General features: G+C 61.6%; 48 protein-coding genes and 1 riboswitch (1 of these 49 only partly in view). Of the genes, 17 read left to right on the top strand and 31 right to left on the bottom strand.

From position 1 onward, the window contains the following. The 5 genes from dnaG to ABD919_RS16385 all read left to right on the top strand — a co-directional run. A protein-coding gene (gene dnaG, locus ABD919_RS16405) for a DNA primase (protein WP_345237123.1) crosses the window boundary here: on the top strand, positions 1–1,619 show its 3' portion. It extends 442 nt beyond the left edge of the window; 1,619 of the gene's 2,061 nt are visible here — the last part of the coding sequence; the start codon falls outside the window, past its left edge; the stop codon is at positions 1,617–1,619. A gap of 158 nt (positions 1,620–1,777) precedes the next feature. Continuing rightward, positions 1,778–2,800, top strand: coding sequence for a potassium channel family protein (locus ABD919_RS16400; RefSeq protein WP_345237122.1), 1,023 nt, complete (start codon positions 1,778–1,780; stop codon positions 2,798–2,800). A 235-nt stretch (positions 2,801–3,035) separates the two neighbouring features. Further along, positions 3,036–4,262, top strand: coding sequence for a glycosyltransferase family 4 protein (locus ABD919_RS16395; RefSeq protein ID WP_345237121.1), 1,227 nt, complete (start codon positions 3,036–3,038; stop codon positions 4,260–4,262). Further along, on the top strand, positions 4,262–5,455 hold the full coding sequence (locus ABD919_RS16390) for a glycosyltransferase (protein ID WP_345237120.1): 1,194 nt from the start codon (positions 4,262–4,264) through the stop codon (positions 5,453–5,455). The genes ABD919_RS16395 and ABD919_RS16390 overlap by 1 nt, the downstream gene beginning before the upstream one ends. 108 nt (positions 5,456–5,563) lie before the next feature. After that, positions 5,564–6,808 carry a bifunctional 3,4-dihydroxy-2-butanone-4-phosphate synthase/GTP cyclohydrolase II gene (locus tag ABD919_RS16385; RefSeq protein ID WP_345237119.1) on the top strand — a complete coding sequence of 415 codons (1,245 nt, stop codon included), beginning with the start codon at positions 5,564–5,566 and terminating at the stop codon, positions 6,806–6,808. Positions 6,809–6,885: 77 nt separating this feature from the next. Here the strand turns inward: ABD919_RS16385 and ABD919_RS16380 are convergent, their stop codons facing one another. Further along, positions 6,886–8,703: an alpha-amylase gene (locus ABD919_RS16380; RefSeq protein WP_345237118.1), complete on the bottom strand. Its 1,818-nt coding sequence runs from the start codon at positions 8,701–8,703 to the stop codon at positions 6,886–6,888. A 707-nt stretch (positions 8,704–9,410) separates the two neighbouring features. Here ABD919_RS16380 and ABD919_RS16375 point away from each other — a divergent pair. Then, positions 9,411–9,647, top strand: a complete 237-nt coding sequence (locus tag ABD919_RS16375) for a hypothetical protein (RefSeq protein ID WP_345237117.1) — start codon at positions 9,411–9,413, stop codon at positions 9,645–9,647. A 74-nt stretch (positions 9,648–9,721) separates the two neighbouring features. After that, complete coding sequence (locus tag ABD919_RS16370) at positions 9,722–12,082, top strand: outer membrane beta-barrel protein (RefSeq protein WP_345237116.1); 2,361 nt, start codon at positions 9,722–9,724, stop codon at positions 12,080–12,082. A gap of 257 nt (positions 12,083–12,339) precedes the next feature. On the opposite strand, the gene ABD919_RS16365 is transcribed toward ABD919_RS16370, so the two are convergent. The 19 genes from ABD919_RS16365 to ABD919_RS16275 all read right to left on the bottom strand — a co-directional run bounded on the left by ABD919_RS16365 (position 12,340) and on the right by ABD919_RS16275 (position 32,357). Then, positions 12,340–12,723, bottom strand: a complete 384-nt coding sequence (locus ABD919_RS16365) for a hypothetical protein (protein WP_345237115.1) — start codon at positions 12,721–12,723, stop codon at positions 12,340–12,342. Between the two features lie 11 nt (positions 12,724–12,734). After that, complete coding sequence (gene accC, locus ABD919_RS16360; RefSeq protein WP_345237114.1) at positions 12,735–14,078, bottom strand: acetyl-CoA carboxylase biotin carboxylase subunit; 1,344 nt, start codon at positions 14,076–14,078, stop codon at positions 12,735–12,737. A gap of 149 nt (positions 14,079–14,227) precedes the next feature. Beyond that, the gene (gene accB / locus ABD919_RS16355; protein WP_345237113.1) at positions 14,228–14,716 is read right to left on the bottom strand and encodes an acetyl-CoA carboxylase biotin carboxyl carrier protein; all 489 of its coding nucleotides are present in this window, start codon (positions 14,714–14,716) and stop codon (positions 14,228–14,230) included. Positions 14,717–14,856: 140 nt separating this feature from the next. Beyond that, positions 14,857–15,420, bottom strand: coding sequence for an elongation factor P (gene efp / locus ABD919_RS16350; protein ID WP_345237112.1), 564 nt, complete (start codon positions 15,418–15,420; stop codon positions 14,857–14,859). A 164-nt stretch (positions 15,421–15,584) separates the two neighbouring features. Further along, positions 15,585–16,592 (bottom strand): beta-ketoacyl-ACP synthase III, encoded by a 1,008-nt coding sequence (locus ABD919_RS16345; RefSeq protein ID WP_345237111.1) that lies wholly within the window; start codon positions 16,590–16,592, stop codon positions 15,585–15,587. A gap of 168 nt (positions 16,593–16,760) precedes the next feature. After that, complete coding sequence (gene plsX, locus ABD919_RS16340) at positions 16,761–17,702, bottom strand: phosphate acyltransferase PlsX (protein ID WP_345237110.1); 942 nt, start codon at positions 17,700–17,702, stop codon at positions 16,761–16,763. A 114-nt stretch (positions 17,703–17,816) separates the two neighbouring features. After that, positions 17,817–18,047, bottom strand: a complete 231-nt coding sequence (rpmF, locus tag ABD919_RS16335; RefSeq protein ID WP_345237109.1) for a 50S ribosomal protein L32 — start codon at positions 18,045–18,047, stop codon at positions 17,817–17,819. A gap of 69 nt (positions 18,048–18,116) precedes the next feature. After that, positions 18,117–18,650, bottom strand: coding sequence for a YceD family protein (locus ABD919_RS16330; RefSeq protein WP_345237108.1), 534 nt, complete (start codon positions 18,648–18,650; stop codon positions 18,117–18,119). A gap of 179 nt (positions 18,651–18,829) precedes the next feature. Then, positions 18,830–19,858 (bottom strand): 4-hydroxythreonine-4-phosphate dehydrogenase PdxA, encoded by a 1,029-nt coding sequence (pdxA, locus tag ABD919_RS16325; RefSeq protein WP_345237107.1) that lies wholly within the window; start codon positions 19,856–19,858, stop codon positions 18,830–18,832. A 32-nt stretch (positions 19,859–19,890) separates the two neighbouring features. Continuing rightward, entirely contained in the window at positions 19,891–20,268 is a 378-nt protein-coding gene (locus ABD919_RS16320; protein ID WP_345237106.1) for a four helix bundle protein, read from the bottom strand. A gap of 80 nt (positions 20,269–20,348) precedes the next feature. Then, positions 20,349–21,809 (bottom strand): leucyl aminopeptidase family protein, encoded by a 1,461-nt coding sequence (locus ABD919_RS16315; protein ID WP_345237105.1) that lies wholly within the window; start codon positions 21,807–21,809, stop codon positions 20,349–20,351. Between the two features lie 319 nt (positions 21,810–22,128). Continuing rightward, positions 22,129–23,658 (bottom strand): TSUP family transporter, encoded by a 1,530-nt coding sequence (locus tag ABD919_RS16310; protein ID WP_345237104.1) that lies wholly within the window; start codon positions 23,656–23,658, stop codon positions 22,129–22,131. A 22-nt stretch (positions 23,659–23,680) separates the two neighbouring features. After that, complete coding sequence (locus ABD919_RS16305; RefSeq protein WP_345237103.1) at positions 23,681–25,426, bottom strand: NADPH-dependent assimilatory sulfite reductase hemoprotein subunit; 1,746 nt, start codon at positions 25,424–25,426, stop codon at positions 23,681–23,683. A gap of 28 nt (positions 25,427–25,454) precedes the next feature. Then, a complete protein-coding gene (locus ABD919_RS16300; RefSeq protein WP_345237102.1) occupies positions 25,455–26,135 on the bottom strand; it encodes a DUF2490 domain-containing protein in 681 nt (226 codons plus the stop codon). A 127-nt stretch (positions 26,136–26,262) separates the two neighbouring features. After that, on the bottom strand, positions 26,263–28,128 hold the full coding sequence (locus ABD919_RS16295; RefSeq protein ID WP_345237101.1) for an assimilatory sulfite reductase (NADPH) flavoprotein subunit: 1,866 nt from the start codon (positions 28,126–28,128) through the stop codon (positions 26,263–26,265). 210 nt (positions 28,129–28,338) lie between these two features. Next, positions 28,339–29,139 (bottom strand): uroporphyrinogen-III C-methyltransferase, encoded by an 801-nt coding sequence (gene cobA, locus ABD919_RS16290; protein WP_345237100.1) that lies wholly within the window; start codon positions 29,137–29,139, stop codon positions 28,339–28,341. Positions 29,140–29,244: 105 nt separating this feature from the next. After that, entirely contained in the window at positions 29,245–30,486 is a 1,242-nt protein-coding gene (locus ABD919_RS16285) for a sulfate adenylyltransferase subunit 1 (protein ID WP_345237099.1), read from the bottom strand. A 105-nt stretch (positions 30,487–30,591) separates the two neighbouring features. Beyond that, positions 30,592–31,506 carry a sulfate adenylyltransferase subunit CysD gene (gene cysD / locus ABD919_RS16280; RefSeq protein ID WP_345237098.1) on the bottom strand — a complete coding sequence of 305 codons (915 nt, stop codon included), beginning with the start codon at positions 31,504–31,506 and terminating at the stop codon, positions 30,592–30,594. A gap of 113 nt (positions 31,507–31,619) precedes the next feature. Then, positions 31,620–32,357: a phosphoadenylyl-sulfate reductase gene (locus ABD919_RS16275; protein WP_345237096.1), complete on the bottom strand. Its 738-nt coding sequence runs from the start codon at positions 32,355–32,357 to the stop codon at positions 31,620–31,622. Between the two features lie 310 nt (positions 32,358–32,667). Further along, a riboswitch (SAM riboswitch) is annotated at positions 32,668–32,761 on the bottom strand. Positions 32,762–33,090: 329 nt separating this feature from the next. Here ABD919_RS16275 and rsmA point away from each other — a divergent pair. The 6 genes from rsmA to ABD919_RS16245 all read left to right on the top strand — a co-directional run bounded on the left by rsmA (position 33,091) and on the right by ABD919_RS16245 (position 38,154). Continuing rightward, positions 33,091–33,870 (top strand): 16S rRNA (adenine(1518)-N(6)/adenine(1519)-N(6))-dimethyltransferase RsmA, encoded by a 780-nt coding sequence (gene rsmA, locus ABD919_RS16270; protein WP_345237095.1) that lies wholly within the window; start codon positions 33,091–33,093, stop codon positions 33,868–33,870. 117 nt (positions 33,871–33,987) lie between these two features. Then, positions 33,988–34,989, top strand: a complete 1,002-nt coding sequence (locus tag ABD919_RS16265) for an NAD(P)-dependent oxidoreductase (RefSeq protein WP_345237094.1) — start codon at positions 33,988–33,990, stop codon at positions 34,987–34,989. Between the two features lie 122 nt (positions 34,990–35,111). Beyond that, positions 35,112–35,588: a transcription elongation factor GreA gene (greA, locus tag ABD919_RS16260; protein ID WP_345237093.1), complete on the top strand. Its 477-nt coding sequence runs from the start codon at positions 35,112–35,114 to the stop codon at positions 35,586–35,588. A gap of 167 nt (positions 35,589–35,755) precedes the next feature. Continuing rightward, a complete protein-coding gene (locus ABD919_RS16255; protein WP_345237092.1) occupies positions 35,756–36,595 on the top strand; it encodes a nuclease A inhibitor family protein in 840 nt (279 codons plus the stop codon). A 74-nt stretch (positions 36,596–36,669) separates the two neighbouring features. Next, positions 36,670–36,942: a hypothetical protein gene (locus ABD919_RS16250; RefSeq protein ID WP_345237091.1), complete on the top strand. Its 273-nt coding sequence runs from the start codon at positions 36,670–36,672 to the stop codon at positions 36,940–36,942. 282 nt (positions 36,943–37,224) lie between these two features. Further along, the gene (locus tag ABD919_RS16245; protein ID WP_345237090.1) at positions 37,225–38,154 is read left to right on the top strand and encodes a DUF389 domain-containing protein; all 930 of its coding nucleotides are present in this window, start codon (positions 37,225–37,227) and stop codon (positions 38,152–38,154) included. Here the strand turns inward: ABD919_RS16245 and ABD919_RS16240 are convergent. From ABD919_RS16240 to ABD919_RS16215, 6 genes are all read right to left on the bottom strand, one after another. Then, positions 38,151–38,555 (bottom strand): hypothetical protein, encoded by a 405-nt coding sequence (locus ABD919_RS16240; protein ID WP_345237089.1) that lies wholly within the window; start codon positions 38,553–38,555, stop codon positions 38,151–38,153. The genes ABD919_RS16245 and ABD919_RS16240 overlap by 4 nt on opposite strands. After that, positions 38,539–39,300, bottom strand: coding sequence for a class I SAM-dependent methyltransferase (locus ABD919_RS16235; protein WP_345237088.1), 762 nt, complete (start codon positions 39,298–39,300; stop codon positions 38,539–38,541). The genes ABD919_RS16240 and ABD919_RS16235 overlap by 17 nt, the downstream gene beginning before the upstream one ends. Continuing rightward, the gene (locus tag ABD919_RS16230) at positions 39,288–40,028 is read right to left on the bottom strand and encodes a DUF2071 domain-containing protein (RefSeq protein ID WP_345237087.1); all 741 of its coding nucleotides are present in this window, start codon (positions 40,026–40,028) and stop codon (positions 39,288–39,290) included. Before ABD919_RS16230 ends, ABD919_RS16235 begins: the two co-directional genes overlap by 13 nt. A 6-nt stretch (positions 40,029–40,034) precedes the next feature. Next, complete coding sequence (locus ABD919_RS16225) at positions 40,035–40,400, bottom strand: DoxX-like family protein (RefSeq protein WP_345237086.1); 366 nt, start codon at positions 40,398–40,400, stop codon at positions 40,035–40,037. Between the two features lie 110 nt (positions 40,401–40,510). Beyond that, a complete protein-coding gene (locus ABD919_RS16220; protein WP_345237085.1) occupies positions 40,511–41,944 on the bottom strand; it encodes a DNA/RNA non-specific endonuclease in 1,434 nt (477 codons plus the stop codon). Positions 41,945–42,259: 315 nt separating this feature from the next. Further along, on the bottom strand, positions 42,260–42,565 hold the full coding sequence (locus ABD919_RS16215) for a hypothetical protein (RefSeq protein ID WP_345237084.1): 306 nt from the start codon (positions 42,563–42,565) through the stop codon (positions 42,260–42,262). 431 nt (positions 42,566–42,996) lie between these two features. Between ABD919_RS16215 and ABD919_RS16210 the strand changes: the two genes are divergently transcribed. Genes ABD919_RS16210 through ABD919_RS16200 form a run of 3 tightly spaced genes read left to right on the top strand, consistent with a single transcriptional unit; the run spans position 42,997 to position 48,617 of the window. Continuing rightward, complete coding sequence (locus ABD919_RS16210; RefSeq protein ID WP_345237083.1) at positions 42,997–46,617, top strand: helicase C-terminal domain-containing protein; 3,621 nt, start codon at positions 42,997–42,999, stop codon at positions 46,615–46,617. A 39-nt stretch (positions 46,618–46,656) separates the two neighbouring features. Continuing rightward, positions 46,657–48,060 carry an AAA family ATPase gene (locus ABD919_RS16205; RefSeq protein ID WP_345237082.1) on the top strand — a complete coding sequence of 468 codons (1,404 nt, stop codon included), beginning with the start codon at positions 46,657–46,659 and terminating at the stop codon, positions 48,058–48,060. Next, the gene (locus ABD919_RS16200) at positions 48,057–48,617 is read left to right on the top strand and encodes a hypothetical protein (protein ID WP_345237081.1); all 561 of its coding nucleotides are present in this window, start codon (positions 48,057–48,059) and stop codon (positions 48,615–48,617) included. The genes ABD919_RS16205 and ABD919_RS16200 overlap by 4 nt, the downstream gene beginning before the upstream one ends. A 50-nt stretch (positions 48,618–48,667) precedes the next feature. Here the strand turns inward: ABD919_RS16200 and ABD919_RS16195 are convergent, their stop codons facing one another. The 5 genes from ABD919_RS16195 to ABD919_RS16175 form a co-directional block, all read right to left on the bottom strand. After that, the gene (locus ABD919_RS16195) at positions 48,668–50,491 is read right to left on the bottom strand and encodes an SWIM zinc finger family protein (RefSeq protein WP_345237080.1); all 1,824 of its coding nucleotides are present in this window, start codon (positions 50,489–50,491) and stop codon (positions 48,668–48,670) included. Positions 50,492–50,714: 223 nt separating this feature from the next. After that, positions 50,715–51,131 carry a TerB family tellurite resistance protein gene (locus ABD919_RS16190; RefSeq protein WP_345237079.1) on the bottom strand — a complete coding sequence of 139 codons (417 nt, stop codon included), beginning with the start codon at positions 51,129–51,131 and terminating at the stop codon, positions 50,715–50,717. A 127-nt stretch (positions 51,132–51,258) separates the two neighbouring features. Further along, on the bottom strand, positions 51,259–51,888 hold the full coding sequence (locus ABD919_RS16185) for a flavin reductase family protein (RefSeq protein WP_345237078.1): 630 nt from the start codon (positions 51,886–51,888) through the stop codon (positions 51,259–51,261). 272 nt (positions 51,889–52,160) lie between these two features. After that, the gene (locus ABD919_RS16180) at positions 52,161–52,607 is read right to left on the bottom strand and encodes a GNAT family N-acetyltransferase (RefSeq protein WP_345237077.1); all 447 of its coding nucleotides are present in this window, start codon (positions 52,605–52,607) and stop codon (positions 52,161–52,163) included. 48 nt (positions 52,608–52,655) lie between these two features. Beyond that, positions 52,656–53,534, bottom strand: a complete 879-nt coding sequence (locus tag ABD919_RS16175; protein WP_345237076.1) for an alpha/beta hydrolase — start codon at positions 53,532–53,534, stop codon at positions 52,656–52,658. 504 nt (positions 53,535–54,038) lie between these two features. Here ABD919_RS16175 and ABD919_RS16170 point away from each other — a divergent pair. After that, a complete protein-coding gene (locus ABD919_RS16170; RefSeq protein WP_345237075.1) occupies positions 54,039–56,609 on the top strand; it encodes an alpha-amylase family glycosyl hydrolase in 2,571 nt (856 codons plus the stop codon). Positions 56,610–56,949: the final 340 nt, after the last annotated feature.

The raw sequence follows: 56,949 nt of genomic DNA, 5'->3' as shown, positions 1-56,949 counted from the left end.
GCCTGAACCTAAGCACCATCCAGACCTTCGAGCTCGGCTATTCCCTCGATAGCTGGGACGACCTGATGAAAGCCGCCGAAGGAGCCGGCTTCGAGAAGAAGTACCTGGAGAAAACCGGCCTCATCGTGACCAAAACCGACGAGCAGGGCCGCGATACCGGCCGGCGCTACGACCGGTTCCGGGGCCGGGTGATGTTTCCGATTCACAACATCAGCGGCCGCGTGGTGGGCTTCGGGGCCCGCACCCTGAAGCGCGACGACAAGATGGCCAAGTACCTGAACTCGCCGGAGTCGGACATCTACCACAAGTCGGATGTGCTCTACGGGCTGTTCCAGGCCCGGCAGGCCATCCGCACCGAGGAGGTTTGCTACCTTGTGGAAGGCTACCTCGACGTGCTGAGCCTGTACCAGGGCGGCATCAAGAACGTGGTGGCTTCGTCGGGCACCTCGCTCACCGAAGGCCAGATTCGGCTGATAAAGCGCTACTCCGACAACGTGACGGTGCTCTATGACGGCGACGCGGCCGGCATCAAGGCCAGCCTGCGCGGCACCGACCTGCTGCTCGAAGGCGGCCTGAACGTGCGCGTGGTGCTGTTTCCCGACGGCGACGACCCCGACTCCTACATCCGCAAGGTGGGCGACCAGCGCTTTGCCGACTACATCGAGAAAAACTCCCAGGACTTCATCTCCTTTAAAACCACGCTGGTGGCCCGGGAGGCCAGCAACGACCCGGTGAAAAAGGCCGAGGCCATCCGCGACGTGCTCAACAGCATTGCCCGGGTGCCCGACGCCATCAAGCGGCAGGTGTTTCTGCAGCAGACCTCCACCACGTTCAACATCGACGAGCAGGTCATCATCACCGAGTACAACAAGCTGGTGAAAAACGCCAGCGCCAAGGCGCCCGTGCAGCAGACTCCCGCCGGCGGGCAGCGCCCGGGCCAGGCCCCCGCGCCGGCCCCGCGCCCGCTGTCGGATGAGGAAGAAGCCGAGATGCTGATGTACGGCGGGGCCGAGGCCGCCGACCTGCTGGGCCAGGTGCAGCCTGGCGCCCGGGCGGGGGAGGCCCAGGGCGCGGACAGCGCTGACACCGAAGTGGTGGATTTGCTGCAGGTATGCGAGCGCGAGGTGCTGCGCCTGCTGGTGCTGTACGCCGGCCGCGAGGTCGATACCGAAGTTAGCGTGGCAGCTTACCTGTTCAGCCAGTTTGAGGAAGCCCCGCTGCGCACCCCGCTCTACGCCGAAGTGTGGGCCATGTGCCGACAGGAGCTGCTGGCCGGCCGCTTCCCCGAGGCCCGGCAGCTGGCTCAGCACGAGCGGGCCGAAATCCGCAGCCTGATTACCGACCTGGCCACCGAGCGCTACGAGCTCAGCCCCAACTGGCGCACCAAGGAAATCTACGTGTTCAACGAAGTGGACCTGCCCAAGCTGGCCTGCGACAACGCCATTCTGCGGCTTAACAAATGCCACGTGCAGCGCGAGCTCAACGCCTGCCTCGACCGCCTGCGCGAGCCGGTGGAAGACGCCGAGATGTTTGAGATTCTGGGCGACATCAAGCGCCTCAAGGAGCTGGATAATGAGCTGGCCAACCTGCTGGGTACCGTGGTGCCCCGCAGCGCCTAGCCCCTGGGCTTTGAGTCGATAGGTGTTATTTAGAACGTCCTGCTCATCTGGCGTCCGCGCAGGCTAAGCATCTTGCCCGCAGCAGTAGCTCATCCGATTGGATTACTTCCCCAAGCAAGATGCTGCGCTCAGCATGACGTGCTTGCACTTAGATACCCATGAAAAAACGCTTCAACCTGACCCGCCTCTACATTGCCGTGCTGCTCACCATGAGCAGCATCGTGCTGGGCGTGCTTGGTTTTATGGGCTCCGCCGATTATGGCTTTGTGGATGCCCTGTACATGACGGCCATCACCATTTCCACGGTGGGCTACGGCACGGTAGGGGAGCTGGGGACCAGTGGCAAGCTCTTCGTAGCTTTCTATGTGTTGCTGAACCTGGGCGTAGCGGGCTACGTGGTGTCGGTACTGACGCAGTATATATTCGACGGCGAATTACGCCGCATGTTCAAAATGTATCGGACCAATCAGGAGATAAGCAAGTTTACCGGGCACGTTATTGTGTGCGGCTTTGGGCGCAATGGCAGCAAAGCCTTCCACGAGCTGCGGCAGGGCGGCACCGAATGCGTTGTGGTGGAGCAGGACGAAAACCTGCTGCGAATCGAGGTGCAGAATTCCGGAGGGGGGCGCGTGGCCGCCATCTTCGGCGATGCCACCGACGAAGCGGTGCTGCGGCAGGCCGGCGTGCTGCGGGCCCGGGCCCTTATCACGGCACTGCCCAAGGATGCCGACAACGTTTTTGTAGCCCTTACGGCCCGGGAAATGAACCCCAAGCTGAAAATTATTGCCCGGGCCAGCTCGCGCTCCAGCGTCAGCAAGCTGCACAGCGCCGGCGCCGACTCGGTGGTGATGCCCGATGAGATTGGAGGGTCGCACATGGCCAACTTGGTTATTCGCCCCGAAGTCATTCGTTTTCTCGACATGATTTCCGGCCTTGACCCCGAAAAGCTACGGCTGGAAGAAATGCCGGTAGTGGAAATGCGCCCGGCGCTACAAGGCCAAAGCATTCGCGAGCTCGACATCCGCTCCCGCGTGGGTGCTACCGTTATTGCCCTGCGCCTCCACCACGGCGAGCTAGTCGTAAGCCCCGCCGCCGACGTGCGCCCCGCCCCGGGCGACGTGCTGCTGCTGCTCGGCACCGAAGCCCAGATTGCCAGGCTGGTGGAGTATTACAAGCGGTAAGAAGGTGATGGGGTGAGGGAGAGGAAGTACTAAGAACGTCATGCTGAGCTTGTCGAAGCATCTCTACCACGAGAGTAAACCCAATCAAAAGGGAATTACTGCTGCGGGCAAGATGCTTCGGCTTCGCTCAGCATGACGTTCCTAGTACCTCCTCACTTCCGCACCTCCTCACTCCATCACCTCTTCACTTTATCACTCCTAAAAAGGCGCCCCGGCTGCTACCTTTGTGGCCTGCATGCACATTCTGCAACTCTGCTTCCGCGTTCCCTACCCGCCGCACGATGGCGGGGCCATTGCCATGTACGACGTGGCTGCCGGCCTGGCCCGCGCCGGGCACCGGGTTACGGTGCTGGCAGTAAACACGCCTAAGCATAACCAGCCGAGCACAGTTCTGGACCATCTGGGCCCGAATGTGCGACTGGTAACGGTGGATGTAAACACCAACCTTTCCCCGACCAAAGCGCTGAAAAATCTACTCTTCAGCCGCATGCCGTATAATGTGGAGCGCTTCATCAGCCCGGCCCTGGAGGCCCGGCTGCTGGAAATTTTGCGTTCCGAGAAAATCGACATCATCCAGGTAGAGGGCACTTTCGTGGCTTGGTACGGCGCAGCAGTCGGCCGCCTGGCCAGCACCCAGACTGGCGTGCCGCCGCTGGTGCTGCGGGCGCACAACGTAGAGCACACCATCTGGCAGATGCTGGCCAGCCGCGAGCAAAACCTCCTGAAAAAGCGCTACCTGCGCAATATGGCCGCCCGCCTGGAAAAGTTCGAGCGCCGCTACCTGCCGCAATTTGATGCCGTGGCAGCCATTACCGAAGACGATGCCGCGCGCCTGCGCGCCCTGGGCTGCCCCGAGCCGGTGGTGTTCGTGCCGGCTGGCGTCGACCTGACCCGCTTTCAGCCCGACCCGGCCATACAGCCCAAGCCGCGCACGCTGTGCATGATTGGCTCGCTGAACTGGCTGCCCAACCTGGAGGCCCTGGAGTGGCTGCTGCGCGAAGTATGGCCCACCGTACACGCCGAAATGCCCGATGTGGAGCTGCACATTGCCGGCAGCGGCACTCCGGAAGAGTTGCTCCGGCCCCGCACCGACAAGGTATTCGTGCATGGCTTCGTGGAGTCGGCTCCGGCGTTCATGCAGCAATACGAGCTGATGCTGGTGCCCTTGCTCAGCGGTGGCGGCATGCGCATCAAAATCATTGAGGGCATGGCCCTGGGCAAGGCTATTATCAGCACCCGCATCGGCGCCGAGGGCATTGCCGTGCGCGATGGGCACGATATGCTGCTGCGCGACAGCCGCGAAGGCTGGCTGGAGGCTCTGCGCGCCTGGTACCGCGGCGATATTCCAGTTGGCCCAATAGGAGAGGCCGCCGCCCGTACTGCCCGTGAGCTGTACGACAACCAGCGGGTGGTGCGGCGTTTTGAGGAGCTATACCAGCGGCTGCGGCCGGCCACCGACTGATGGTGCTGGCCTTGTCCCTGATTTTCTGGCTGAGCCTGCTGCTGGTGGCACACACCTACGTGCTGTTTCCGCTTCTGCTGGACCAGCTGGCGCAGGGGCGACGGCAAAACGCTGACATATATGCTCCGGGCGCCGCTGATTTGCCGGCCGTCGACATCCTGCTGGCCGCTCACAACGAAGAGTCGGTGATTGAAGAGAAAGTGCGCTCCACCTTCCAGACCAGCTATCCGCTCGACCGTGTGCGGCTGTTGGTGGGCTCCGATAACTCCTCGGACCAAACCAACAGCCTGCTGGAAAAGCTGAGCCGCCAGTACCCGCAGCTGCACTTTCAGGCCTACCACCAGCGCACCGGCAAGCCCACGGTAATCGAGAACCTGGCCCGGCACGCCACAGCGCCGGTGCTGGTGCTCACGGATGCCAACGTCTTTTTTGCGTCCGACACGCTTTACCACCTGGTAAAGCATTTCCACAATCCCGCCATCGGGCTGGTGGGCGGCAACATCCTCAACCCCGAACACCGGGCAGAGGGCATCTCCGGCCAGGAAAAGGCCTATCTGGAGCGCGAAAACCAGATAAAGTTTCAGGAAGGCGTGGTATGGGGCGCCATGATGGGGGCCTTTGGCGGCTGTTTCGCGGTACGCCGCAGCTGCTATCACCCGGCCCCGGCAGCCTTTCTGGTCGACGACTTCTACATCACGCTGGCCGTGCTGCGCGACGGCTTGCAGGCCATCAACGAGCTGGAGGCGGTGTGCTACGAAGATGTATCGGACCGGCTGAAAGAGGAGTTTCGGCGCAAAGCCCGCATATCGGCTGGCAACTTCCAGAACTTAAGGGAATTTCGCTCCTTGCTAAGCCCCCGATATGGCGGCGTGGCGTTTGCGCTCTGGTCGCACAAGGTGCTGCGCTGGTATACGCCGCTGCTGCTGCTGCTGCTGCTGGCCGTCACCCTGGGGCTGGTAGCCCTGCAGGCAGGCTGGCTGTACCAGCTGGCCCTGGCCGGGCAGCTGGCGTTGCCGCTGCTGCTGCTGGCCGACGTGCTGCTCAAGCGCATGGGCCGGCACTCGCGCCTGCTGCGCTTTGTTACCCATTTTTACAGCATGAACGCCGCGCTGCTGCTGGGCTACTGGCGCTACCTGCGCGGCATCAAAACCACCGTCTGGCAGCCTACCCAGCGTTTTCAACAAGCCAAGTGAGTTTGCTGTTAGCTGATAGCCATTAGCTTTTGTTTTACTTCCCGTACTCTCCGGTTTTACCTTACAAAAAGCTAATAGCTAACAGCTATCAGCTAAAAGCTTAAAAAAATGCTTGACTCCATCGAATCCGCCATCGAAGACATTCGCGCCGGCAAGGTTGTCATCGTCGTCGACGACGAAGACCGCGAAAACGAAGGCGACTTTATCTGCGCTGCCCGCTGCGCCACGCCCGAAGTCATCAACTTCATGGCCACGCACGGGCGCGGGCTGGTGTGCACGGCCCTCACCGAGGAGCGCTGCGAAGAGCTGGGCCTCAACCTGATGGTGGGCCACAACACTGCCCTGCACTCTACGGCCTTCACCGTATCGGTCGACCTGCTGAAGAATGGCGTGACCACCGGTATCTCGGCCTCCGACCGCAGCAAGACCATTCAGGCCCTTATCGACCCCAGCACCCGGCCCGATGAGCTGGGCAAGCCGGGCCACATTTTCCCGCTCAAGGCCCGCAAGGAAGGCGTGCTGCGCCGCGCCGGCCACACCGAAGCCACCGTGGATCTGGCCCGCCTCGCCGGCTTCGAGCCGGCCGGCGTGCTGGTGGAGATTTTGAAGGAAGACGGCGAAATGGCCCGCCTGCCCGACCTGCAGCTCATCGCCAAAAAGTGGAACCTGAAGCTGATTTCGGTGCAGGACCTCATCAAGTACCGCCTGGAGAAGGAGAGCCTGATTCACCGCGACATCTCGGTGAAGATGCCCACGCAGTGGGGCGACTTCGACCTCTACGCCTACTCCCAGCGCTCGAACGGCGCCCAGCACCTGGCCCTGGTGAAGGGCGACATCGGCAACGGCGAGCCCGTGCTGGCCCGCGTGCACAGCTCCTGCGTGACGGGCGACATCTTCGGCTCCTGCCGCTGCGACTGCGGCCCGCAGCTGCACCGCGCCATGGAGCAGATTGAGCGCGAAGGCCGCGGCGTCATCATCTACATGAACCAGGAAGGCCGCGGCATCGGCCTGCTCAACAAGCTTAAGGCCTATAAGCTGCAGGAGCAGGGCCGCGACACCGTGCAGGCCAACCTGGAGCTGGGCTTCCAGAGCGACGAGCGCGACTATGGCGTAGGTGCCTCCATGCTGCGCGACCTGGGCGTGACCAAGATGCGCCTGCTTACCAACAACCCCCGCAAGCGCACCGGCCTCATCGGCTACGGCCTGGAGATAGTGGAAACCGTGGCCATTGAAATTGCCGCCAACGAGCACAATGAAAGCTACCTCACCACCAAGCGCGACAAGCTGGGCCACGACATCATGCGCCCGGCCATTGTAGAGGAAGACAAGGCCGAGGCGGCCCGGGTGATTTAACTAGCCCTGGCGCTATCGCAAAAAAGGCCCGCTGCATTATGCAGCGGGCCTTTTTGCTGATAGCTAGGCTGTATGCCTCACGGCTGCCAGGTGTCGTTGCGCGTCATACTCGTACCGCTGGGGGTGAAGCTGCGGTTGGCGCCGCCTTCCCACAGCACGTTGCCGGCGCCGTCCTTGCGGATGTACTTGTACTGCACGGAGGTGCCACTGGTCAGGTTGATGGTTTTGGTCCAGGCTGGCCAGGGGTTGGTGCTCATCTTAATGGCATTGGCCGTGTTCCAGGCGCCCAGCTGGGCCGTGCTGCCAATGACGTACAAGTCCTGGCCCGTCACGGTGTTGCTGTAGTTGATGTTGAAAGTCACGTTGGTACCCGTGCCGGTAGGAGGAGGGGTCGTGCTGCCGCCGGTAGGCACCCACACCGCGTAGCTGCGGGCACCCACAGGGAACACGGCATAGCCGCTGGAGTTGGTGGTGATGGTGCCGGCATTGTTACCGGTGGCATCGGTCAGGCTGACGCTCTTGAAGGGCGTGGTAATGCCTTTGGAGGCCGATGAGCCGCCGTCGTTAAGCAGCACCAGCAGGCCGGCGTGGGTGGCGTCGCCGGCCCGCGAGTAGGCATACACGTTGGCGTCGTTTACGCTGGTGTACTCCGTGGCGGGGCCAAAGGCGTTGGCCTGGCGAATCTGGATAAGCTTTTTAATCTGCGGGCCCAGGCCGTAGTTGAAGTAGTCCTTGTAGAACACGCAGGGGTAGCCTTTCTGCCGGGTCAGAATGTAGGCATAAGCCAGCATCTTCAGGTTGGTAACCGGTGAGTACAGCGCGCCGGGGTGGTCGGTGTCGTGGTTGTCGACGAAAGACACCGAGAGGGCGCCATTGGCTTCGGTGAAGCCGGCAAACTGCAGGCCGCGCATGTCCCAGGCCCCGTTGCCGTTGCTCATATCCTGAAAGGTGTAGTGCAGGGGCACGTCGAACAGGCTGGTGCGGCCCCCCGTGGCGGCGGCGTAGTTGTTGAGGTCGGTGAGGTTGCGGAACCAGGCTTCACTTACGGCGAAGCGGCCGGATGAGCCTTTCACTGCGTCCAGCCACTCATTCACGTAGCTGGTCTGAATGTGCTTGGTGGCGTCGAGGCGGTAGCCGTCGAGGCTGAGCTTGGCCGTAATCCAGTTGCCCCAGTTCTTGGTTTCGGTGCGCTGGTTTACGTCGGCGTAGCGTATCTCCGAGCCCAGCAGGTTGTCGTAGGCGTCGTTGTTGGCGTAGGGCTGGAAGTCCCAGGCATTCCACTGGTACCAGCCGTTGTTGGGGGCCTGCTGGGTGCCGTTGAAGTTGTACCAGTGCCACTTGTACGAGCTGTAGGTGTTGCCGCGGCCGGGATAGGTGAAGCTGCTGTACACGTTGTAATTGGTGCCGCCCACGTTAAACTGCTCCTGGGCATCGGCGAAGGTGAGGTGGTTCATCACCATGTCTTCGTACACTTGAATCCCTTTGCCGTGCAGGGCCGATATGGCCGAAGTGAGCTGGCTTACCGTGCCGTAGCGCGTGGGCACGGTGCCTTTCTGGTTGAATTCGCCCAGGTCGTACCGGTCGTACACGCCGTAGCCGACATCGTTGACGTTGCCGCCTTTATAGGCCGGGGGGAGCCATACGGCCGTAATGCCCGCGTCTTTCAGCTCCTGCGATTTGCTTCCCAGCACCTGCCACCAGCTTTGGCCGTTGCTGTTGATGGGTACATCCCAGTAGAAGGCCTGCATCATTACCCCGTTGGGAATAACGGCGTTGGCGGCAGCCGGGGCCAGGGGCTGCGGGGCTGTCGGCAGCGCGGTGTCTTTGGCACAGGCTCCCAACAGGAGCGAGGCGGCTAACAGAACACGACTGGAGTCGCGTAGGTTTATTTTCATAAAAAGGCGGGAATGGTTATTGGATTTGCAAATTGACCACCTTTTTATTGAAATAGTTATGTGCAATGTTCGGGAATTTACAATATTGGTAAAATTGCACAGGTTTTTAAGCCTTTTATTGCACTTATCATAATAATTCTACTTGCCTATTTGTTAATGCACTAGAAAAGCTGCACATATTTATTTGCAAACGATTGAAAATCAAAACAATCGATTGCGGGAACGATTGTTTCTTCTTCACTAAGCATTTGTTTTACCTATCGGTATAGACCATTCAGCAGAGCCTCAGATTATTGCAGTAGTTGGCTCTTGTTATATGCTGCAGCAACCTTCTGTGGAGTTGGCCGACGCACTCTGCTTAGCTGACCTTACTAGCGGCAAAGTTGGGCCGGTAGGTTTGGCAACGGGAGGAATCCCCTGGCCGGGGTAGATGCGCTACCGCTCGACCAGGGTATTCTTACCAAGGCTACGATGTAAGACTTGTGCACCGGCCTAAGCTGCAGCTGCGGCAAGCCCTTGGGCGGCTCGTCAAAATGAGATTACGCTTGCTACCGGTGAGTACGGTGTTGTATTACTGGGCGCCCCCGATGCTGCGGGGCTCGACGAGCTTGACCCATACCAGGCAGCGTTCTGTTTAATAAATCTATAGGGCCGCATAAGTCAGTCCGGCAGCCCTGCTAAACAATCCCATAGTTTTTCAGCATTCTATGACTTTTTTGTTCTGGCCAGGCAACTCCTTCCAGCTGTTTTGCATCTGGTCGCTATCTGCTCAGGCCGGCTGTCTGAACAACAGCCGGCTGAAGCATAATGCCAATGCTTCCTTCCCGCAGGCCGAGCTTTTTCGCTCCCAGAAAAAGCCCGGAATAAGTTGCCGCACCCTCTTTGTTTTCACATTAGCCGCCTCTTGCGGCTTGGTTTTCCGCACCTGGGCTTCCGGTGTTTAAGCTTGGCTTCTGCTGCACGGAGGCTGCCTGGAAGATTAGGCCCCTGGGGTGGTATCATCTCCACCATATTCTGCATGAAAGCACTTCTTACGCTTTGCATAGCTGCCGCTCCCACTCTCATCAGCCAGGCCCAGACAAGCAGGGCCGTGTCAGGACGCCTGCTCGACGAAAAGCAGCAGCCCTTGCCTTTCGCCACCGTGCTGCTGCGCCCCGTGCAGGACAGCACCCAAACCACCGCCGAACAGTCGGGCGCCGATGGCAGCTATAGCTTCCGGAAGGTGGCTTCCGGGAGCTACCGCGTTACGGTGATTGCGCTGGGCTACCGCACGCAGCGCTCGGCGCCGTTTGCCGTGGGCGGCACCGCCGTAGTGCTGCCCACCATGAAGCTCGCGCCGGCGGCGCAGCAGCTGAGCGACGTGCAGGTAGTGGGCCGCAAGCCGCTGCTGGAAATGCGCAACGGCAAGATGATAGTAAACGTGGAGGGCAGCGTAACGGCCGGCGCGACGGCGCTGGAAGTCCTGCAGCAGGTGCCGGGCCTGCTCGTGATGAACGACCGTATCAGCATTGCCGGGCGCGAGGGCGTGGTTATTCTCATCGACGGGCGCACCACCCGCTACACCGACGTGACCAGCCTGCTCAAGGATTTCCCCAGCAACAGCATCGAGCGCATTGAGGTGATGAACCAGCCCGACGCCAGCTACGACGCGGCCGGCAACGTGGGGGTTATCAACATCATCCTGAAGAAAAACGTGGACCTGGGCACCAATGGCACCGTGGCCGCCAGCGTAGGCTACGGGCGCTTTGCCAAGGCCGCGGCCAACATCGACCTGAACCACCGGGCCGGTAAGCTCAACGTATTCGGCAACCTGGGCCTGGCCCGCCGCAAAACCTACGAGCAGCTCAACACCGAGCGCGATGCCAGCGAGCCCGGCTCCCGCTACCTGCAGCGCAGCTACCAGCCGCGCACGTCCACGCCCGGCAGCCTGCGCCTGGGCGCCGACTACAGCCTCAGCAAGCGGCAAACCCTGGGCGTGCTCGTCACCGGCTACTCCAACCGCATCAGCACCGAGGCGGAAAATGGCGTGACGGCGCCCAACAACATCGAGGTAGCCACCCTGAACAGCACCCGCCGCCGCACCGACACCTACGCGGCCAACCTGAACTACCGCCTGCAGCTCGACTCGCTGGGGCGGGAGCTGACGGCCGATGTCGACTACTCGTACTACGAGCTGGGCAGCCTCGGGAAAGTGCGGAACGATTTCAATACGGGGACCGACGAAAACCTGCGCAACGACCAGAAGGTGGGCATCGGGCTGCGCTCGGCCCAGCTTGACTACCGCTGGCCGCTGCGCCCCACCCTGAAGCTGCGCTTCGGGGCTAAAACCAGCCAGGCCGATATCCGCAGCAACCTCGACTTCGTGGGCGGCAGCAACGACCGGATTGAGAGCTTTCAGTTCGTCGAAGGCATTCAGGCCGGCTATGTGCAGGCCGAGGGCGAGCACCTGGGTTTTAGCTGGCAGGCTGGCCTGCGGGGGGAATGGACCAACAACCGCGGCCACAGCACCAAAAACAACAGCAACGACTTGCGCTTCACCCGGGAGTACGCCCAGCTCTTCCCGAGCTTCAACGTCGACCGGGTGCTGCACAAGGCAGTGGGCCTGAACGCCGCCTACAGCCGGCGCATCGACCGCCCCAGCTACCAGGACCTGAACCCCAACATCATCTACCTGGACCCTTACACCCAGCAGCGCGGCAACGAGAACCTCACGCCGCAGTTTACCAACAACTACAAGCTGGCGCTGACTTACAACAAGCAGCCTTTCGTGGTTCTCAGCCACAGCCGTACCAGCGACGTCATCAGCATGGTGACCAAAACCGACGGCCCGCTGATTTACTCCATCTCGGAAAACCTCGATTTTCAGAACAGCTACAGCGTAGCCGTCAACGCGCCGCTAAGCTTCCTGAAGCAGCTCACCGGCTACGTTGGCGTGAACGTGGCCCGCAACGAGTATGTCTACCTCGACGGTGGCGTCAGCACCCGCGCAGCTCGTACGGCCGCTACCTTCTACGGGCAGGCCAACGTGCAGCTGCCCTACAAGCTCAAGCTTGAAGCCTCGGGCTTCTACCAAACAGCGGGCCTCAGCGGCATTGTGCGCTTCCAGGCCTTGGGCAGCCTCAACCTGGGCGCCCAGAAAAGCCTGCTCAACGACCGCGCCACCCTGCGCCTGACCGTCAACGATGTGCTCTTCACCAACAAGCAGCGGGGCAGCGTCGGGTTCCAGGGAGCCGACGTACAGTTTCTGAGCTACTACGAGTCGCAGCAGGTGCGGCTGAGCTTTAGCTACAAGCTGGGCAACCAGCAGCTCAAAGCCGCCCGCAAGCGCGCTACCAGCCTCGAAGAGGAGCGCGGCCGGGTAAAGACCGAAAAGGAGTAAGCCCCGGGACGCTGCTGGCTTCTGTCCGGCCGCAGGCGCGCAATCCCTGCCGCAGCGCCATCCCGCATTTCTGCGTGATGGTATTGTGGATAATCCTTGCGTCGGCCATTGCATCCGGTCTCAGCACGTCCATCAAGAAACTTTCATTCCGGTATAACTAGTGCCACACGCCGGACTGTTCATCCAGTGCGAAGTGTTCCTCCAAGGTTTAGCGTCGCTGGTAGATGGAGTCGGCGGGGTGCATGGTATGCGTGTAGTTAATACAGCTCTAATTCGGGAATGTCTTCCGCATTTAACGTTCCATAATCGGATATCGTGACGGAAGAAAACTTGTCGAAACAAATTTTCTTCCGGCCTTTAAAGCGGCTTTCCGGGTCACGAATGATAACCACGTTATTGAATTCCGCCATCCCGTGGCCGAATATGTACACTCTTCGGTGAATACCAATTCCAGCCTTGTTTCTGATGTCAAGGTAGATTCTCTCGCCTCCGCGGTTTATGTCATCACGGGACTGCAACACTATTCCTTCAATGGGGCCATAGCATTCATCACGTTTACAACCAGAGGTAGCCAGCAAGAAAAAGCTCAGCACCATTCTTAGTGCTTTGCAGTAAGAATGGTGCTGAGCAAAATCAGACATAGCAGGGCAGTCTACACCACCGAGAAGTCAAACGACTCCAGAAACTTGGTAGTGAAATTCCCCGCCTTGAAGTCCTCGTTGTCCATCAGGGCCAGGTGGAAGGGGATGGTGGTCTTGATGCCTTCCACCACAAACTCGCTCAGGGCACGCTTCATTTTTACGATGGCCTCCTCGCGGGTCTGGGCCACGGTGATGAGCTTGGCAATCATGGAGTCGTAGTTCGGCGGGATGGTGTAGCCAGCGTACACGTGGGTGTCGACGCGCACGCCGTGGCCGCCGGGAATGTGCAGCGTGGTGATTTTGCCGGGGGTGGGGCGGAAGCCGTGGCGCGGGTCCTCGGCGTTGATGCGGCACTCCATGGCGTGCAGCTTGGGGTAGTAGTTCTTGCCCGAAATGGGGATGCCGGCCGCTACCTTAATCTGCTCCTTGATGAGGTCGTAGCTTACCACTTCCTCCGTTACGGGGTGCTCCACCTGAATGCGGGTGTTCATCTCCATGAAGTAGAAGTCGCGGTTTTTGTCCACCAGAAACTCGATGGTGCCGGCGCCTTCGTAGCCAATGCTGGAAGCGCCTTTGATGGCTGCCGCGCCCATTTTCTCGCGCAGCTCGTCGGTCATGAACGGCGAGGGCGACTCTTCCACCAGCTTCTGGTGGCGGCGCTGAATGGAGCAGTCGCGCTCCGACAGGTGGCACACCCGCCCGAACTGGTCGCCTACCACCTGAATCTCGATGTGGCGGGGCTCTTCCACGAACTTTTCCAGGTACATGCCATCGTTGCCGAAGGCCGCCTTCGACTCGGTACGGGCGTCGTCCCAGGCTTTCTGGAACTCCTCTTCGGAGTTGATAACGCGCATGCCGCGCCCGCCGCCGCCGGCCGTAGCCTTCAGCATCACCGGGTACTTGATTTTGGCGGCAATCTTCTTGCCCTGCTCCACCGAGTCCAGCAAACCATCGGAGCCCGGTACGCAGGGTACGCCGGCCTTTTTCATGGTATCCTTGGCCGTGGCCTTGTCGCCCATCTTGTTAATCATCTCGGGCGTGGCCCCGATGAACTTGATGCCGTTTTCGGCGCAGATGCGCGAGAACTCCGCGTTTTCCGACAGGAAGCCGTAGCCGGGGTGAATGGCGTCGGCGTTGGTGATTTCGCAGGCCGCAATCAGGTTGGGCATGCTCAGGTAGGACTTACTTGATACGGCCGGCCCGATGCACACGGCCTCATCGGCAAACTTCACGTGCAGGCTCTCTTTGTCGGCAGTCGAGTACACGGCCACCGTCTTGATGCCCATTTCCTTGCAGGTGCGGATGATGCGCAGGGCAATTTCGCCCCGATTGGCGATGAGTATTTTTTTGAACATTGCTGGGGTCTTGGGGACTTAGGGTCTTAGGGACTTGGTTTTTGAACTGGATGAGCTACGTGCCAAAAAGGACTTGGGAACCCGGGAAATAGGTTTGCGCCGGCTGGCGTGAAACCAAGTTCCCAAGTTCCCAAGTCCCCAAGACCCTACTATTCAATCAAAAACAGCGGCTGGTCGTACTCCACGGGGCTGGCGTTTTCTACCAGCACCTTCACGATGCGGCCGCTTTGCTCGGCTTCAATCTCGTTGAAGAGCTTCATGGCTTCGATGATGCAAATCACCTGGCCTTTCTCCACCATGTCGCCTACCTGCACGAAAGCCGGGGAGTCGGGGCCGCTGCTGCGGTAGAAAGTGCCAATCATGGGCGCTTTCAGGGGCGTGTAGTTGCCACCGGCGGCTTCGGCTGCGGGGGCGGCCGGAGCTGCCGCGGGGGCCGCAGCGGGGGCTGGCGCCGGAGCAGCGGCAGGCGCCGGGGCGTGGTGTACCGGGGCGGGCGCATGGCTGCCCATGCTCATCACCTGCTTGGTGCTGGGGTCGCGCTGTACCGAGATTTTGAACTCTTCGGTTTCGATGTTGACCTTGTTGAGGCCCGACTTGGCGATGAAGTCGAGCAGTTCCTGGAGTTCTTTGGCTTTCATGGCAGCGTCCTTTTTTTGCGAGTTTGGCATATTGTTTAGCTGCTAGCTTTTAGCTGCTAGCTGTTAGCTTTAATGGTGAACATCAGCTAACAGCTTAGGGCCACATCCAGGCACCCGCCATTAGCCAACAGCTTAAAAAGCTATTTCACGCGCTCAACGTAGCTGTAGTCGCTGGTTTTGATGCGGATTTTGGTGTCCGTGTCAATAAAGAGCGGCACCTGGATACGAGCGCCGGTTTCTACCGTAGCGGGCTTCAGCGTGTTGGTGGCGGTGTCGCCGCGCAGGCCGGGCTCGGTGTAGGTCACTACCAGGTCCACGGTGGTGGGCAGCTCGGCGGTGAGGGGCTGCTCGGTTTCGGCGTGGAAGAGGATGGTCACGTCCTGGCCTTCCTTCATCAGGTCGGCAAACGGTACCATCTCCTCGGGCAGCACCACTTGCTCGAAGTCGTCCTTGTTCATGAAGGTGTAGCCGTAGTCGTCCTTGTAGAGGAACTGGTGGGGGCGCTGCTCCACGCGGGCCGTTTCCACCTTCACCCCGGCGTTGAAGGTGTTGTCGATGGTGCGGCCGGTTTTGATGTTGCGCATCTTGGTGCGCACAAAGGCGGGGCCTTTGCCCGGCTTCACGTGCTGAAAGTCGGTGATGACGTGCAGCTCGTTGTTGTAGTTGAGTACGAGGCCGTTGCGGAAGTCGGCAGTAGTTGCCATAAAGTGAGTTAAAAGTTAAAAGTGAAGAGTTAACACCAGATGGCTAGCTCCTGACTTCTAAAATGAGGGTGGGACAAATAAGGGTTGGGGGCGGGGTAAAAGCAAGTTGAGTTAAAATGCGGGCTTAAAGTTAAGCCCGCATTTTAACTCATAACTTTTAACTTCTAACTTTTAACTGAATTCCCGTCATAGGCCCACTTCAGCAGGATGGAGCCCCAGGTGAAGCCGCCGCCGAAGGCCGCAATGACGATGTTGTCGCCCTTATGGAGCTGGCTTTCGTAATCGGACAAGCACAGCGGGATGGTGCCATTGGTGGTGTTGCCGTAGCGCTGAATGTTGAGCATCACCTTTTCGGGGCCCACGCCCATACGGTTGGCGGTGGCATCAATGATGCGCTTGTTGGCCTGGTGGGGCACCAGCCAGGCCACGTCCTCGTTGATGAGGCCGTTGCGCTCCATAATTTGTGCGGCCACGTCGGCCATGCTCTTCACCGCAAACTTGAATACGGTAGCGCCTTCCTGGTACACGTAGTGCTCGCGGTTGGCCACGGTTTCGGCTGAGGGGGGGCGGCGGCTGCCGCCGGCTTTCTGATGCAGGAATGCTTCGCCCATGCCGTCGGAGTGCAGCTCAAAGTCGAGCATGCCCAGGCCTTCGGTGTTGGGCTCGAGCAGTACGGCCCCGGCGCCGTCGCCAAAGATGATGCAGGTAGAGCGGTCGGTGTAGTCGACAATGCTCGACATCTTGTCGGCGCCTACTATCACCACCTTTTTGTACATGCCCGTCTGAATAAACTGGGCGCCGGTGGCCATGGCGAACATAAAGCCCGAGCAGGCCGCCTGCAGGTCGTAGCTGAAGGCGTTGCTGGCCCCTACGGCCGCCGAGATGATGTTGGCCGTGGCCGGAAACACCAGGTCGGGGGTAGTGGTGGCGCAGATAATCAAGTCGATTTCTTCAGCCCGCAGGCCGGTTTTGGCCATCAGCTCTTCCACGGCCTTGATGCCCATGACGGAGCTGCCCTGGTTGTCGCCTTTCAGAATGCGGCGCTCTTCGATACCGGTCCGGCTCAGAATCCACTCGTTGGTGGTATCCACCATGGTTTCCAGTTCCTGGTTGGTGAGGCGGTATTCGGGCACATAAGCGCCCACTCCGGTAATTGCAGCGGTAATCTTCATGCGGGCAAAAATAGGGTTTGGCAACGTGAGAACGACGAGCTTGGCGCGGAGAATTTTAACAAATCCAATCCGGAGGCCGGGTTGCGTCCTTTTTTCGGGGCGCGCGTTGGACTCACTACTTATAAAAAATCCGGCCGGAGCCGGACTTTTCGCAAATTAAAGGTACGCTTAGGACTTGAAGGTGTCCTTAATCTGGTCGGCGATGCCAGACTGGGCCATGTGGTAGCCCTGCAGCAGCATGTTGCTGATGGCAAACGGCGTGCTGCGGCCGTGGCCAATAATGGCGTTGTCGTTGATTCCCAGGATGGGGGAGCCGCCCACGGCCTCGTAGTTAAACTTGTCGAAGAAGGGGTCGTGGATTTTTTTGTCGTCCATCATGTCGTAGATAGACTCGGCCATTTTCAGCAGGATGTTGCCCGTGAAGCCGTCGCAGACGATGACGTCGGCCTTGTCGTTGAACAGGTCGCGGCCTTCGATGTTGCCTACGAAATGGATGTGGGGGTTGACTTTCAGGAGCTGGTGGGCAGCCTGGGTCAGGGGAGTGCCTTTGCCTTCTTCCTCGCCCAGGTTCATGAGGCCCACTTTGGGGCGCTCAATGCCCAGCACGTACTGGGCGTAGAGCGAGCCGAGCTCGCCGAACTGCTCCAGCATTTCGGGCTTGCACTCGGCGTTGGCGCCCACGTCAAGCAGGATGCCGAAGCCGTCGTTGAGCTTGGGAACGAAGTTGGCAATGGCCGGGCGCAGCACGCCGGTCACGGCTTTCACCGTAAACACGGCTCCTACCAGCATAGCGCCGGTGTTGCCGGCCGAGCAGAAGGCGTCGACGGCGCCGCTGTGCAGCAGCTTGTAGCCAACGGCGATGCTGGAGTCCTGTTTTTGCTGGAAGGCTTTGGCCGGGTGCTCGCCCATGTCGATAACCTGGGAGGCAGGCACAAATTCGAGGGCGTCGGCAGCTGAGCCGTGTTCTAGCAGGAGAGGCCGGACGGCTTCTTCCTGGCCAATGAGGACGATGGTGGCTTTACCAGCGAGTTGCTCGGCGGCCAGTACGGCCCCTGCAACGGCAGCCTGAGGGGCGAAGTCGCCGCCCATGGCGTCCAGGGCTATTTTCATGAACGAGGTGTTAGGGGAGGTCAGCGGATAGGGTGTTCACCAAAAAGCCGGCCTCGCTGGCTAAAAAGGAGCGAAGCCGGACTTTGTGGTGCCGCGAAGTAACAACCTCTTGGGTTATTCCTCGTCGCCGGTGGTGTCAGCCGCGGGCGCAGCGTTCACCGGAGCGTAGTTTTTGATGGTCAGCTGGCCGTTGTGGTACAGGTCGCCGTCTACCACGTAAGCCTTGTGGCGCAGGTGCAGCTCGCCCGTGTTGGGGCAGATAGTCACGGCCTTAGGCGTGAGCTTGTAGTGCGTGCGGCGCTTGTTGCGAACGGCAGAGGAAGTGCGGCGCTTAGGATGTGCCATTTCAGTAGGGAATTATGAAGTATGAGTTATGAATTCAGAGTTGGGGCAGCGACTCGGGCGCTCGGAAGTTTAATTCAGGTTTTTGAGAGCCGCCCAGCGGGGGTCAGCGGGCTCGTCGTCGTCGGGCTCGTCGGAGTCGGAGCGGGTCGAGAAGATGAGCTTGGTTTCGGCGTCGGGGTTTTCGTCGGGCTCGTTCTGGAAGCGCGGGTGCAGCTTCTTCATGGGCAGCGCCAGGCCGATGTAGTCGTACAGGTGCTGGGCCAGGGGCAGGCTCTGGGTGTCGGGCGTAATCTGCAGCACGTTGTCGTCGAGCTCCTTGTTCTCGTCGCCAAAGCGCACCAGCAGCTGTTCCTGCACGTCCAGGGGCTGGTCGAACTCATCCAGGCTGCGGTCGCAGGTGAGGCGCACCGTGCCGGTAATGTGAAAGTCCAGCGTGAGCAGGCGCTCGGTTTTGTGCAGGTCTACGGAGGCATGCAAAGAGCCTTCCTGCACCAGCGGTTCCTCAAACAGCGCGAAAAAGTCACGCCCGAGCTCAAAGTCGAAGCGGTGCGTTTTGGACGCAAGCTTCGCTAGATTGATGTCAAATTGGCTTTCTTTTTTCACGGCTGGCTGAGTAGCAGGGGGCAAAAGTAGTGAAATTTCGGCTTTTGGCCAAAATTCCCGGCCACTTTTCCCGGTGAGGGAATGGGTTTTAGAATGGAGACCTTAGACGTTAGACAGGAGACATTAGAAATGTTCTGCTGATTTCTAACGTCTCCTGTCTAACGTCTAAGGTCTCAGAGTTACTGGGCAGAGCGGGGCTGGGCGGCTTGCTGCCGCTTGCGCCACACCTCCGCGGCCATATACACGGCCTGCCGGAAGGAGGTTTCATCGGCCTTGTACTGCCCGGCCAACCCGTAAGCCGTGCCGTGGTCGGGGGAGGTGCGCACCACGGGCAGGCCGGCGGTGAAGTTGACGCCGCGCTCGAAGGCCATGAGCTTGAAGGGAATCAGGCCCTGGTCGTGGTACAAAGCCAGGGTAGCGTCGAACTGCCGGAACTGCCCGGTGCCGAAGTAGCCATCGGCCGGGAACGGGCCGAATACGAGGTGGCCGTCGTGCACAAACTGCTTGATTACCGGCACCACCAGGTCGGCTTCCTCGCGGCCCAGCAGGCCGTTTTCGCCGGCATGGGGGTTGAGGCCCAGCACGGCAATGCGCGGCTTCAGGATGCCGAAGTCCAGCTGCAGGGACTTAAGCAGCAGCCGGATTTTGGTGCGCAGCAGGTCTGAGGTCAGCTTATTAGAGACGTCTTTCAGGGCCATGTGGCCCGTAACGGTAGCAATGCGCAGCTCGTCGTCGGCCAGCAGCATGAGGCTGTCGGCGGCGCCGAAGTAGCTGGTCAGAAACTCGGTGTGGCCGGGGTAGCGGAAGTCGTCGGCCTGGGTGTTTTCCTTGCTGATAGGCGCTGTCACGAGGCCGTCGAGCTTGCCGGCCTTCAGGTCGCGGCTGGCCGCCAGCAGCGACTCCCGCGCCGCCTGCCCCGTAGCCGGGGAGGGCTGGCCGGGGGCCAGGGCAAAATCTTCGTCCCAGCACGTTACCGCGTTGAGGCGGCCCGGGGCGATGTCGGCCACGTCGCGCAGCTGGCGGAAGGTGAGGTGCTCGGCATCCGGGGCCGCCGGGAAGTCGTCGAATAAGGCCGTGGCCGTGCCATATACTACCGGCGTGCAGATTTTCAGCAGCCGCTCGTCGAGCAGGGTTTTGTAGATGACTTCGGGGCCGATGCCGGCCAAGTCGCCGACTGAAAAGCCGAGGCGGGGAAGGTGTTGGGGCATGTTTGTAGTGCTCAGTGCTTGGTGCTCAGTGCTCAGTTTTTAGCAGGTAAGAGGGATTTGTAGTGATTGATAAAGCCCTGGAGCAGCTTTTTACAGGTGTTGAGGTCTTTAAGTAGAAGGTCGCAGTCGGAGATGGTAAGGTAGGACTGGTCCAAGGCTACATAAAGCTGCGTTTCCAGCTCGTAAAGCGAGCCACGCGCAATAAATAAAAAATTGATGGTGTCGCGAGGTGTTTGCCGGCCGCAGCCTTCGGCAATATTGGAAGGAATAGATACGGCTGCACGACGCATTTGACTGCTGAGGCCAAACAGCTCCTCCTTAGGGAAGACTTTAGTCAGTGCATAAACAGAGCTGGCTAAACGTCGGCCATGCTGCCATACCAGCAGCTCTGTGTAGGACTTGTTATCCATTTCCCTGTTCGGTTAAGCTGCGTGAACGAGCGTAGCTCAGCATTGATAACTAAGGAGCATCAAAAACTGAGCACTAAGCACTAAGCACCGAGCACTGAAGTCAGGAACTCATACAGCAACCGCACGCCCATGCCGGTGCCGCCTTTGCCGCGGTAGCTTTCCGGCGCAGTGAGGAAGGCGGGGCCGGCGATGTCGAGGTGAATCCAGGGGTAGCCTTCGGTGAAGCGCTCCAGGAACTTGCCGGCCGAGATGTGGCCGGCTTCGCCTTTACCGAGGTTTTTGATGTCGGCGATGTCGGACTTGATGTGGTCGGCGTACTCATCCCAGAGGGGGAAGGACACCAGGCGCTCGTGCACACGGTGGCCGGCCGCGTCGAGGGCCGCCATGGTCTGCTCGTCGGCAGTGCCCATCACGGCGGAGGCTTCGGTGCCCAGGGCGCGCACGGCGGCACCGGTAAGGGTGGCCAGGTCGATGACCAGCTCAGGGTCGTACTTCTTGGCAAAGCTCAGGGCGTCGGCCAGGATGAGGCGGCCTTCGGCGTCGGTGTTGAGCACTTCCACGGTGAGGCCGGAGTGCATGGTGAGCACGTCGCCGGGCACGTAGGCCAGGCCGCCGGGGCGGTTGTCGGTAGCCGGCACCAGGCCGATGACGTGCAGCGGCACCTGGTTTTTGGCCAGGGCGTACAGGGTGCCGGCCACGGCGGCGGCGCCGGCCATGTCGCACTTCATCATGTCCATGCTGGCCGGCGTGGGCTTGAGGCTGAGGCCGCCGGTGTCGAACACCACGCCTTTGCCTACCAGGATGTAGGGCCTGGCGTTGGTGGCGTTGTCGGGCTTGTATTCGAGGATGCTGAAGGTGGGCGGCTCGGGCGAGCCCAGGTTGACGGCCAGCAGGCCACCCATGCGCAGGGCCTCAATTTTGGCCAAATCCAGGATGTCGGTGCTGTAGCCGGCTTCGTCGCCGGCGGTGGCCATGCGCTCGGCCAGCTGGGTGGCGTTTAGCTTGTTGAGCGGGGCGTTCACCAGGTCGCGGGCCAGCGTTACGCCTTTGATGATGCCGTCCAGCTCCTTAATGGATTCCGCCGTGGCGGCATCGCCTACCAGCGCCACCTGGGTGAGCGTGGGGGCCTTGCGCGACTTCTCGTCGGTTTTGTAGCCTTCAAACTGGTAGGCCGTGAGGGCCAGGCCTTCGGCCAGCAGCAAGCCGGCATCGCCGCGCCCGCTGAGGTTGTGAATGTAAAGCTCGGCTACTTTTTCGGCTTTCAGCTGGGCGTGCAGGCTGTGGCCGCTGCGGCGCAGGGCTTCGGCCACGCGCTCCGGCGTGGGCTTGTTGGTCAGCACCACGTAGTAATGGTGGTGGCTAAAGTGGTTGAGGTGAATCAGCTTCTGCTCATCGGCCAGAGCCTTTTCCACGTAGGCGCGGGCTTCGGCGGGCAGGTCGCCGGCGGCTGGCGAGGGCAGGGCAGTAGTGCCGTGGGCCAGAATGAAAACCTGGGAAGACTGGGCCGGCGCAGCGGCCACGTGAGCAAGGGAAAGGGGCATGGGAGAAGTAAGGCTGAGGTAATGCAGGCGCGAAGGTAGCCCCAGCGCCGCAACGGGACTAGTTCAAAGGGAAAGGAGGTAGCCTACTAGCGGCTATTAAGTGACGTGAAGCAGCGATGTCATGATGGCGCGGGGCTCTGCCTCGTGTCTACTTATACGCAGGCCTCTGGCCTGCAACAGCAGAACGACTTGCAATAGAATCGTTCTGCCGGAGCAGGCCAGAGGCCTGCAAATAGTAGACACGGGGCAGAGCCCCGCGCCATCACAGTTTACTTTTTGCCGTCAGTTACTAGTCTTTACTGCCCAGCCCAAGCATCCCCTAAAAAAACACCTTGCGCAGCGCCCACAAACTCCACAGAATTACCATCAGGCCCACGCCTACGAACATGCTGCGCACGGGAATGCGGCCGGCCAGGCGGGCAGCCAGGGGCGCGGCGGCCACGCCGCCCACAATCAGGCCCAGCACTATCTGCCAGTGCTGAATGCCCAGCATGGCGAAAAAGGTGAAAGCGCTGGAAAAGGTGACAAAAAACTCGGTGACGCTGACCGTGCCAATGACGTACTGCGGGGTGCGGCCGTTGGCAATGAGGGTGCTGGTAACCAGCGGGCCCCAGCCGCCGCCCCCAAAGGAGTCGAGGAAGCCGCCGGCGCCGGCCAGCCAGCCGGCATTCTTCACTTTGCGGCGCTTGCGGCTTTTCTGAAAAGCTTTGGTCAGAATACGCACGCCCAGGCCCAGCAGGTACACCGCCAGCAGGGGCTTTACCCAGCTGGCGTACTCCTCGCCGTAATACGACAGCAGAAAAGCCCCGCTCACCGCGCCCGCAATACCGGGCAGCAGCAGCACCTTAAACAGGCGCTTGTTCACGTTGCCGAACTTGTAGTGGTGGTAGCCAGAAGCACCGCTGGCAAACATCTCAGCCGTGTGAATGCTGGCGCTGACGGCCGCCGGGTGCAAACCCATCGACGTCAGGCTGATGGCGGCCACCACGCCGTAGCCCATGCCCAGCAGCCCGTCGATGAGCTGGGCCACGAAGCCCACAGCCACGAAGGCGTAGAAGGTAGTGGACGAGGCAAGGACATTAACCACCTGTGCCCGGGTGATGTAGAAGGAGAGGATATTGAGAATCAGGAAGCCGGCAAACGCCACGAGGGAGCCCGTGGCGAGGCGCCGCCAGTAAGCCGTCGCCGGGGTTTCAAAGGTCGGGCCGTTGGCCAGCTCGGCCGTGAGGGCATCCAGCTTTTTAACCTTCTGGGCGAAGCTGCCCTTAAGCCGGCTACGGATTAAAGTCATCTGCTCCAGCAGGGAGTCCAGCTCCTCGGGCAGGGCTTCCTCCAGCATTTCGCGCAGGCGCTTGGCCACGGTGGGCGACTTGCCATTGGTGGAAATGGCGATTTTGAGGTTGCCCTTCTGCACCACCGACGACAGGTAGAAGTCGCACTCCTCCGGGGTGTCGGCCACGTTGGTGAGCAGGCCCAGCTCGCTCGCGCTGGCTTTGATGTGGCGGTTCAGGGCCGGGTCGTTGGTGGCCACAAACACCAGGTCGTGTCCGGTCAGGTCCTCGTCCTGATAAGGCCGCTCCCGCAGCTGCACCTGTGGGTGCTGAGCGGCCAGCTCCCGCAGGGCGGGCCGCAGCAGCGGGGCCACCACCGTGACACGGGTAGCCGGGCTGTTGCGCAGGATGGCGCTGAGCTTTTCCAGGCCCACGTAGCCGCCGCCCACCAGCAGCACCCGCAGCTGCTCCAGCTTCAGAAACACCGGAAACAGGGGGTTGGCCGGCGCCTCCCGGCCGGGGGCGTCGGCCGACTGCTGCGGTGCCGGAACGGGATGGTCCATGAGCTCAGAAAGCATGATTTCAGGGGTAAGGTAAGTATCAGTTGTGAAAGTCGAGGCCGTGGGTGGTGGCCTGCACGTAGCCCTGGCGCAGCACGAAGTCGCCAAACCGCTCCCGGGGCTGGCGCTGCCGGGCATAGTCGGCCAGCAGGGGCGTGAGCTCCCGCAGGATGCCGGCTTCGTCCAGCATTTCACGGTAGAGCTTGTTGAGCCGCTCGCCGGCGTAGCTCGCGCCCAGGTAGAGGTTGTAGCGGCCGGGGGCCTTGCCCACCAGCCCGATTTCGCCCAGGTAGGGGCGGGCGCAGCCGTTGGGGCAGCCCGTCATGCGCAGCAGGATGCCGTCGTTTTCCAGGCCATGGGCGCGGATAGCCGTGTCGAGCTTGTCGAGCAGCTGGGGCAGGTAGCGCTCGGCTTCGGCGAAGGCCTGGGAGCAGGTGTTGAGGGCCACGCAGGCCAGGGAGTTGCGGCGCAGGGCCGTTTGCCGGGCGGTGGCGGGCCAGGCGTTGTGCGCTTCCAGCACGGCCTGAATCCGGGCGCGGTGCCTGGGCTCGATGTTGGCCAGAATGAGGTTCTGGTTGCCGGTCAGGCGGAAGTCGCCGGTATGGAAGCCGGCAATTTCGCGCAGGGCCGACTTCAGCGTTACCGCTTCCGTGTCGCGCACCCGGCCGCCTTCGATAAACAAGGTGAGGTGGGAAAGGCCTTTGGCGTCGCCCGACCAGCCGAAGGCGTCGCTGGAGCTTTCGAAGCGGTAGGGGCGCGCCGGGGCCAGCTTATAGCCCAGGCGCTGCTCCAGCTCGGCCACAAAGGCGGGCAGGCCCACGCGGTCGAGGGTGTACTTGAGGCGGGAGAGCTTGCGGTTTTCGCGGTTGCCCCAGTCGCGCTGTATGATCACGACTTTCTCGCACACGTCCACGGCTTTATCAGCCGGCACAAAGCCCAGCAGGTCGGCCAGGCGGGGGTAGGTTTCGGGCATGCCGAAGGTCATGCCCAGGCCCCCGCCAGCGGCCACGTTAAAGCCCAGCAGCTCGCCGTTTTCTTCAATGGCAATCAGGCCGATGTCGTTGGCGAAGATGTCGGTGTCGTTGTAGGGCGGCAGGGCCAGGGCAATTTTAAACTTGCGCGGCAGGTAGGTTTTGCCGTAGATGGGCTCGACTTCGTTTGAGTTGTCAGTTGTTGGTTGTCCGTTATCGGATAAGGCTTTTTCGGGTAGGGGGCTGGGCTGCTGTTCGCCGTTCAGCCACAGCTCCCAGTAGGCGGTGCTGCGGGGCGTGAGGTGGGCGCTGATGGCCGTGGCTACCGCGAATACCTGCCCGTGCACAGCCGACTCGTGCGGGTTGGGGTTGCACATCACGTTCCGGTTCACGTCGCCGCAGCCCGCAATGCTATCGAGCAGCGCCTCGTTGAAGCCCCGGATAGTGGATTTGAGGTCGCGCTTGAGCACGCCGTGAAACTGGAAAGCCTGCCGGGTGGTGAGCTTGATGGTGCCGTTGGCGTAGGTGTCGGCCAGCTCGTCGATGCGCTGCCACTGCTGGGCCGAAGCCGCCCCGCCCGGCACCCGCACCCTTATCATAAAGGAGTAGAGCGGCTCCAGCTTCTGGCGCTTGCGCTCGGAGTCCAGGTCGCGGTCGGTTTGCTGGTAGGAGCCGTGAAACTTGATGAGGTGGGTATCGTCGGGGAAGAGGGCGCCGCTGATGGGGTTGCGCAGGCTCTGGGCCAGGGTGCCGCGCAGGTAGGCGCTGGCCTGCTTCACGTGCTCGACTTCGGAGAGTTTGAGGGTATCAGCCATGAGTAAGAAAAACAAGAATGAATATGGGTTAAGAGGCGGGCAGCAGCGACAGGTCCTTGAACAGCGTCAGCCGTAGCACGTCGCGCTGCAGCAGGCTGCCCGCTCCCGTCGCTTTCTGCCAGAGGTGGAGGTAGCCCAGCTCCAGGGCAAAGCCGGCCCCAAGTCGCCGCTCCGCCCCGGCATAGAGGCGGTTCTGGTCGAAGGCCAGCCCGTGCAACATCAGCTCATTGGAGGCCCGCAGCTTCCAAGCCTCGCTCAGCCGGCACTCCAGCTGCAGGCGGCTGCGGTAGCGGGCCCGGAAAACCCAGGCCGGCTCCTCGTCGGTGCTGCCTGCCCGCTGCTGCCAGCGCTGCTCCACCCGCAGGCGCGGCTGCAGGCGGAAGCGGGCGCTGAGGGGGAAGCTGGCGCTTACTTCTTCGAACGTGCGCCGCTCGGGTACCAGTACGCCGCCCTGGGGCTGCCAGGAGTAGGAAGCTCCAGCTGCCCCGTCCCAAACCGGGGAAACCCGGTAGTGCAGGTGCTGGTGGGTGATAAGCTGCCATTGCTGGTCGGGCAGCGCCCGCCGGCGCTCGTCTACCTCGCTGTGCAGCGTGCAGCGCGGGCCAAGCTGAGTGCGCACGTACAGGCGCAGCCAGTAGCCTTGCTGCTGGGCCAGGGCCGGCTGGAACAGGAGCAGGGGAAGCAAGAGAAATGCTAGGGTGTAGCGCATCAGATAGAGTAAGTAGGCAGGGGCTTGATGGCGCGGTCCCGCAGAAGCGAGCTGTTGCCTTTCTTCATTCATCTGCCCAGTGTCATTCCTTCCTGCTGAATAAGTAGTCGTCCGGGCCGCAGCAGCGTTAGTACACGTCCTCGAGGTAGCGGCGCTGCTTGCGCAGCTCACGCACGTAGGCGCCGGCAGCCTCGGCCGACAGCCCGCCCTGCTGCTGCACTACTTGGGTAAGGGCGGCCAGCACGGCGCTGCCCAGCCGGGCTTTGTCGCCGCACACGTAGAAGTGGGCGCCATTTTCCAGCCAGCCGAACACGTCGCGGGCGTTTTCGAGCAGGGCATGCTGCACGTAGCGCTTCTCGGCCTGGTCGCGGCTGAAGGCCAGGCTGAGCTGGTGCAGACCGCCTTTTTTGAGATGCTGCTGCCACTCGGTCTGGTAGAGAAAGTCGGTGGTGAAGTGGGGGTTGCCAAACAGCAGCCAGTTGCGGCCGCTGGCGCCCCGTGCCACCCGCTCCTGCACGAAGGCGCGGAAAGGTGCCACCCCGGTGCCCGCGCCCACCATAATGATGTCGGTATCGGAATCAGTGGGCAGCTTGAAGTACTCGTTGCGCTCCACAAACACGCGGGCCGTGTCGCCGAGGCGGAGCTGGTCGGCCAGGTAGGTGGAGGCGGCGCCCTGCCTGCGGCGGCCCTTGGCCTGGTAGCGCACGGCCCCCACGGTGAGGTGGGCCTCGTCGGGGTAAGCCAGCAGGCTGGAGGCGATGGAGTAGGCCCGGGGCTGCAGGGGGCGCAGCACGGCCATCAGGTGCTGGGCCGACAGCTCCACGGGAAACTCCGTCAGCAGGTCGGCCACGTCGCGGCCGTAGAGGTAGTGCTGCAGCCGGGCCCGCTCGCCGTCCAGCAGCTCCTGCAGGCCGGCGTGCTGCGGGGCCAGGCTGGCGTAGCGCTCCAGCACATCGCGGGTCAGCACCGAGAGCTCCCGCTCATCAAACAATGCCTGGCCCAGGTCCAGCTCCGTGCCGTTGAGCTGCACGGGAGCATCGGGCGGCAGGTGGGCAGCGCGCAATACTTCTTCTACCAGGCGGGCACCGTTGCGGGGCAGCACGGCCAGCGAGTCGCCGGGCTCGTAGTGCAGGCCCGAGCCCGCCAAGGACAGCTCCAGGTGGTAGGTTTCCTTGGTAGAGCCCCGGCCGTTAAGCTGAATCTTTTCCAGCAGCGGCGCCGGCAATGGGTTTTGGCGCGTGTACTCCGGCGCCTCTTCCAAACCAACTTCCGCGGGAAAGGAAGGGGCAGAGCCAGCGGCTACCGCAATCCGGCTGGCGGAGGAGGCCCGCGCAGCCTGGGCCACCGATACCGCAGCCAGCTCCGCCTCAGCGGCCAGCTTGTCGAGCACCCGGCTTATCCACTGCCGGGCAGGCTCCTGAAAGTCCACGTCGCAGTCGGTGCGCTCCAGCAGGCGGCTGGCGCCCAGCGCGGCCAGCTGCTCGTCAAAGTCCTGGCCGGTCTGGCAGAACTGCAGGTAGCTGCGGTCGCCCAGGGCCAGCACGGCGTAGCGCAGCTCCGGCAGTTTGGGGGCGCGGCTGCTGCGCAGGAACTGGTGCAGCTCCTCGGCCGCAATGGGCGGCTCACCTTCGCCCTGAGTGCTCACCACCAGCAGCAGCCGGCGTTCAGCGGCCAGGCTGCGGCCGGCGTAGTCGTTCATGTCCAGCACAGCTACCTCACTCAAACCCCGCTGCCGGGCGGCTTCGGCGGCTTGCAGGGCCACTTTCTTGCTGTTGCCGGTCTGGGAGCCGTAAAGAATGGTGAGCCGGGGAAGGGAGGCAGGAGGCGATGCGGACTCGGCAGCAGCTTCCGTTGAAAAAGCCGGGGCATCAGTGCCCGCCCGGCCGTACAGATAGCCGCTGAGCCAGAGCAGCTGCTGTTGGTTGAGGCCCTGGGCGAGGGAGTTTAGCGTAGCTTCATCAAAGCCCGAGGGTTTGTTGGGATTAATAAACATCTGAATTTTGTAAGTGCAGGAGAAAGCTGGGACCGGGGTGGTGCCACGAATTGCCCGAAGGGCTTCGTGGTACCACTAATTGTCAGGCAGATTATTGGGGGCGGCGCTTGACGTTTTCCGGTGTTCGCGGAGTCGTGCCGATGTCGTCGTCCTGGTGTTAGTGGTACCACGAACCGCTGCGCGGAATTCGTAGCACCACCCCATACCAGGCTAGGCTGCTTTGGCGTAGCTGCTACCTTCAGCTGAGGGGCTACAACAAGCCGCCAGGGCCAGGGTGGCGGCATTGGCCAGCTTCACTACTTCGCCAATTACAATAATGGCCGGGGCACCAATGCCTGCCGCCCGGGCGCGGTCGGCAATGTCGGCCACGGTGCCGGCCACCACCTGCTCGCCGGGCAGCGTGCCGTTCTGGATGACGGCGGCCGGCACCGTGCTGCCGCCGTGGCGGGCAAACAGCCCGGCAATGGCTTCCAGCTGGCTGAGCCCCATGAGCACGACAGTGGTGAGCCGGGGCGTGAGAGCCGCCCGCCGGATTTCAGCCGACAGCTCCCCCATGGCGTTGGTGGCGGTAATCACGCGGAAGCCTTCGCTCAGGCCGCGGTGCGTCAGCGGGATGCCCACACTGCCGGCCGCCGCCACCGCGCTGCTGATGCCTGGCACGTAGGCCGTGGCCAGGCCGTGGGCTTCGGCGTGCAGCATCTCCTCGCGGCCCCGCCCAAACACGAACGGGTCGCCACCTTTCAGGCGCACCACGTGGCCGTGCTGCCAGGCATAGCGCACTATCAGCTGGTTGATTTCTTCCTGCGAAAACGCCCGCTGCCCGCGCCGCTTGCCCACGAAAACGCGCAGGGCGCCGGGCCGCAGCCAGCCAAGCAGCTCCTCGTTGGCCAGGGCGTCGTACAGCACCACATCGGCCTCGGCCAGCGCCCGCTGCCCCTTGAGCGTGAGCAGCTCCGGGTCGCCAGGGCCGGCACCAACAACGGTGAGGCGGGGAATGAGAGTGAGGGGCATGGGTTTTTTAGTTGTCAGTTGTCAGATGTTAGTTGTTAGTTGTCAGTCCGTGCTGGTATCAGAATCTCAGAACAATACTGACAACTGACAACGAGCAACTGACAACTACTCCGTCGATTCAATAAGCCCGGCGGCCAGGGTGGCGCCGGTTTGCTCGTCGAGCAGGATAAAGGCGCCGGTGGCGCGGTTGAGGCGGTAGGGGTCGGCCACCAGGGGGACGGCGGTTTTCAGGCGCACCCGCACGATGTCGTTGAGCTGGGCAGAGTCGGCGGCGGAGCGGGTCAGGGTTTCCACGCTGGTTTTGCTGAGCAGAGCCGACACCGACGCTTTAACCAGGGCGGAGTGGTGCTGCAGCAGGAACTTCTGGCCGGGCAGCAGGGGCCGCTCGTCCATCCAGCACAGCGTAGCTTCCAAAGCCCGCGTCACGGTGGGCCGGCTTGGGGCGGGCACGATGGCGTCGCCGCGGCTCACGTCCACGTCGTCGCGCAGGCGGATAACCACGGCCTGGGGCGCCACGGCCGCTTCGACTTCCCGCTGGCCCACTTCCAGCGCCTCAATCTCGGTTTCCCGGCCCGAGGGCAGCACCCTTACCTTGTCGCCCTTGCGGTACACGCCGCTCTGAATGCGGCCGGCGTAGCCGCGGTAGTCGGGCAGCTCGGCCTGCTGGGGCCGAATCACATACTGCACCTGGAAGCGGGGCTCGTCGGCAGTGGCATTGGGGGCGGCGGGCACGCTTTCCAGGTGCTCGAGCAGGCTGGGACCGGCGTACCAGGGCAGCCGCGCCGAGCGGCGCACCACGTTGTCGCCGTGCAGGGCACTGAGCGGGATGGCTACCGCGTCGGCCACGTTCAGCTTGCGCGTCACGGCCTGGTAGTCAGCCACGATGCGCTCGAATACCGCCTGCTCGTTGCCCACTAAATCCATTTTATTCACGGCCAGCACAAAGTGGCGAATGCCGAGCAGGGCGGCCACCAGCGTGTGCCGGCGCGTTTGCTCAATTACGCCGCTGCGGGCGTCTACCAGCACAATGGCCAGCTCGGCGTTGGAGGCGCCGGTTACCATGTTGCGGGTGTACTGCACGTGCCCCGGCGCATCGGTGATGATGAACTTGCGGCGCGGGGTGGTGAAGTATTTGTGGGCCACGTCGATGGTGATGCCCTGCTCGCGCTCGGCCCGCAGACCATCGGTGAGTAGGGCCAAATCCACGCCGCCGTGCACGGCCGGCCGGTTTTCAATAGCCGCGAGCACGTCCAGCGACACCGAGTCGCTGTCGTACAGCAGCCGCCCAATCAGCGTGCTCTTGCCGTCGTCGACGCTGCCGCAGGTGATAAATCTTAGTAAGTCCATTGGTTTTAGTTGTCAGTTGTTCGTTGTCAGTTGTCCGCCTGTTCTGGAAAATCAGCCGTCAGAACGAATCTGACAACTGATAACAAACAGATGACAACCAGGTGTTTAGAAATACCCGTTGCGCTTGCGGTCTTCCATGCCGGCTTCGGAGATGTTGTCGTCGAGGCGGGTGGCGCCGCGCTCGCTCACTTTGGCCTGCAGCAGGTCGGCGATGATGTCGTCGATGGTGGCGGCGCTGCTTTCCACGGCGGCGGTGCAGGTGGCGTCGCCCACGGTGCGGAAGCGCACCTGGCGCTGCACAATCTCATCGTCGTCGTCGAGGTGCAGGTGCTCGCTCAGGCCCAGCAGCTGCCCGCTGGGCAGCACCACGCAGGTGCGCGGGTGGCCGAAGTAGATGGGCGGCAGGGCAATGTTTTCGCGCTGTATGTAACGCCACACGTCCAGCTCCGTCCAATTAGAAATAGGAAAGGCGCGCACGTTTTCGCCGGGCTGAATGCGGCCGTTGTAGATGTTCCACAGCTCCGGGCGCTGGCGCTTGGGGTCCCACTGCCCAAACTCGTCGCGGATGCTGAAGATGCGCTCCTTGGCCCGGGCTTTCTCCTCGTCGCGCCGCGCCCCGCCGATGCAGGCGTCAAACGCAAACTCCTCGATGACTTCGAGCAGGGTGTAGGTCTGCAGGGCATTCCGGCTCGGGAACTTGCCCGTAGCATCGCGCAGGCGCTGTTTTTTGATGGTGTCTTCTACGCGGCGAACAATGAGCTTTTCGCCCAGCCCCGCCGCCAGCTGGTCGCGGAACTGCAGCACTTCGGGGAAGTTGTGGCCGGTGTCGATGTGCACCAGCGGGAAGGGGAATCGGCCGGGCCGGAAGGCCTTCAGGGCCAGATGCACCAGTACGATGGAGTCTTTGCCGCCGGAAAAAAGCAGGGCCGGCCGCTCAAACTGCCCGGCTACTTCGCGCAGAATATGAATGGACTCGGCTTCGAGCCGGTCGAGGTAGTCTAAAGAGGGTATGTCACTCATCGGAATAATTATTATGGCCGGGTAGTTGAAAATCAACGGGTTGTTGGCCTTGGAATTAGTTAAAATTTTAAAGTGAAGAGTTAAAAGCCAGGTGAGTTTTTAACTTTTAACTCTCAACTTTTAACTAATTCTTTACTGCCGGTGCTGTGCAGGCCGCACTCCTTGGCCGACTGGTCTTCCCACCACCAGCGGCCGGCGCGGAAGTCTTCACCCGCGGCTACGGCCCGGGTGCAGGGGGCGCAGCCTATGCTCACGAAGCCCTGCTGGTGCAGGGGGTTGACGGGAATGGCGTGGGCGCGCGCGAAGTCCTGGCATTGGTCCCAGGTCCAGTCGAACAGCGGGTGTACTTTGGCCAGCTGGTGCCCGGCGTCCCACTCGGCGGCGTGCATGTGCTGGCGGTTGGCCGACTGCTCGGCCCGGATGCCCGTCAGCCAGAGCTGCTGCCCGTCCAGGGCCCGCGCCAGGGGCTCCAACTTGCGAATGCTGCAACATTCTTTGCGGGCTTCTACGCTGGCGTAGAAGCTGTTGGGGCCTTTGGCCTGCAGCAATTGCTCCAGGCTGTCCTGACGCGGGAAATAGGGGACGATGGGCTTCTCGTACTTCAGCAGGGTCTTGTTCCAGGTGGAATAGGTTTCCTGGAAGTTGCGGCCCGTGTCCAGGGTAAACACCTGGATGGGTAAATCCTGTGAGAAGATTAAATGCGTGATAATCTGGTCTTCGAGCCCAAATGAAGTGGAGAACACGGCCTTGCCGGGAAAAGCCTCGGCCACGAAGGCCAGGGTTTCGGCCGCGGTGCGCCCCGCCAGCTGCCGGCGCAGGTCGTCGACCAGCACCTGAGATGCTACTTGCATGATGAAAAAGGATGCGGCCCGCCCGGGTGGGAGTTGGGAGAAGCCAGATGAGGGGAGCCCGGGCGTGCGCAGCGCACGGCGACGGGCAGGCTATGCCGGAAATAGACGGGAACAGGCGTGGGCAGCCGGCGCTGGGTTCAGCGCGGAGCAGCTACAGGCCAGACGGCAGGGGAGTGGAATCAGCTCAACAACCGGCCGCTGCCGGCGTCATACAGACGGCCGGGCACTGCATACAACAACACATTCGCTGGGCAGCGAAAGCGGTGGCAGGGAGCAGGCGGGAGTTGTTGGAGGTTTCCACGGCAACTTGTTTTTATATGTCCAGGACTTGGCACCGTTGCAGTCTGTCGCTGCTGGTTGCCGGCGTTTCGTCGAGCCTGTCTCTCCACGCCTCTGTATAAAAACAATCCTTTTTCGGGAAGAATTGATGCAACAAAGGTAAAGGAGGGAATTTCAGAATTGCAAATTATTCTTTCCAAAAGCCCGTGTAAAGCTGAGTTCCATTCCGCTAAATGGACAGGTAAGCAAGATTTAAAGGCCGATAAACAGATTTTTAAAAGGCCGAGGAAGAATTAAGTAACCCGGCCGAAAATCCCAGCAGGCGCGGAGTGGAAATCCGCCTTACCACGGGCTATTCGTACCAGATGCCCCCACGGCCGCGGCGTGAAACTCCGCGCTACCCGGGCCTACCTTTGCGCCGCTGCCGCACCCCCAGCTGCGCTAGCCTAACCCCGTGGTAAGACCCAAAAAACACCTGGGCCAGCACTTCCTGGCCGACCCCAACATTGCCCGCAACATCGTGGCGGCGCTGCGCCTGCCCGACGAGGTAAAGCAGGTACTCGAAATCGGGCCCGGCATGGGCGTGCTCACGCAGTACCTGCTCGAAAACCCGGCTTATACCACCAGCGTGGTGGAAATCGATACCGAGTCGGTAGCCTACCTGCGCCAGCATTTTCCGGCCCTGGAAAACCGGATTTTTGCCACCGACTTCCTGAAGCAGAACCTGGGCGAGCTGTTCCCGGGCCAGCCCCTGGCCATCATCGGCAACTTTCCCTACAACATCAGCAGCCAGATATTTTTCTCGGTGCTCAACAACCGCCAGCAGGTGCGCGAGGTGGTGGGCATGATTCAGAAAGAAGTAGCCGAGCGCCTGGCCGAGCCGCCCGGCTCCAAAACCTACGGCATCCTGAGCGTGCTGCTGCAGGCCTACTACCAGATTGAGTACCTGTTCACGGTGCCGCCCCACGTCTTCAACCCGCCGCCCAAGGTGGAGTCGGCCGTGGTGCGCCTGACGCGCAACGACACCGAGCGGCTGGACTGCGACGAGAAGCTGTTTTTCCAGGTGGTGAAGCAGGCTTTCCAGACGCGTCGTAAAACCCTGCGCAACGCCCTCAAGCCCTTTGGCATGCCTGCCGAAGCCACTACCGACCCAATTTTTGAGAAGCGGGCCGAGCAGCTGGGCGTAGCCGAGTTTGTGGGCCTGACCAATAGGGTTGCCCAAAACCGCGCTTGAGAGGCCTTACATTCCGGTAAAAGTTGGAAGCTGAGAGTTAAAAAGCCGCCCGGAATTCTAACTTTTACCACTCAACTTTTAACTCTGTTGTAGCTTCGCCGCAAACCTACCCTGCTTATGCAACCCGCCGACCAACTAACGGAGAAGTTCTGCGCTCCCCCCCAAAAACGTACCCCCGGCGTGTGCCTGGTGGTCGACGAGATGCACCGCTCGCTGCGGCAGATGTTCAAGTCCATTGGCGTCAGCATCAACTACTGCCCCGACCTGCTGGCGGCCGAAATTCCGGCTGCGCTGGCCGCCTTTCCCTACGATGGGCTGGTGGTGCGCAGCAAGGTGCGCGTTACGGCCAGCCTGCTGCGCCACGCCCCGCAGCTGCGCTACGTGGCCCGCGCCGGGGCGGGCACCGACAACATCGACGAAGAAGCGCTGAAAGCGGCGGGTATTACGCTGCTCAATGCGCCCGAAGGCAACCGCGACGCCGTAGGCGAGCACACCCTGGGCTTGCTGCTGGCTTTGTTCCGCCACATTGTGCGGGCCGATAACGAGGTGCGCGTTGGCCGCTGGCGGCGCGAGGAAAACCGGGGCGAGGAGATTGGCGGCAAAACCATTGGCCTGCTCGGCTACGGCAACATGGGCCGGGCTTTCGCCAAGCGCCTGCGGGGCTTCGACTGCGAAGTTATTGCCCACGACAGCGACCCGCGCTGCAAAACCGACGGCAACGCCACCCTGGTGAGCCTGCCCGAGCTGCAGGGCCGCTCCGACGTTATCAGCCTGCACATCCCGTACTCGGTAGCCAACCACCACTTCGTCAACGATGCCTTCCTGACGGCCTCGGAGCGCAACTTCTGGCTGCTGAACACGGCGCGGGGCGAAGTGCTCGACCACGCCGCCCTGGTGCGCGGCCTGCGCGGCGGCTACATCCGCGGGGCGGCCCTCGACGTGCTCGAAAATGAGCGCCTGCATACAATGACCGCGGAGCAGGGGGCTACTTTCGAATTTCTGAAAAATTCGCCCAACGTGGTGCTCTCGCCCCACATCGGGGGGTGGACGGTGCAGAGCTACGCCCGCATCAATGAGGTGCTGACGAGCAAGCTGGCGGAATTTCTGCAGCAGCAGTAGCCGAAAAACAAACACGGCAATGCCGTTTTGTGTATCTTTGCATCGAACCTAACGAGGGAGAACGGTTGGCAGTGCCAGCCGTTCTCCTTGTTTTTTAGCCAACTCCTCACGTACTCCTTCTTATGGCCAGCACTATTAATTATTATTCCGCCGAGGGCCTGCAAAAACTCAAAGAAGAGCTCCAGGATTTAAAAATCCGGGGCCGGGCCAAGGCGGCCGAGGACCTGCGCGAAGCCCGGGACAAAGGCGACCTGAGTGAAAACGCGGAATACGACGCAGCAAAGGATGCACAAGGCCTGCTGGAGCTGAAAATTGCCAAGCTGGAAGAAGTTATTGGCAACGCCCGCGTCATCGACGAAACCAATATGGATTTCAGCAAAGCCCTCATCATGAGCAAGGTGAAGCTGAAAAACCTGAAGAACAACATGGTGCTCAACTACACCCTGGTAGCCGAGGAAGAGGCCAACCTGGCCGCCGGCAAAATCTCGGTGAAGTCGCCCATCGGCAAAGGCCTGCTGGGCAAGTCGGTCGGCGACACGGCCGAAATCACCGTGCCCGCCGGCAAGCTGCAGTTCGAGATTCTGGAAATCTCGAGGTAGTTGCCAGTTGTTGGTTGTCAGTTGTCAGGGGCCGTTCCGGAAGGGGCGGCCTCTGCTGTTTTGTGTCCGGAGCGAGTTGCGGTCCGTACTCATTGCTTATTTGCACTGCCATTCCGCCAATGCTGGAACGGACTGACAACTGACAACGAACAACTGACAACCAAACCATGCCTTCCATCTTTTCCCGCATCGTTTCCGGCGAGCTGCCGTCCTACAAGGTAGCCGAAGACGCCGACCACCTCGCCTTTCTCGACATCACGCCGCTGGTGGAAGGCCATACGCTGGTAATCCCCAAAAAGGAAGTCGACTACATCTTCGACCTGCCGGCCGAGGAGCTGGCGGCCCTGCACCGCTTTGCCCAGCGCGTGGCCAAGGGCGTGCAGGCCGCTGTGCCCTGCCGCCGCATCGGCGTGGCCGTGATTGGGTTGGAAGTGCCGCACGCCCACATCCATCTCATTCCCATGGAGCGGGTGTCTGACATGAACTTCGCCAACCCCAAGATTAAAGTGGCTGAGGAGCGAATGAAAGAGCTGGCCACTGCAATCAGTGCCAAAGTGGAAGGAGGCAGTGGCCTGGAAGATGGCAAGGGTAGCGACGGCAAAGGCGCTGAGGAGAAGGCCGACGCCACATTGCAAGAGCTGCAGACCCTGACCAAAGACCTGTACTTCGTGAGTGAGTCGGAAGCCCCGCTCGAAGCGGTGAGCTATGAAGCCCAAGGAGAGCTTAATGACGACAAGCTGCTCAAGCTGGTCGGTGCTCCCGCGGGCAGCAAGGTCGAAACGGTAGAGCTAACCCAGTTCCTGCGTAACCACACCGCCGACGACGGCGTGCTGGGCGACGTGGCCCTGGCCAACCGCTTCAAGGCCCTGCAGATGTTCATGAAGCAGGAGCTGGACGACGCCAAAGTGTACCGCATCGGCGGGGAGCCGCAGGTGCAGGCCTACGCCCTGGGCCGCAGCCTGGAAGGCCGGCTGGCCGGCTTCAAGACGGTGCTGACGGAAACCTGATTTAAGGAGCTACTGGTCTCTTCAGGGCGGGACAGCCCAAGACACCTGCCTTAGCATTGCGCCGTCTGCCAGATATGCCGGCTTTTAACTCCGCCGCCGGCCTGCGCATTTTGCTGGTGCTGGCCACCCCGGCCTGTCGGCCCGAGTTTTACCGCCGTCTGCTGGGAGAATACTTGTTTTTGCGGACAATGCCCAAGCCCGGGATTCTTGACGGAGCCCAGGAATTCCTTATCGACAGCTGCCGGCAACGAGCCGCTGGACTTTGTACAGCGGTAGATGGAACTGCCAAAGAGGACCTGTGCTTCAGCCACGCACAGCCCTTCTACGTGCGCGACCGGCTGGAGTAGGTAGGCATGGGCATGCTGCCCGCTTTTTTTGCGCTCTTGTTTTTTTTCAGACTTTACAGCGGGTGGGGAAGAGCCGCAGCAAGGCCGGCGGTCGGGTTCCCGGCTACCGCCATATAAGCTTGCGGCGCAGCGGGCTGCTGCGGCTGCCGACGAGCCTTCGGGCTCCGGCTGTACCTGATTTGGGCTATAAAGCGGGGCGCGGCTCTAGCCCTGAAGGCAGGGGCGAGGCACAACCCAGCGCCGAAGACTGCGTCTAAACTGTAACCACCCGTTAGCAGCACTATGCCCAGAACAGTAGAATTGACATTGCCGGCAGCCTATACGGCCACAGTACTGGAAGAAATTCAAAGAATCAGCGGTATCATCTCATTGCGGCTGCAAAGAGGGGCTTCGCTGAAGCCCGTTGGCGACGTGGTGTCGCTGGAAATCACCGACCTTGCCCTGCCGACGTTAATGCGCTTGATAGCGCGCCAGCAGCAGCTGCATCCAGAGGTGTCTCTCTCCACCAGTCAGCCGCTAAGCGTGATTTCTTCTTCTCATTCTCAGGAAATCTCAACCGACGTCAGAGAGGCTACCTGGGAGGAAATGGAGTCGATGATAAGCCGCGACAGCAACATGAACACCAACGGGCTGCTGACCATGGTGCTGGCCGGCATTATCGCAGCCGTGGGCATCAGCACCAACGCCGTTCACCTTGTGGTAGGAGCCATGGTGATAGCGCCGGGCTTCGAACCCATTGTGCGGGTGCCGCTGGGCATTATCGGAAAACACGCCACCTGGAAGCGTGGGGTAATTGATACCGGGAAAGGCTATGCCGCTATGCTAGTGGCGGCAGCGCTTGCGGCTCTGGTGCTGCGAGCCATTGGCCAGGATACCCTGGACGGCAGCGCCTCTTATCTGAAAGAGGGCACGCTGCTGGCTTACTGGACCACCATTACGCCGGCCAGCCTCTTGGCTTCGGCTACGGCCAGCTTTGCCGGCGCCTTAGTTATTGCCACCCACAAATCAGTGCTCACGGCGGGTGTAATGATAGCGCTGGCCCTGGTGCCCACGGCCACCCTGACGGGCATGGCCCTGGTGGAAGGCGAGTGGGACATTGCCGGGCAGGCAGCGTTGCGCTGGCTGCTGGAAGTGCTGCTCGTAATCGGGCTCTCGGTGGTGGTTATTATCTGGAAAAAGGGGGCGGTGCAGCGACGCAACCTGCTGAGCTAGGTGTATAGCCCCAGCCCGACCAGCAGAAAGACGGCACTCAGATAAGTCCAGAGAAGCGAGAATAGAACGTGGATAGTCGTTTCGAACCGCTTGCCGCGCCAGAGCCGGGGTGAGTAGCCGAAGAACTGTATCAGCAGACGGGCCAACCAGAAGACGCCGCAGCCCAGTGCCAGCCGCCGCCCCAGGGCCGTGCTGGTAAGCTCGGGGGCCGAGGTGAGGCAGAGCAGGCCGATGAGGAGCACTGTGAAGGCGACGAAGAACGTGTGCACATACATCATCTGCCGGTTTATCAGGCTGACGGTGGCAAACTCCCGGCGCCAGTTGAAGTAGCGGGCGAAGGCTACGTGCAACAGCGCCAGCACAACCAGCAGGAAGCCAATGAGCTTAAGCTGCGCTTCCATTTTTGCTCAGCAGAAAAGTAGTGATGAAAGGGGTGATTTTTATTTCCTGACTTACCCGCAGCCCGGCGTCCCGGAAGGTGCGAAGCCAGGTTTGGCGCGAATGGAAGTGAAAAAAACCAATGGTATAAGCCAGAAAGTTGGCCGGGTCGCGTAGGTGCTCGGTCACGACAACCAGGCCCCCGGGCCGGGTGACGCGCCGGATTTCGCGAAAAAAAGCGGCGCGCTCGTCGGCATCGCGAATTTCGTGGGCAGCGAGAAAGGCCACGGTCAGGTCCATGCTGTCGTTGGGCAGGGGCAGGGCGGCGCCGGTACTTACAGCCTGGGTGCCGGGGTATGGCGGGTAGGCCTGCCGGGCGCGCCGGATAGACACTTCGGTGTGCCGGGCCGGGTCGTAGAAGTCGAGAGCCAGGAAGTGGCGGGGTGCGTATTTGTGCTGAAGCGTGGCACTGATTTCATCGAAGCCTGCGCTGAGGGTAAGCAGGGCAGGATTGGGCGGGGCCGGTGCTGGCAGCCAGGCGAGCTGGTAGAGGCCGGAGAAGTCGTAAGCGTAGGCCGTAACGGCGAGGGAAGTGAGCAGCGGGGCCAGCAGCAGCGCCAGGGCCAGGGCCGCGAACGGCCGGCTGGCAGGAAAGAGCGCGAAAGTCGCGAGAAGCCCCAGGCCGAGGCCAAGCGCAAGCAGGTAGAAATGCCAGTTGAACCGCACCACGTTCCGGAGGCCCTGCAGCGGTTTTCTTACGGGTGCCATTGCTCGGAGCGGCCTTTCTTCCAGTAATAGGGGACGTTTTCCACGGCAAAGGCATTGGCCAGCACCAGGCGGCTGAGTTTCAGCTGTTCGAAGAACCCGACGTGGCAGCTTTCGACAGCCACCGGCCTTGGCTCCCAGTGCTCGCGCAGGCCTTCGACGATGAGGATGCGGGACGAGCCGGGCGAGAGGGAGAAGGTAAAGGGCAGGGGGCCGGCAAAGCGGCGGGCTTGGGCCCAGCTTGCAAAGGGCGAGAGACTGGGCAGGGCCACCGTTGGAGCCGGCGGGGCCAGCGTCAGGCGCAAGTCGGACTGGCGCGACTGCACCGTGAGGCGGCCGGCGGCTTCGTGCTGTTCAACGTCGGTGGTGCGGGAGCGGTAGTGGGTGAAGAGGTTGCCCAGGATGCTCAGGCCGGGCTTGTCGGTTTCGGAGCCCAGGATGTAGAGGCCGCGCAGGCGCTTGCCGGTTGGGGAGGGGTATCGCACGAAGACGCGGTAGCCAATTAGGAAGAAGTCGTGCCCCAGCCAGGCGGGAAAGCCCCGGGGCCGGAGCGCCCGCGTCTGCACCAGGGCGGCGGCCAGGAAGCCCCAGCCCGCATCAAAGGTGTCGGCCACGAGTGGGGCGGGCAGTAGTGCCTGCACCTCGGCCTGTGGCGCGGCGAAGGTGAGCACCAGCGACTGCTCGAAGAATGCTTCGACGGCAAATGGGTGAGAGCGCAGCCAGGACAGCATAGGCAGTTAGCGCGTAGCAGGGCGGGCGCCGCTAAAGGTATGGTAATAAATGAGCAGGCAGAACAGCACGGCAAATGCAGCATTGGCGCGGCCCCAAAGCAGCAGGTCAGGCGCCAGCCAGGCTTCAAGGGTGTTCATGGTCAGTACCAGGCCAATCTGCGCAAGGGCGCACCAGCGGGGCCTGATGCCGCTTAGTATCCAGACGGCCATGCCGATTTCGCCCAGGCCGATAAGGCGGGTAAGCCAGCCGGCATGTGCAGGCCCAAGGATGCGGGCTACAATGGCCGCGTGGCGGGGCACCAGCATCAGCACCTTGCAGAAAAGGCCGTTTGCCAGCCACACCGCCGCAATGAGGTAAGCGAGTTGACGCATGTTTCCGCTTGCGAACTGAAAGTTAAAGTGCAGGATTATTGGTTCTTAACTCTCTGTTTTTTTAACTTTATACACTTGCCTGGGAAATGCTTTAACAAATAAAGGCCAACTTATCGGCCGCTATCCACCACCTTCTGCAGCCGTTCCTGCACCGGCTGCGGCAGCGCGCTGAGCAGGTCGAGGCCGGTGGCGGCTTCAATCTTATCCACGGAGGTGAGGTATTGCTGCCAGTCGGGGTTGAGGGCGTTGTCGTTGGGCGTGTCTACGGCCAGCACGCGCACGCCCTGGCCGGCGGCAATGCGCTGCAGGTCGTTCTGGCCTTCGGGCAGCAGCACAATAACTTTCCAGATGCGGGCGGGCACGGTCACGCGGCCTTCGTCGAGGGTTTGCATCAGGCCCTTGCTGCCGGTGCCGCCGCGGCCGTAGCTGCCCATGAGCACGTAGGCTTCCAGGCCCTTGTCTACCTGGCTGCGGGTGTAGGCTTCGAGGTGGTTCCAGGTCTGCTGGTTGTTCTGGGGCGCCTGGGGCACCATGTTGGTCATCAGGAAGGTGGCCGAGTTGTCGTCGAGGTCGGTGGTGCGGTCGCCGCTGGGGCAGTTGTGGCCCTTGTCGAAGCCCGAGCCGCTGTAGGAGCGGGGCGTAACGGCGTAGAACTGCCGGGGCAGGGCCGGGTCGGGGCGGAAGTCGTCCTGGCGCGGGGCCTGGCCCAGCCAGGCGCGGCTCAGGTGCCAGCACACCCAGGTGGGAATGCCCCGGCGGGCGTTGTAGCCAATGGCAAACTGGGGGTGGCGCAGCAGGTAGTTGCTGGCGTTGGCGGGGTCGGAAGTGGCCCCGCTGGGGTTGCCCAGCAGCAGGTGGTCTTCTCTGGTGCTTGCCGCCTGGTTATTGGTGCCGGATGCCGGGTTGTTGGCTATTGGTTGTTTGGCAGGAGGGGCTGCTGTTGGCAGGCTGCTTGTGGGGCCGCTGCTGGTTTCCAACGCAATGTCGTCGATGTTGAGGCGGCCGCTGCCACCGGTTTTGCGGATTTGCAGGCGCAGGGGCGTGGTGGGCAGGCCGGGGAAGGTGGTTTCTACCAGGCGGGTACCCTTGGCCGTCACGGGCTGGCCCACGCGCTGGAAGCTTCGGCCACCGTCGCGGCTCAGCCACAGCTCCCAGGTGCTGGCCGGGTCGGCGCCATAAGCGGCCGATTTGATGCGAATCTGGCGGACACCGGGGGCGGCGTCGAAGTTCATGGTGAGGCGGCCCTGGTTGCGCAGGCGGGCGGCCCGCTGCCCGGCCTTGTGGTCCTGGTCCGACGAGCCGATAAGAGCATCCTCGAAGTGCCAGGAGCCGGTAAGCAGGGGCTCATCGGCGGTAGAGTAAGCGCCCTTGCTGCCGGCCTCGAAGGTTTCGGGGAATGCCGCGGCAGCGGGCGCCTGCTGGTCGTAGACGACGGCTGCAACGGGGGCTGTTTCGGCCGCATGGGCGGTGGAGGCGGGATTTTCAGCTGGCTGCTGCTGGGAGCAGGCCAGCAAAGCCAGGGCGGGGAGGAGAAAGAGGCGCATAGTGGGGCGAAAATACGGAAGGCTGTTCTCGCGTGCGCCTCACCCCCCGGCCGCATCTGCTTTATGCGCAGAGTCTCCGAAAAGGAGGGGGGAGCCAAGTGGCGTGGGTGGGCAATAAAAAAACCAGCAGTGTGGGGCTGCGGGGTTTCAGTAGCGCTGGCATCAGATGCCTTGTGAGGTAGAAGAGTTGAATTTTACTGAGAATGGAGCCGGTTGGGAAAGGTGGAAAGGCGCGGACTTCTCATAGACTTCTCTCGGACTTTGCCCGGAGAAGGGCGAAATTGGAAAATTGGATGTTAACGGGGGAGGAGCAGCTTACAGGGTTGTATCCACCGCGGTGGTGTTGCCGGGGTTGTCGAAGGCGGTAACGGTGATTTTGTCGCCGGCCAAGCTGGCATTGGCCGCGGTGGCCGTGTAGCGGTAGGTGAAGCCGTCGGGCTGTGCGGTGGCGTTGCCTTCTTCCACGAGGGTGCCGTCGGTGTTCTGGATGCGGACGTGGACGCGGGCAATGGCGAAGTCGTCGGTGGCGCGAATGGTGAGGACGTCGCCGATGCGGCCGCGGTAGGCGCTGAAGTCCACGTCGTGGATGTTGGGCGCGTTGAGGGTGTCGCGCACGGCCACGGTGTAGGCGCTGGTGGTGTCGTGGTTGATGCCGGTTTCGTAGGCAGCACGCTGGGCGGGGTCTTGGATGATGGTGCGGCCGTAGAAAGCGGCCTGCTGAAACTTCTCGCGGCGGGCGCGGGAGCGGCATTGGGCGCCTTGGTGGTGGGGCGGGGCGCGTCGCCGACGGACACGGAGCCGTTGGCGTGCTGGCGGAACACAAGGCCGGACACTTTGCCGGAGATGCCTTGCGTGAGGGCGTTGGTGGCTTTGGCCATAACTGAAAAAGGGGTTAATGGTGGTTGATTGATTTGCGGGGGTGAACGATGGGAGGCTAAGGATATTGTAAGATAGTGGAGTATAGAAAATGCCCCGCCGGGAAAGGCGAAGTTTTGCTCGAAGTGCGTTTATTTGAACTTCCTACTTTTCTGCAAGCCACTGATTTTATGGAAATGCCTGCTAATGCTCCCGTAGTGCGGGTAGCCATTGCCCATGTGGTATCTACCGGGCCTTATCAGTCGGAGCAAGCGCATGGGCTGGTGCACGTAGGGCTGCTGCCGGTAACGGCAGGTGGGCAGGTGCAGGACTGGATTATTAACCCGGAGCGGAAGTTTTCCGGTCAGTTTGGGGAGGCAATTGGCTTTGATAATACCGTGGCGAAAGCGGCTCCAACCTGGGCGGAGCAGGCCGGTGAAATCCAGCAGGCATTTGGAGCGTTTGACGCGCTGCTGGTGCTGGACCGGGCCGGGCAGCCCTCCCCGGAGCGGGAGTGGCTGGAAGGCGTGGTGCTGGCCGGCATGGACCGCACGCCGGTGTGCGTGGCCCTTGACGTGCTGCTGGCCTTTTTCCTGCCAGGCAAAACGCTGGATGATGCCGACGATTTAAAAGAGGCCGTCCTGTTGCCGGATTTGGCGCTGCAGGCCGAGTGCGGCTACGATGCCAGAAAGCCGCAGCTGCCCTTTTTGCTGCATACCATGCGCCGGGCTTTGCGGCAGGTGCTGGCCGCGGTGTTGCGGCCGGAGCCGTGGCGGGTGGTAGATGGGAAGGCACAGGAATGGCTGCCGGTGCATGAGCTGCTTCAGAAATGCGTAGGGCAGCCCGGCGCCCGGCTGCGGCTGCGGCCGTTTCGGCTGTTGGCTTTGCTGGCGCAACAGCCGACTTGCTGCGACCCAGCCCCCAGTTCCCTGCTGGTGGATAAACCATTACCGCCCCTGACGCACCCGGCTGCCCTGCCCGGTCCCGAAGCCCCCGGGGCCAGAGAGTTTAAGCAGGTGCTGGCCTGGTGGCTGCAGCGGTGGCGCAAAGAACAGGAAGGCTTGCCCGGCGCCGGTGGCCCGGCGGCCGAGCCGCCGTCTGCCGGGCGGGTGGATGAGGGCGAAGTCACCCGCGCCTTTGCCGAGCTGGCCGTTGCCGTGGCTGATTCGGCTCGCAAAAGCGGGGATAAAACCGCTGCCTGGCAGCCCCGGCCAGCCCAGCAGGCCTACGCCCGCTTTGTAACCCAGGCCATCAACGAGAACGGTATTTATGCCCTGGAAGCAGGAACCGGCACCGGCAAAACCTTTGGCTACCTCGTGCCGGCCCTGGAATACCTGCGTTGCCATTCCAACGGGCTGGTGGTAGTGGCCACTTCCACCAAAAACCTCCAGGAGCAAATGCTGGATGGCGAATTGCCGACGCTGCTACGGCCTAAGGGCAAACTTAACGAGCGGTATAAATCGGTGCGGGTAGCCATGCTAAAAGGCAAAAACTGCTACCTGTGCGCCGATGCGCTGGCCGATGCGTTTCAGGAGTGCTTTGCCCCGGAGGCCTCCTGGCAGCACGGGCTGAGCTGGCTGTACCTGGCCCTGCGGCTGCGCGACACCAAGGGCGACATCGAAAACACCGCCCAGGCAGTGGAAGCGGCCCTGACCCTGCCCCAGCAGTGGCGCTCGGTGCTGAGCATATGGCGCAGCCGGGTAGCGGCCGACCGCGCCTGCCGCCACGCCGACAATGGCCCCCGCGACGTTTTTGCGGTGTGCGTGTACGAGGCCCACCGCCTGTGTGCCGAGCAGGCGCACCTGCTGGTGGTCAACCATCACAAGCTGGCCGTGCTGCCCCGGCGACTGCTGGAACGTCAGGGGCGGATTTGTATCATCGACGAGGCCGACCGGTTTCCGGACAACTACCGCAGCGCCATGGCTACGGAGGTGAATGCCCGCGAGCTGGTGAGCGAAGCCTTTTATAAGCTGATAGGCAAGCCGCTGAGCTACCCCAAAAGGCGGTATCAAAAAGAAGATGAAGCCGATGCAACCGACCAGCTGGATGACCTGGGCTTGCTAGGCCGGGCCAGGGAGCGGCTGGACCGGGCCTTTAAAAAGCTTTGGGTTGAAGCTGGCTTCGATAGGCTGGGCTCCCCACAAGATGAAAACGACGTAGCCGCGCTGGAAGAGTGGGATGAAGCCCGTTTAAACGAGCTGCTGAGTGGATATGCCTTGCACCAGCAGGTAGCCGACATAATGGCCGACACCCCGGCTGCAGTCGATGCCCAGGCCACGGCAAACGCCGCGTTTGAGGCCTATGAAAAACACAAGGCGGCGCAAATGCCGCGCCGGGCGGCCTGGCGGGCTTTGCAGGCCATTCGGCAGCAGCGGGCACCCATTCAGCATTGCCTAGAGCTGCTCCCGGTTATTGGGCAGCAGTTTCAGGGTAGTCAGGGGCAAGCGGCCCGGTTACCTTTTCCGCTGGGCCGTGAAACGCACTGGCTGGATAGCGTGCGGCTTGAAATGCCCACGGGCCCGGCCCATTTTCGTAGCTACTACTGGGAGCTGCGCGATGCCCTGCTGCCGCTGCAAGGGCCCTTAACGGCTACGGCGCAGCACCTGGCCTGCCTGCGCGACGCGGTGCCGGTGGCATTACAGCTTCAGCAAATTGAGAAAGACGAAGAGGCCGCTGAAGCCCAGCAGCCCGACCTGCGCCTGCGCCGGCAGCTGAACCAAATAGCCGGCATGGTGGAGGAGGCGGCCCAAACCCTGGCGCACCTACTGGCCGAGGGTCGGAAGGCCGCGCACGTGCCCGTGGTGGAGCGTTTGGAAGGGGAGGATGCCAGCTTTCTGGGGTGGCGGCTGGGGCGGGCGCCCTACAACCTACAGCCCTACCTGGAAGGCCCGCTGATGACCTCGCCCAATCAGGGCGGGGTAGCGCCCCGGCCGTTTTTCGACCAGTTCAGCGTCACGCTTTTTACGTCGGCCACTATTTACGTGGAGAAATCCACGCGCTATTTTCAGCAGCAGCTTAACCTGAGTAAGGACTTTAAGGCAGAACTGTGCCTGGCGCCGGCGTTTGATTATTTCGACGCCAAGGCAGAGTATGTAGCCGGACTATTGCCGCACTACCTGCCGGCTTTCGACAGCGGGGCCACCAGCCGCGGCAAAGAGCAATGGCGGCAGGCCCAGCTGAAAACCCTGCTGCCTTTGCTGGTGGCTTTTGGGGGGCGCACGCTGGTGCTGTTCACCAGCCGCGAGGAAATGGACTACGCGGCGGAGCGGCTGCGGCCCCACCTGGCCCGGCACGACATCGAGCTGCTGGTGCAGCAAGGCACCAGCCAGTGGCAAATCCGCCGTTTCCGGCGCGTCGAGCAGTCGGTGCTGCTGGGCGTGGAGCGTATGTGGACGGGCGTGGATTTTGCCGGCCCCACCCTGGCCCAGGTGGTGGTGTGGCGGCTGCCCATGCCTTCGTTTGGCGACCCTTTGGTGTGCCACCGCAAGCTGCACGAGCCGAAGGCGACGTTCTGGGACCAGTTTTATTACCCGAATACGCGCCTCAAGCTCCGGCAGGGATTCGGCCGCCTGGTGCGCCGCGCCGGCGACCGTGGCGCGTTGGTAATGCTGGATGCGCGGGCTAACCAGGACTTTTACCACCACTTGCTGAGTGAGGTGCACATTTCGCCTTTCGTAAGTTTAAGCTCAGCCGAAGCCCTGTGTCAGCATCTGACAAAGGAAGTTCTGGTGCTCATACCGGGCCTGAAAACGGATTTCGTCGAATCCCGTGAGTTGACTGCGAAGAAGCTGGCAGCTCTGGTACCTGATACCATTTAGCGAGTACCTTATTAAACTGCTGCCCCCGTACTTTGCCGCATGGCTAAAAAGACCGTTACAACTTCTGCGCCCGCATCTGCTCCAAACCGCCCGCCCTACATGCTCATCGAGCAGATTCAGGTGAAGGGATACAAGTCGTTAGTAGATGCCACGCTACACGTGCGGCCGCTGACGCTACTGGCGGGGACGAACAGCTCGGGAAAATCGAGCATCATGCAGCCGCTGCTGCTGATAAAGCAGACGATGGAGGCGCCTTATCAGCCGGCCGGGGCGCTGGTGCTGAGTGGGGCGCACGTACAGGCGGAAACGGCGGGGGAGTTGGTGAGTAAGATAACCAGCCAGAATTCACCTGTGTTTGTAAAAACAATTGGCATTAATATTCTGCCTTATGATAGTCAGCCAGTTGCTTTTGAACTAGCTTATCAAGTTGATAAAGGTAATTTCAAGCTAATACAACAGGAAACTTCATCTGGAGCCAATCTTGAAGACAAGGCACTATTAAAACCTGATTCGGTCTGGGGTGACGTTTACAGGGATTTAATAAAGGCCGCGCCACACAGAGAAAAAGTATTTAGTAGCTTAGAAGGCACAGTAGTAGAAGGTGCTAATGGTTTTCTTAGTGTTCTAATCAATAACAAAGAGGGACAGGTAGTTGGGGTGCTCTCTGATTCGCAGCCATTGAGAGCCTGCTTATCACAGATAATGCACATTCCCGGTTTGCGTGGTGCACCAAGTAGAAGTTATCCTGCTACCTTTTTTCAAGGCCAAATAAAAGGCACATTCGATTTGTATGCTGCAGGAACTATCAATCAATGGCGTATACAAAAAGAAACGTCTTTGTTAGCAACTTTGAATAAAAACTTACGCCGCCTTGATTTAACCGATGTCATTGTAGCTAAGGAGAAAAATGCTAATGAAATTGAATTAAAAGTAAGCCGATTACCCGCGGGTCTTCGTGAAAAGCCTAAAACGTTTGAGAAGAAATCCGACATGGTAAACATCGCCGATGTAGGCATCGGTGTGTCGCAGGTGCTGCCGATACTGGTGGCTCTCATCGCAGCGCAGGAAGGCCAGATTGTGTACGTGGAGCAGCCGGAGCTTCACTTGCACCCGCGGGCGCAGGTAGTGATGGCGGAACTGCTGGCGGAGGCGGCCAACCGGGGCGTGCGGGTGATTGTGGAAACGCACAGCAGCCTGCTGCTGCTGACGGTGCAGACGCTGATTGCGGAGAATAAGATTAAGAACACCGACGTGGGCCTGCACTGGTTTGCGCGGGATGCGAAGGGTGCTACGCAAGTGGAGTATAAGCAGCCCGACGAGGATGGGTCCTATGGGGAGTGGCCGGAGGATTTCGGCGACGTGGAGATGAAGGCGCAAAGGGAATACTTGGATGCGGCAACTAGACGACAGCCCAAGCGTACATCAGACTCAACAGCTGTATGAGCCCAGCGGTAAAAACCCGGCAGCAACAACTGATTATTGATGCTGACATCATGCACGCAGCTTCTGGGCGTGAAAATGATTTAGCTATTCGTTGCCGAGAGGTATTGGAAGCAGTGCGTCAGGCTGGACACGAGTTGGTTCGCACTCCAAGCATGAAAGCAGAATGGGACAAGCATGCCTCCCGGTTTTCCCTAAGCTGGCTGCAGGGTATGAAGTCAAGAGGATACTTACGTGACTTGGATGAATCAGCAACGGGAATAGCCGGAGCGTTGGATAACCTGCCTCTACCTCCTGCTGAACGTACTATAATGCTGAAGGATTGCCACCTGCTAGAGGCAGCCTTGGCTACTGGCTTACGTGTAGTATCAAAAGACGAAGCCGCTTATTTTCATTTCTATCAGGCCTCGTTGACCGTTTCACTATTGCGAAAAATTATGTGGGCAAGTCCTATGCGTCTCGCCGATGAATGTGCGGAGTGGATAGCCACAGGTGCGAAGCCTCAGACGAAGCGTAAGATTGGCCGGCGCCCTCACCGTAGCCACCCGGATTTTAACTAACCGTCCTACGCTTAGCTTTTACCTGGCGAAAACAAGGGCCGCAGCCTGGCCTAGCGCCCGCGCCGCCCAGCCTGCTTTTTAGGCACTGCGGTATCCGTGGGCAGTAAGTCCACTTGCCGCAGGGCGTCGCGCAGGCCGTAGAGGGTGGGGTAGTCTTCGCGCAGCTGCTGGGCCAGGCGGAGAGCGGGCTCGGTTAGGCGGGGCGCGGCATGGCGAACCACGGCCAGCCAGCGGGCCAGCTGCTCGTAAAGGACATGCCCGCGCTTGGCATTGGCGCGGCCGTTGAGGTAGGCCGGCAGGCGGGTTTCAAGCGCCAGCATCAGGGACGTTGGGTCGGTTTCGGCCAGGTGCTGCAGGGCCAGCTCGGCGTGCTGGGGCGGGTGGATGCGGGTCCATTCCAGGCCTAGCACGAAGTCGCGCAGGGCGTTGGTAAGGCCTTCGCGGGCCAGCAGGGCCGCGGCAAAGGCCACGCCGTGGTGGGTGGTGGCGGCCCGGCTGGCGGCGTGCTGCACGAAGCCGGTTATGGCATCGGGCTTGAGCAGGGGGCGCAGCTGCTCGAAGTCAGGCAGGCTGTGGTTGGCCAGGGCGCGGTGGCGCAGGGCGGCGCGGTACAGGTCGGGCGCTTGGGCGGGGGTGAAGGTGTTGAGGATGAAGTCGCCGAACCGGTCGGGCCAGGTGGTGAAGGCAGAGCTGGCCGCGCGGAGCAGGGCAGGGCGGTCGGCCTGGCTGAGGTAGAAGTACAGCAGCTGCTGGGCCACGCCGGCATCGGTGGGCAGCAGGGTTTCAGCGGCTTCGGTCCAGGCCGCGTCGTCGGGGATAGTGCGAGCGGTTTGCAGCGTAAGGCGGGCGCGGGTTTCCGGACTTAGCGGGGCTTTGGACAGGGCCTTGGTGAGCAGGGGCGCGGCGGCCGTGTCGGCAGCCAGGGCCAGCAGCAGGGGCAGCCAGCTGGCTTCGAATTCGGGCCACTGGGCGGGTGGCTTAGTGAGGTAGTCGCCCAGCCACTTCAGGGCTGCTTTGAGCTCGGCGGGCGGGAGCACCGCGGCGAGCAGCACGTTGGGCCAGCCGGCGCCCTGCAGCTGCTCGTGCCACTGGCGCAGCAGGTCTTCTCCATAGTCGTCGAATAAGCTGTACTCGTCGCTGGCCGGCTCTTCTACCTGGTAGACAGCGGCGCAGGCCGTGGCCCAGTAGCGCAAGGCCCGGGTGAGCTGTCCGCCGCGCGCCAGTACCAGCAGCTCGGCTATGAAAGGCGCCAGGGCATCGTCGACGTCGGCCAAGGCACTGGTGAGCAGGACATCGCCTTCGTCGTAGGTATTGTAGGCATCGTGCCGCTCCCAGAGCTCTTCGCCAAAATCGAGGGCACTAAGCGTATCGGTCAGGCGCTCGGCCAGCGTGTCGAGCCCATCTTCACTTTCGCTGCGAACCGACTGGGTGGCTGGGGCGGCCCCATACGCCAGAAACTGCCGGGCCAGGTCGTCGCTCTTGGCCAGGGCCTGTTCCAGGAAGCGGAGCTTGTCGGCGTCGGAGCAGACGGCCCAGGCGGCAGCGAGGGCTGGAGTTAAGCTGCCGGCCTCCGGCGGCATTGTGGTGGTTAGGTTTCCCAGCGAGTCGGCGTAGGTGTCGAGAATGGCCAGTCCCAGGGCTACTGCGTGCTTGCAGATGCCCTCAAACTCGTAGGGGCAGTCGCAGCTGAACTCGACTTCGCCGGAGGCTAGCCAAGCCAGGGTCTGGTAGCTGTAGGTGCCGCGTACGCGGGCCGCGAAGCGGGTAGGGGCGGTACGTTCCAGCTTTTTTACGGTGCCAGCCGCCCAAAGCTCTTCGCCCCGGGCAAAAATCTTGTTGGTAGCGAGGCGGCGCAGGGTTTGGCGGGTGAACATGTCCGCAATAATATCATATGCCAACCAGGTGCAGGCTACGACGCAGCTCCAGAGCCGTTTCGGGGTGGTTGTACGTAGCACGGACTTGTAGTCCGCGGGTGTGCCCAAATTGGGGAACGCGCGGAATACAAGTCCGTGCTGCTGGGCGGCGTACACTGACGGCGAAACCGCTCTAAAGTAGTCGTTTGGATACGAAAGGCCTGACAACAGACAGCTGCCAGTCTTAGCTCACCGTAGGCGGATTCGGATAAGGATTGGGCCGGCGGCCGGCCAGCTGCGACACCATGTCGTCGAGGATGGACTTGCTGAAGCCGATGCGGTTGGCGTACTCCATGCACAGGCCGTACTCACGGGCGTCGATGTGGCCATCCTGCAGCATCATCTGCACCAGGGTTTGCAGCTCCATGGTACGTTGCAGCCCATCGGCCGGCACGATAAAGCTGAGCACGCCGAGGTTGTCGGCAATAGGCTGTACTTCCTCCGATTTCAGGCCCAGCTTGTTGCCAATCTCAAGCAGGAAATCACCTTCGTCGTTGCTGAGCTGGCCATCGGCAGCGGCAATCAGAATCAGGTTTTGGAAGAAGGCCAGCTTCTTTTGCTGGGTGTTGAGTACGGTTTCGATGGAACGGGCTTCCGACATGGCTGGGTAAGGTTGGGTGCGGGCAGCTCCTTTATGAAGGCTGCCAGCGTTGAACGACACCTTACCGGGAAGGTTGTAGGTAAAAACCTGGAATGTGCGCTGCACCGCGCAAGCATTCCAAACCGTCCTAAACAGGTTTGGGCTTCTCGCCTGGCCGGGCATAGCCAAAGCGTTGCGGTGGCAGCACTTGATGGTAGCCATCGAGCCCGGAGATGCACGCCGTACCCAGCGCCGCCAAATCCAGGGTGCCGTCGGCGCGCAGGCTGGTTTCGGGAAGGTAGACGTGTTCTACGGCCCCCACCAGCAGCACCGTGCCGTTGGATATGGGCAGCTGCTCGCGCAGGCGCAGGCCAATGCTTATTGGGCTTTCGGCCACGTAGGGCGCCGGAAAGCCGTCGCGGTAGCTGGCCGTGAAGCCGCAGGCCTCGAACTCCGAAACTTCGGCCGGGAAGTTGGCCGAGGTATAGTGGGCCTGGGCTGCCAGCTCGTGCGGCACATGGTTGAGCGTGTAGCAGCCACTGGCCTGCAGGTTGGAGTAGGTATGGCGGGGCACGGTGGTGGGCCGTGTCACAATGCCCAGCAGGGGCGGGTCGGAGCCCAGGTGCAGGGCCGAGCTGAAGATGGCGAGGTTGCTGCGGCCATCGGGTGCCGCGGTGCCGATAAGGTTGGCCGGCTTGAACCCCGGCAGGGCATTGACGAGGTTGAGACGGAAGATGCGCTCGAAAGCACGAATGTCGGCGGCGGTAAAGTGGTGCATGCGCTTAGGACCAGCTACAGACGGGAATGTTCAGCTGGCAGCGCGGATATCGGCCATTGGGCTACCAGGCAACCAGCTTGTTCGAGAAAGCAAAAGGGCAGAGCAACCCCAGGCTGTGTAGCTGGTAGCAAAACGTCATGCGAAGCAGGCCATGCAGCAAGCAACTACTCAGTTGAGGCGCATCTGACGTGGAATAGTAATTATTAGCAGGCAACGTTGAGAGCCTGCTCCCGAGGTTGAAACACTGAGGGCAGGTAATACCTTGCCACTCGTCAGACAGAATAGTTGAACCAGGCAATGTGCTCGTCGGCCACGCCGCCAGTAGCTTTATAAAGGCGAAGGGCGGGGACATTATCCGTCTCCGTTCCCACAAATAAGCTCTCAATACCGCGCTGTCTGCATAATGCTTTCAGCGCCTCGATGAGGGCGGCCGCTACACCGCGTGCTCGCTGCGGCTCAGCTACTGCGATGTCGTAGAGAAACATCTCACTCACCGGTCGCTGAAACATGGGCAGCTCATACGCCGTCACGCCGCCAAGCACTTGGTTCTGGTTGAGGGCTACAAAGGCGTGAAAGTCAGGCCGGGCCAGTAGGGTATGAAGGTAGTTTGCCGGTGGCAGCGGCGCAGCGTCCTCCTCAAAGGCCGTCTGAAACAAGGCAATAAGCTCCTGCGCATACTGCAGGTCGGCGGGGCCAAGCTGGTGAATGGAGAAAGGCATAGGCATATCCGATGACCAATCGGAGCGGCATGAAATCGTTATGTGTGTTTAAGGTACGGCTACCTTGTTAGCAGTCAATGTCTTTTGAAAAAACAGCAGCTGGTAGGGCAGGGCCGTTTGCCAGTACTCCCAGGTGTGGCCGCCGGGCCGCTCGGTGTAGTCGTGGGGCGTGTGGTTGTAGAGCAGGCGGCGGTGTACTTCGCGGTTTATCTCCAGCAGGTAGTCGTCGACGCCGCAGTCGATTATCAGGGGCTGGGCGTTGCGGTGCAGCTGTCCGAGCAGGTTCACCACCGAGTTGGCGGCATACGGGTCCGGGCTGGCACCTTCGGGCCCCAAGACGGGCTCAAACAACTTGCGGCGTTCGGCCGCTTCCGTAGGGGAAAGCTTGCGGTTGAGGGACGAAAGGTCGAGGGCGCCGCTCATGCTGCCGGCGGCTCCGTACAGGTCGGGGTGGCGGGCGGCCAGGTACAGGGCGCCGTGCCCGCCCATCGACAAGCCGGCAATAAGCCGCCCTTTGGGGTCGCGCACGGTGCGGTAGGTCTGGTCGATGCGCGGGATAATCTCCCGGGTCAGGTAGGTTTCGAACTGACTGCCGGGGTTTACCGGGCTGTTGAGGTAGAAGCTGAAGGTTTCGCCCTCGGGCAGCACAAAAATGAGGTTGTGCTGGTCGGCCAGGCGGTGCAGCAGCTGCGGGTCGGGCGTTTTGGCCAGCCAGTCGGAAAAGTGACCAAAGGCGCCGTGCAGCAGGTAAAGCACCGGATAGGCAGCTTTCTTGTTCCTGGCATAAGAGGCCGGCACCACCACCGCCGCGCGGTAGCTGCGCTGCATGGCGGCACTGGCAATAGTCAGAGTATCAACTTTGGCAGCCCGGGCCGTGCTGGCGAAGGTGCAAAGCAGGGTGAGTACAAGCAGACGATAAAAGGGCATGGCGTGAGGCTAACTATCGGGATGGACTACTGCCCGGCAGCCTGCCCGATGTGAAGAATAAGTGGTGGATTCGCTTTTACGCGCAAGAGTGAGCAAATGAAGCGGCAAGTATACCCGTCGGGCAAGGGCAGGGGCGTGGTGCAAAGAAAGCGGCAGGCCACTAAGCCCCCTGCGCAAGCAAGCGCGCATGAACGTTCGTACGCGCGGACTCGCAGAGTCCACGCTACAAATCCACGGGCTCCGAAGACGCTTTAAGAAAGGCCGATTCCGAAGGTGGTGTAAAGAATTTTTTTGCGCCATTACGCAGGGAAAGAAGCTCGGACGCCGGGCAATTTCCGGGAACGATTGAAATGGGTTGCGAAAGCAGTTTATTCCCGGAGGAAGTGTGCTGATGCCGGTAAAAAAGGCATCTGATTAGGAAAATAGAGGGCATGGTCCGGGAACGTTACGGCCCAAGGGCAGCTTTGCCGGTTGTACTTTGTACCCTGCATCAGCCTCTTGTTTATGAGAACTTCCTTACTGGTATTAACTCTCCTTTTTAGTGCGTTCTGCGCCCAGGCCGTGCAGCTCACGTTCCGGGTCGACATGACGGGTCAGACCGTCGGGCCTGGCGGCGTGCATGTGGCCGGCACCTTTCAGGCTCCCGCCGGCTATCCGGCCAACTGGAACCCGGCCACGTCGGCCCTGGCCGACCCCGACAACGACAACATCTGGGAGCTGACGGTGAACGTGCCGGCTGGCGTGTACTTCTACAAATTCATCAATGGCAACAGCTGGGCCGGCGCCGAGCTGGTGCCGCTGAGCTGCGGGCAGGACGACGGCGGCGGCAATGTAAACCGCCTGGCTACCGTGGGCGGCACCGGCCTGCGCCTGCCCATCGCGGCCTTTGGGGGCTGTGCCACGCAGCTGCGCTTTGCCGTGAACATGAGCGGGCAAACCGTGGGCGTGGGCGGCGTGCACGTGGTGGGCAACTTCCAGAGCCTGGCCGGCTACGGCGCCAACTGGGATGCCACGGCCATTCCGCTGCGCGACGACGACCGCGACGGCATCTACGAAGTGCAGATTTCCCTGCCTGCGCCCGGCCGCTTCCTCTACCGCTTCGTGAACGGCAGCACCGCGGCCGGGGCCGAAACCGTACCCGCCGCCTGCGGCACCAACGACGGCACCGGCATATTGGCCCGGACGGTGGACGCCACCGCGGCTGTTAACACCACCCCGACCCTGTGCTTTGCCAGCTGCACGGCCTGCAGCGGGGTGCCCAGCACCAGCTACCCGACCTACTGGTGGAACGATGCCGTGTTCTACGAAATATTCGTGCGCAGCTTCTACGACAGCAACGGCGATGGGCAGGGCGACTTTGTGGGCATGACGCAGAAGCTCGACTACCTCAACGACGGCAACCCGGCTACTACCACCGACCTGGGCATCACCGGCATCTGGCTGATGCCCATGATGGAGTCGCCGAGCTACCACGGCTACGACGTGACCAACTATAAAGCCACTGAGCCCGACTTCGGCAGCATGGCCCAGTTTGAGGCCTTCCTGGCAGCGGCCCACGCCCGCGGCATCAAGGTGATTATTGATTTGGTGCTGAACCACACGTCCAGCCAGCACCCCTGGTTTACGCAGTCGCTGAACCCGGCCAGCCCCTACCGCAACTGGTTTATCTGGTCGGCCACCAACCCCGGCTACCTGGGCAGCTGGGGCCAAACCGTGTGGCACCCCCGAAACGGCAGCTTCTTCTACGGCGCCTTCTGGAGCGGCATGCCCGACCTGAACTGGCGCAACCCCGATATGAAAGCCGCCATGTGGGATGCCAGCCGCTTCTGGCTGCGCAAGGGCGTAGATGGCTACCGCCTTGATGCCGTGCGCTACCTCGTGGAAAACGGCAGCACCCAGGCCGACACGCCCGAGACCCTGGCCGTGCTGGAGGAGTTTCACGACTCGCTGAAAGCCGTGAGCCCCAATGCAGTGTCGGTCGGCGAAGCCTGGACCAACACCCGGGGCGTGGTGCCCTACGTGCAGAACGACCGGCTCGACCTCTGCTTTGAGTTCGACCTGGCCTCGGCCATTCTCAACAGTGTGCGCCAGAGCAACCCCATTGCCCTGCGCAACCAGCTCACGCTGGTCAACAACCTGTACCCGCGCCTGCAGTACGCCACCTTTCTGACCAACCACGACCAGAACCGGGTGCTGGACGAGCTGGGTGGCAACGTCGACCGCATGAAGCAGGCCGCGTCGCTGTACCTGACCATGCCGGGCGTGCCCTTTCTCTACTACGGCGAAGAAGTGGGCATGAGCGGCACCGGCCCCGACGAAGACAAGCGCCGCCCCATGCAGTGGACGGCCGGTAGCCAGGGCGGCTTCACCACCGGCAACCCCTGGCGGGCGCTGAACAGCAACTACGCCCAGTTCAACGTAGCCACCATGAGCGCCGACCCCAACTCCCTGCTCAACCACTACAAAACCCTGATACGGCTGCGCAACAACCAAGAGGTGCTGCGCAAGGGCTACTACCTGCCCGCCACGGCTACGGCGGCCACGCTGCTGGCCTACGCCCGGGTATTCGGGCAGGAAGCCGTGCTTACGGTAGCCAACCTGGGCAGCACGGCGGTTGCTAACCCGGTGCTGTCCCTGTCGGTATCGACCCTGGCAGCCGGCACCTACCGCGTTACCGACCTGTACACCGGCCAGAGCGCCGGCACGGTCACCATCAACTCCCAGGGTGGCTTCAGCAGCTGGAGCAGCACCCTGCCCAGCCTGGCCGGCAACCAGACCTGGATTCTGAAGCTGGTATCGACCCAGGCCAGCAGCGCGGCGAGTGCCAAGCCGGCGTTTGCCCTCTCACTCTATCCCAACCCCGCTGCCAGCCAGGCCCGCCTGGCCCTGGCGCAGGCCCCGGCCGCCCAAAGCCAGCTCACAGCCTACGACCTCACCGGCCGCGTGGTGCACACGGCCACGGTAAGCGGCAGCAGCCACACGCTGGACACCAGCGGCTGGGCCGCCGGCACCTACTTCGTGCGGGTACAGAGCGGCAAGGCCACCGTGGTGCAGCGGCTGGTGGTGGAGCGGTAACCTCACCCCCGGCCCCTCTCCCGCGGAGAGGGGGGAGTCACTTCCGGTATGTTTGTTAAAGCAAGAAGGCTCCGGCATTGTGCCGGAGCCTTCTTGTTTGATGGTAGGAGAGCTTAATCCATAGACCTTTTTACAGTATGGTAAACTCGTCTGCTTTTAGCATTTCGTAAGCTTTGATTCGTAGTCGTGTTTTTTAAACTCGAATTAGCCTGTTAGCACTTGGTTATTAGGCTTTGCTGTCGGTTTAGGAAAACAAGCGTGGCTGTTGCAGAACTCGGCTTAAATTGTTCTATTGCTGAGTAGCCACTTGGCAAGCGCCCGAGTTGGCGCTTCGGTGCAT

The sequence above is a fragment of the Hymenobacter saemangeumensis genome, assembly GCF_039541835.1.
GTDB classification, from domain to species: Bacteria; Bacteroidota; Bacteroidia; order Cytophagales; family Hymenobacteraceae; genus Hymenobacter; species Hymenobacter saemangeumensis.
The sequence above is the reverse complement of the archived record's forward strand: the minus strand, read 5'-3'. Positions and strand labels throughout refer to the sequence as shown.

Excerpts from the sequence above, each read along its gene's own strand:
- ABD919_RS16400 (WP_345237122.1), top strand. The coding sequence starts at position 1,778 with ATGAAAAAACGCTTCAACCTGACCCGCCTCTACATTGCCGTGCTGCTC.
- ABD919_RS16395 (WP_345237121.1), top strand. The coding sequence starts at position 3,036 with ATGCACATTCTGCAACTCTGCTTCCGCGTTCCCTACCCGCCGCACGAT.
- ABD919_RS16390 (WP_345237120.1), top strand. The coding sequence starts at position 4,262 with ATGGTGCTGGCCTTGTCCCTGATTTTCTGGCTGAGCCTGCTGCTGGTG.
- ABD919_RS16385 (WP_345237119.1), top strand. The coding sequence starts at position 5,564 with ATGCTTGACTCCATCGAATCCGCCATCGAAGACATTCGCGCCGGCAAG.
- ABD919_RS16380 (WP_345237118.1), bottom strand. The coding sequence starts at position 8,703 with ATGAAAATAAACCTACGCGACTCCAGTCGTGTTCTGTTAGCCGCCTCG.
- ABD919_RS16375 (WP_345237117.1), top strand. The coding sequence starts at position 9,411 with ATGACTTTTTTGTTCTGGCCAGGCAACTCCTTCCAGCTGTTTTGCATC.
- ABD919_RS16370 (WP_345237116.1), top strand. The coding sequence starts at position 9,722 with ATGAAAGCACTTCTTACGCTTTGCATAGCTGCCGCTCCCACTCTCATC.
- ABD919_RS16365 (WP_345237115.1), bottom strand. The coding sequence starts at position 12,723 with ATGTCTGATTTTGCTCAGCACCATTCTTACTGCAAAGCACTAAGAATG.
- accC (WP_345237114.1), bottom strand. The coding sequence starts at position 14,078 with ATGTTCAAAAAAATACTCATCGCCAATCGGGGCGAAATTGCCCTGCGC.
- accB (WP_345237113.1), bottom strand. The coding sequence starts at position 14,716 with ATGAAAGCCAAAGAACTCCAGGAACTGCTCGACTTCATCGCCAAGTCG.
- efp (WP_345237112.1), bottom strand. The coding sequence starts at position 15,420 with ATGGCAACTACTGCCGACTTCCGCAACGGCCTCGTACTCAACTACAAC.
- ABD919_RS16345 (WP_345237111.1), bottom strand. The coding sequence starts at position 16,592 with ATGAAGATTACCGCTGCAATTACCGGAGTGGGCGCTTATGTGCCCGAA.
- plsX (WP_345237110.1), bottom strand. The coding sequence starts at position 17,702 with ATGAAAATAGCCCTGGACGCCATGGGCGGCGACTTCGCCCCTCAGGCT.
- rpmF (WP_345237109.1), bottom strand. The coding sequence starts at position 18,047 with ATGGCACATCCTAAGCGCCGCACTTCCTCTGCCGTTCGCAACAAGCGC.
- pdxA (WP_345237107.1), bottom strand. The coding sequence starts at position 19,858 with ATGCCCCAACACCTTCCCCGCCTCGGCTTTTCAGTCGGCGACTTGGCC.
- ABD919_RS16320 (WP_345237106.1), bottom strand. The coding sequence starts at position 20,268 with ATGGATAACAAGTCCTACACAGAGCTGCTGGTATGGCAGCATGGCCGA.
- ABD919_RS16315 (WP_345237105.1), bottom strand. The coding sequence starts at position 21,809 with ATGCCCCTTTCCCTTGCTCACGTGGCCGCTGCGCCGGCCCAGTCTTCC.
- ABD919_RS16310 (WP_345237104.1), bottom strand. The coding sequence starts at position 23,658 with ATGCTTTCTGAGCTCATGGACCATCCCGTTCCGGCACCGCAGCAGTCG.
- ABD919_RS16305 (WP_345237103.1), bottom strand. The coding sequence starts at position 25,426 with ATGGCTGATACCCTCAAACTCTCCGAAGTCGAGCACGTGAAGCAGGCC.
- ABD919_RS16300 (WP_345237102.1), bottom strand. The coding sequence starts at position 26,135 with ATGCGCTACACCCTAGCATTTCTCTTGCTTCCCCTGCTCCTGTTCCAG.
- ABD919_RS16295 (WP_345237101.1), bottom strand. The coding sequence starts at position 28,128 with ATGTTTATTAATCCCAACAAACCCTCGGGCTTTGATGAAGCTACGCTA.
- cobA (WP_345237100.1), bottom strand. The coding sequence starts at position 29,139 with ATGCCCCTCACTCTCATTCCCCGCCTCACCGTTGTTGGTGCCGGCCCT.
- ABD919_RS16285 (WP_345237099.1), bottom strand. The coding sequence starts at position 30,486 with ATGGACTTACTAAGATTTATCACCTGCGGCAGCGTCGACGACGGCAAG.
- cysD (WP_345237098.1), bottom strand. The coding sequence starts at position 31,506 with ATGAGTGACATACCCTCTTTAGACTACCTCGACCGGCTCGAAGCCGAG.
- ABD919_RS16275 (WP_345237096.1), bottom strand. The coding sequence starts at position 32,357 with ATGCAAGTAGCATCTCAGGTGCTGGTCGACGACCTGCGCCGGCAGCTG.
- ABD919_RS16265 (WP_345237094.1), top strand. The coding sequence starts at position 33,988 with ATGCAACCCGCCGACCAACTAACGGAGAAGTTCTGCGCTCCCCCCCAA.
- greA (WP_345237093.1), top strand. The coding sequence starts at position 35,112 with ATGGCCAGCACTATTAATTATTATTCCGCCGAGGGCCTGCAAAAACTC.
- ABD919_RS16255 (WP_345237092.1), top strand. The coding sequence starts at position 35,756 with ATGCCTTCCATCTTTTCCCGCATCGTTTCCGGCGAGCTGCCGTCCTAC.
- ABD919_RS16250 (WP_345237091.1), top strand. The coding sequence starts at position 36,670 with ATGCCGGCTTTTAACTCCGCCGCCGGCCTGCGCATTTTGCTGGTGCTG.
- ABD919_RS16245 (WP_345237090.1), top strand. The coding sequence starts at position 37,225 with ATGCCCAGAACAGTAGAATTGACATTGCCGGCAGCCTATACGGCCACA.
- ABD919_RS16240 (WP_345237089.1), bottom strand. The coding sequence starts at position 38,555 with ATGGAAGCGCAGCTTAAGCTCATTGGCTTCCTGCTGGTTGTGCTGGCG.
- ABD919_RS16235 (WP_345237088.1), bottom strand. The coding sequence starts at position 39,300 with ATGGCACCCGTAAGAAAACCGCTGCAGGGCCTCCGGAACGTGGTGCGG.
- ABD919_RS16230 (WP_345237087.1), bottom strand. The coding sequence starts at position 40,028 with ATGCTGTCCTGGCTGCGCTCTCACCCATTTGCCGTCGAAGCATTCTTC.
- ABD919_RS16225 (WP_345237086.1), bottom strand. The coding sequence starts at position 40,400 with ATGCGTCAACTCGCTTACCTCATTGCGGCGGTGTGGCTGGCAAACGGC.
- ABD919_RS16220 (WP_345237085.1), bottom strand. The coding sequence starts at position 41,944 with ATGCGCCTCTTTCTCCTCCCCGCCCTGGCTTTGCTGGCCTGCTCCCAG.
- ABD919_RS16210 (WP_345237083.1), top strand. The coding sequence starts at position 42,997 with ATGCCTGCTAATGCTCCCGTAGTGCGGGTAGCCATTGCCCATGTGGTA.
- ABD919_RS16205 (WP_345237082.1), top strand. The coding sequence starts at position 46,657 with ATGGCTAAAAAGACCGTTACAACTTCTGCGCCCGCATCTGCTCCAAAC.
- ABD919_RS16200 (WP_345237081.1), top strand. The coding sequence starts at position 48,057 with ATGAGCCCAGCGGTAAAAACCCGGCAGCAACAACTGATTATTGATGCT.
- ABD919_RS16195 (WP_345237080.1), bottom strand. The coding sequence starts at position 50,491 with ATGTTCACCCGCCAAACCCTGCGCCGCCTCGCTACCAACAAGATTTTT.
- ABD919_RS16190 (WP_345237079.1), bottom strand. The coding sequence starts at position 51,131 with ATGTCGGAAGCCCGTTCCATCGAAACCGTACTCAACACCCAGCAAAAG.
- ABD919_RS16185 (WP_345237078.1), bottom strand. The coding sequence starts at position 51,888 with ATGCACCACTTTACCGCCGCCGACATTCGTGCTTTCGAGCGCATCTTC.
- ABD919_RS16180 (WP_345237077.1), bottom strand. The coding sequence starts at position 52,607 with ATGCCTTTCTCCATTCACCAGCTTGGCCCCGCCGACCTGCAGTATGCG.
- ABD919_RS16175 (WP_345237076.1), bottom strand. The coding sequence starts at position 53,534 with ATGCCCTTTTATCGTCTGCTTGTACTCACCCTGCTTTGCACCTTCGCC.
- ABD919_RS16170 (WP_345237075.1), top strand. The coding sequence starts at position 54,039 with ATGAGAACTTCCTTACTGGTATTAACTCTCCTTTTTAGTGCGTTCTGC.